51 protein-coding genes (2 of these 51 only partly in view) are annotated in these 56,589 nt (G+C 65.9%); 28 read left to right on the top strand and 23 right to left on the bottom strand.

Translation table 11 applies throughout. The annotated features are described in order from the left end of the window. The 5 genes from glgB to G0Q01_RS06680 all read right to left on the bottom strand — a co-directional run. Nucleotides 1-939, bottom strand: partial view of a 1,4-alpha-glucan branching protein GlgB gene (glgB, locus tag G0Q01_RS06660; protein ID WP_164196465.1) — the 5' end (the start) only. Its footprint begins 1,260 nt before the window's first position; the window shows 939 of its 2,199 coding nt (coding positions 1-939); it begins with the start codon at nucleotides 937-939; its stop codon lies beyond the left edge, outside the window. A 72-nt stretch (nucleotides 940-1,011) separates the two neighbouring features. Further along, nucleotides 1,012-3,387 (bottom strand): glycogen/starch/alpha-glucan phosphorylase, encoded by a 2,376-nt coding sequence (locus G0Q01_RS06665; RefSeq protein ID WP_108965428.1) that lies wholly within the window; start codon nucleotides 3,385-3,387, stop codon nucleotides 1,012-1,014. A gap of 120 nt (nucleotides 3,388-3,507) precedes the next feature. Further along, nucleotides 3,508-4,467: an ROK family protein gene (locus G0Q01_RS06670; protein ID WP_164213127.1), complete on the bottom strand. Its 960-nt coding sequence runs from the start codon at nucleotides 4,465-4,467 to the stop codon at nucleotides 3,508-3,510. Between the two features lie 6 nt (nucleotides 4,468-4,473). Further along, nucleotides 4,474-5,796, bottom strand: a complete 1,323-nt coding sequence (locus G0Q01_RS06675) for a GH1 family beta-glucosidase (protein ID WP_164196463.1) — start codon at nucleotides 5,794-5,796, stop codon at nucleotides 4,474-4,476. Between the two features lie 57 nt (nucleotides 5,797-5,853). Next, complete coding sequence (locus tag G0Q01_RS06680; protein WP_164213128.1) at nucleotides 5,854-6,888, bottom strand: LacI family DNA-binding transcriptional regulator; 1,035 nt, start codon at nucleotides 6,886-6,888, stop codon at nucleotides 5,854-5,856. A gap of 272 nt (nucleotides 6,889-7,160) precedes the next feature. Between G0Q01_RS06680 and G0Q01_RS06685 the strand changes: the two genes are divergently transcribed. From G0Q01_RS06685 to uvrA, 6 genes are all read left to right on the top strand, one after another. Next, nucleotides 7,161-8,534 (top strand): ABC transporter substrate-binding protein, encoded by a 1,374-nt coding sequence (locus G0Q01_RS06685; RefSeq protein WP_164196462.1) that lies wholly within the window; start codon nucleotides 7,161-7,163, stop codon nucleotides 8,532-8,534. 84 nt (nucleotides 8,535-8,618) lie between these two features. Next, a complete protein-coding gene (locus G0Q01_RS06690) occupies nucleotides 8,619-9,617 on the top strand; it encodes a carbohydrate ABC transporter permease (RefSeq protein ID WP_164196461.1) in 999 nt (332 codons plus the stop codon). 12 nt (nucleotides 9,618-9,629) lie between these two features. After that, entirely contained in the window at nucleotides 9,630-10,769 is a 1,140-nt protein-coding gene (locus tag G0Q01_RS06695; RefSeq protein WP_164213129.1) for a carbohydrate ABC transporter permease, read from the top strand. A gap of 16 nt (nucleotides 10,770-10,785) precedes the next feature. Next, nucleotides 10,786-12,429 carry an alpha-glucosidase gene (locus G0Q01_RS06700; RefSeq protein WP_164196459.1) on the top strand — a complete coding sequence of 548 codons (1,644 nt, stop codon included), beginning with the start codon at nucleotides 10,786-10,788 and terminating at the stop codon, nucleotides 12,427-12,429. Nucleotides 12,430-12,464: 35 nt separating this feature from the next. Beyond that, nucleotides 12,465-13,556 carry an ABC transporter ATP-binding protein gene (locus tag G0Q01_RS06705; RefSeq protein WP_108965444.1) on the top strand — a complete coding sequence of 364 codons (1,092 nt, stop codon included), beginning with the start codon at nucleotides 12,465-12,467 and terminating at the stop codon, nucleotides 13,554-13,556. Nucleotides 13,557-13,742: 186 nt separating this feature from the next. After that, nucleotides 13,743-16,625: an excinuclease ABC subunit UvrA gene (gene uvrA / locus G0Q01_RS06710; protein WP_108965446.1), complete on the top strand. Its 2,883-nt coding sequence runs from the start codon at nucleotides 13,743-13,745 to the stop codon at nucleotides 16,623-16,625. Nucleotides 16,626-16,756: 131 nt separating this feature from the next. Here the strand turns inward: uvrA and G0Q01_RS06715 are convergent, their stop codons facing one another. Together G0Q01_RS06715 and G0Q01_RS06720 are read right to left on the bottom strand one after the other, a co-directional pair. Beyond that, nucleotides 16,757-17,128 carry an excinuclease ABC subunit A gene (locus G0Q01_RS06715; protein WP_164196458.1) on the bottom strand — a complete coding sequence of 124 codons (372 nt, stop codon included), beginning with the start codon at nucleotides 17,126-17,128 and terminating at the stop codon, nucleotides 16,757-16,759. Between the two features lie 103 nt (nucleotides 17,129-17,231). Continuing rightward, complete coding sequence (locus G0Q01_RS06720; protein ID WP_255455558.1) at nucleotides 17,232-18,032, bottom strand: enoyl-CoA hydratase; 801 nt, start codon at nucleotides 18,030-18,032, stop codon at nucleotides 17,232-17,234. 54 nt (nucleotides 18,033-18,086) lie between these two features. On the opposite strand from G0Q01_RS06720, the gene G0Q01_RS06725 reads away from it, so the two are divergent. Continuing rightward, nucleotides 18,087-18,509 (top strand): PaaI family thioesterase, encoded by a 423-nt coding sequence (locus G0Q01_RS06725; RefSeq protein ID WP_108965452.1) that lies wholly within the window; start codon nucleotides 18,087-18,089, stop codon nucleotides 18,507-18,509. Nucleotides 18,510-18,515: 6 nt separating this feature from the next. Here G0Q01_RS06725 and G0Q01_RS06730 read toward each other — a convergent pair whose 3' ends face one another. Continuing rightward, complete coding sequence (locus G0Q01_RS06730; protein ID WP_164196456.1) at nucleotides 18,516-19,568, bottom strand: Ldh family oxidoreductase; 1,053 nt, start codon at nucleotides 19,566-19,568, stop codon at nucleotides 18,516-18,518. A gap of 256 nt (nucleotides 19,569-19,824) precedes the next feature. On the opposite strand from G0Q01_RS06730, the gene G0Q01_RS06735 reads away from it, so the two are divergent. The 4 genes from G0Q01_RS06735 to G0Q01_RS06750 all read left to right on the top strand — a co-directional run bounded on the left by G0Q01_RS06735 (nucleotide 19,825) and on the right by G0Q01_RS06750 (nucleotide 24,345). Next, entirely contained in the window at nucleotides 19,825-20,355 is a 531-nt protein-coding gene (locus G0Q01_RS06735) for a CoxG family protein (RefSeq protein WP_164196455.1), read from the top strand. Between the two features lie 58 nt (nucleotides 20,356-20,413). Further along, nucleotides 20,414-20,899, top strand: a complete 486-nt coding sequence (locus G0Q01_RS06740; RefSeq protein WP_108965457.1) for a (2Fe-2S)-binding protein — start codon at nucleotides 20,414-20,416, stop codon at nucleotides 20,897-20,899. A 183-nt stretch (nucleotides 20,900-21,082) separates the two neighbouring features. After that, entirely contained in the window at nucleotides 21,083-23,443 is a 2,361-nt protein-coding gene (locus G0Q01_RS06745; protein WP_164196454.1) for a xanthine dehydrogenase family protein molybdopterin-binding subunit, read from the top strand. A 116-nt stretch (nucleotides 23,444-23,559) separates the two neighbouring features. Then, nucleotides 23,560-24,345 carry a xanthine dehydrogenase family protein subunit M gene (locus G0Q01_RS06750; RefSeq protein ID WP_164196453.1) on the top strand — a complete coding sequence of 262 codons (786 nt, stop codon included), beginning with the start codon at nucleotides 23,560-23,562 and terminating at the stop codon, nucleotides 24,343-24,345. A 76-nt stretch (nucleotides 24,346-24,421) separates the two neighbouring features. Here G0Q01_RS06750 and G0Q01_RS06755 read toward each other — a convergent pair whose 3' ends face one another. The 12 genes from G0Q01_RS06755 to G0Q01_RS06810 form a co-directional block, all read right to left on the bottom strand. After that, the gene (locus tag G0Q01_RS06755; protein ID WP_164196452.1) at nucleotides 24,422-25,867 is read right to left on the bottom strand and encodes a cobyric acid synthase; all 1,446 of its coding nucleotides are present in this window, start codon (nucleotides 25,865-25,867) and stop codon (nucleotides 24,422-24,424) included. Nucleotides 25,868-25,978: 111 nt separating this feature from the next. Next, nucleotides 25,979-26,596, bottom strand: coding sequence for a YitT family protein (locus G0Q01_RS06760; protein ID WP_164196451.1), 618 nt, complete (start codon nucleotides 26,594-26,596; stop codon nucleotides 25,979-25,981). A 150-nt stretch (nucleotides 26,597-26,746) separates the two neighbouring features. Next, nucleotides 26,747-27,964: an NADP-dependent isocitrate dehydrogenase gene (locus G0Q01_RS06765; RefSeq protein ID WP_164196450.1), complete on the bottom strand. Its 1,218-nt coding sequence runs from the start codon at nucleotides 27,962-27,964 to the stop codon at nucleotides 26,747-26,749. Nucleotides 27,965-28,217: 253 nt separating this feature from the next. Continuing rightward, nucleotides 28,218-29,459, bottom strand: a complete 1,242-nt coding sequence (locus G0Q01_RS06770; protein WP_164196449.1) for a multidrug effflux MFS transporter — start codon at nucleotides 29,457-29,459, stop codon at nucleotides 28,218-28,220. Between the two features lie 210 nt (nucleotides 29,460-29,669). Beyond that, nucleotides 29,670-30,302, bottom strand: coding sequence for a DsbA family protein (locus tag G0Q01_RS06775; protein WP_164196448.1), 633 nt, complete (start codon nucleotides 30,300-30,302; stop codon nucleotides 29,670-29,672). A gap of 214 nt (nucleotides 30,303-30,516) precedes the next feature. Continuing rightward, entirely contained in the window at nucleotides 30,517-31,389 is an 873-nt protein-coding gene (gene mmsB / locus G0Q01_RS06780) for a 3-hydroxyisobutyrate dehydrogenase (protein WP_164196447.1), read from the bottom strand. A 41-nt stretch (nucleotides 31,390-31,430) separates the two neighbouring features. Continuing rightward, entirely contained in the window at nucleotides 31,431-32,462 is a 1,032-nt protein-coding gene (locus G0Q01_RS06785) for an enoyl-CoA hydratase/isomerase family protein (protein ID WP_164196446.1), read from the bottom strand. Then, nucleotides 32,459-33,601 carry an acyl-CoA dehydrogenase family protein gene (locus G0Q01_RS06790; RefSeq protein ID WP_164196445.1) on the bottom strand — a complete coding sequence of 381 codons (1,143 nt, stop codon included), beginning with the start codon at nucleotides 33,599-33,601 and terminating at the stop codon, nucleotides 32,459-32,461. The genes G0Q01_RS06785 and G0Q01_RS06790 overlap by 4 nt, the downstream gene beginning before the upstream one ends. Before the next feature lie 178 nt (nucleotides 33,602-33,779). Next, on the bottom strand, nucleotides 33,780-34,937 hold the full coding sequence (locus tag G0Q01_RS06795; RefSeq protein ID WP_164196444.1) for a glycosyltransferase: 1,158 nt from the start codon (nucleotides 34,935-34,937) through the stop codon (nucleotides 33,780-33,782). An 88-nt stretch (nucleotides 34,938-35,025) separates the two neighbouring features. Beyond that, nucleotides 35,026-36,468 carry a TRAP transporter large permease subunit gene (locus tag G0Q01_RS06800; RefSeq protein ID WP_164213130.1) on the bottom strand — a complete coding sequence of 481 codons (1,443 nt, stop codon included), beginning with the start codon at nucleotides 36,466-36,468 and terminating at the stop codon, nucleotides 35,026-35,028. Nucleotide 36,469: 1 nt separating this feature from the next. Beyond that, a complete protein-coding gene (locus G0Q01_RS06805; RefSeq protein ID WP_164196442.1) occupies nucleotides 36,470-37,258 on the bottom strand; it encodes a TRAP transporter small permease subunit in 789 nt (262 codons plus the stop codon). 143 nt (nucleotides 37,259-37,401) lie between these two features. Continuing rightward, on the bottom strand, nucleotides 37,402-38,451 hold the full coding sequence (locus G0Q01_RS06810) for a TRAP transporter substrate-binding protein (RefSeq protein WP_193989018.1): 1,050 nt from the start codon (nucleotides 38,449-38,451) through the stop codon (nucleotides 37,402-37,404). A gap of 316 nt (nucleotides 38,452-38,767) precedes the next feature. Here G0Q01_RS06810 and purM point away from each other — a divergent pair, with 316 nt between their 5' ends. Continuing rightward, a complete protein-coding gene (gene purM / locus G0Q01_RS06815; protein ID WP_164196441.1) occupies nucleotides 38,768-39,814 on the top strand; it encodes a phosphoribosylformylglycinamidine cyclo-ligase in 1,047 nt (348 codons plus the stop codon). Then, nucleotides 39,811-40,401, top strand: coding sequence for a phosphoribosylglycinamide formyltransferase (purN, locus tag G0Q01_RS06820; protein ID WP_164196440.1), 591 nt, complete (start codon nucleotides 39,811-39,813; stop codon nucleotides 40,399-40,401). The genes purM and purN overlap by 4 nt, the downstream gene beginning before the upstream one ends. Here purN and G0Q01_RS06825 read toward each other — a convergent pair. Beyond that, entirely contained in the window at nucleotides 40,398-40,583 is a 186-nt protein-coding gene (locus tag G0Q01_RS06825) for a hypothetical protein (protein WP_164196439.1), read from the bottom strand. The genes purN and G0Q01_RS06825 overlap by 4 nt on opposite strands. 285 nt (nucleotides 40,584-40,868) lie before the next feature. On the opposite strand from G0Q01_RS06825, the gene rnd reads away from it, so the two are divergent. Further along, complete coding sequence (rnd, locus tag G0Q01_RS06830; RefSeq protein ID WP_164196438.1) at nucleotides 40,869-42,026, top strand: ribonuclease D; 1,158 nt, start codon at nucleotides 40,869-40,871, stop codon at nucleotides 42,024-42,026. Nucleotides 42,027-42,136: 110 nt separating this feature from the next. On the opposite strand, the gene G0Q01_RS06835 is transcribed toward rnd, so the two are convergent. Continuing rightward, the gene (locus G0Q01_RS06835; RefSeq protein WP_164196437.1) at nucleotides 42,137-42,610 is read right to left on the bottom strand and encodes a hypothetical protein; all 474 of its coding nucleotides are present in this window, start codon (nucleotides 42,608-42,610) and stop codon (nucleotides 42,137-42,139) included. A 171-nt stretch (nucleotides 42,611-42,781) separates the two neighbouring features. On the opposite strand from G0Q01_RS06835, the gene G0Q01_RS06840 reads away from it, so the two are divergent. From G0Q01_RS06840 to lpxB, 13 genes are all read left to right on the top strand, one after another. Continuing rightward, nucleotides 42,782-43,192, top strand: a complete 411-nt coding sequence (locus tag G0Q01_RS06840) for a SufE family protein (protein WP_108965496.1) — start codon at nucleotides 42,782-42,784, stop codon at nucleotides 43,190-43,192. A gap of 101 nt (nucleotides 43,193-43,293) precedes the next feature. Further along, a complete protein-coding gene (gene frr, locus G0Q01_RS06845) occupies nucleotides 43,294-43,857 on the top strand; it encodes a ribosome recycling factor (RefSeq protein ID WP_108965498.1) in 564 nt (187 codons plus the stop codon). Nucleotides 43,858-43,885: 28 nt separating this feature from the next. Continuing rightward, entirely contained in the window at nucleotides 43,886-44,611 is a 726-nt protein-coding gene (locus G0Q01_RS06850; RefSeq protein ID WP_108965500.1) for an isoprenyl transferase, read from the top strand. After that, nucleotides 44,608-45,399: a phosphatidate cytidylyltransferase gene (locus G0Q01_RS06855; RefSeq protein ID WP_164213131.1), complete on the top strand. Its 792-nt coding sequence runs from the start codon at nucleotides 44,608-44,610 to the stop codon at nucleotides 45,397-45,399. Before G0Q01_RS06850 ends, G0Q01_RS06855 begins: the two co-directional genes overlap by 4 nt. Before the next feature lie 10 nt (nucleotides 45,400-45,409). After that, nucleotides 45,410-46,579: a 1-deoxy-D-xylulose-5-phosphate reductoisomerase gene (gene dxr, locus G0Q01_RS06860; RefSeq protein ID WP_164196435.1), complete on the top strand. Its 1,170-nt coding sequence runs from the start codon at nucleotides 45,410-45,412 to the stop codon at nucleotides 46,577-46,579. A 71-nt stretch (nucleotides 46,580-46,650) separates the two neighbouring features. After that, entirely contained in the window at nucleotides 46,651-47,997 is a 1,347-nt protein-coding gene (rseP, locus tag G0Q01_RS06865) for an RIP metalloprotease RseP (protein ID WP_164196434.1), read from the top strand. Nucleotides 47,998-48,147: 150 nt separating this feature from the next. Then, nucleotides 48,148-48,273, top strand: a complete 126-nt coding sequence (locus G0Q01_RS27060; protein ID WP_255455560.1) for a hypothetical protein — start codon at nucleotides 48,148-48,150, stop codon at nucleotides 48,271-48,273. An 84-nt stretch (nucleotides 48,274-48,357) separates the two neighbouring features. After that, on the top strand, nucleotides 48,358-50,724 hold the full coding sequence (gene bamA / locus G0Q01_RS06870) for an outer membrane protein assembly factor BamA (RefSeq protein ID WP_203594925.1): 2,367 nt from the start codon (nucleotides 48,358-48,360) through the stop codon (nucleotides 50,722-50,724). A 16-nt stretch (nucleotides 50,725-50,740) separates the two neighbouring features. Beyond that, a complete protein-coding gene (locus tag G0Q01_RS06875; protein ID WP_235939751.1) occupies nucleotides 50,741-51,343 on the top strand; it encodes an OmpH family outer membrane protein in 603 nt (200 codons plus the stop codon). Nucleotides 51,344-51,462: 119 nt separating this feature from the next. Further along, entirely contained in the window at nucleotides 51,463-51,924 is a 462-nt protein-coding gene (fabZ, locus tag G0Q01_RS06880) for a 3-hydroxyacyl-ACP dehydratase FabZ (RefSeq protein ID WP_164196433.1), read from the top strand. Continuing rightward, complete coding sequence (gene lpxA / locus G0Q01_RS06885; RefSeq protein ID WP_164196432.1) at nucleotides 51,921-52,709, top strand: acyl-ACP--UDP-N-acetylglucosamine O-acyltransferase; 789 nt, start codon at nucleotides 51,921-51,923, stop codon at nucleotides 52,707-52,709. The genes fabZ and lpxA overlap by 4 nt, the downstream gene beginning before the upstream one ends. A gap of 5 nt (nucleotides 52,710-52,714) precedes the next feature. Continuing rightward, nucleotides 52,715-53,500 carry a UDP-2,3-diacylglucosamine diphosphatase LpxI domain-containing protein gene (locus G0Q01_RS06890; RefSeq protein ID WP_164196431.1) on the top strand — a complete coding sequence of 262 codons (786 nt, stop codon included), beginning with the start codon at nucleotides 52,715-52,717 and terminating at the stop codon, nucleotides 53,498-53,500. Continuing rightward, nucleotides 53,497-54,654: a lipid-A-disaccharide synthase gene (lpxB, locus tag G0Q01_RS06895; RefSeq protein ID WP_164196430.1), complete on the top strand. Its 1,158-nt coding sequence runs from the start codon at nucleotides 53,497-53,499 to the stop codon at nucleotides 54,652-54,654. Before G0Q01_RS06890 ends, lpxB begins: the two co-directional genes overlap by 4 nt. An 87-nt stretch (nucleotides 54,655-54,741) precedes the next feature. Here the strand turns inward: lpxB and G0Q01_RS06900 are convergent, their stop codons facing one another. After that, on the bottom strand, nucleotides 54,742-55,395 hold the full coding sequence (locus G0Q01_RS06900) for an invasion associated locus B family protein (protein ID WP_164196429.1): 654 nt from the start codon (nucleotides 55,393-55,395) through the stop codon (nucleotides 54,742-54,744). A gap of 408 nt (nucleotides 55,396-55,803) precedes the next feature. Here G0Q01_RS06900 and G0Q01_RS06905 point away from each other — a divergent pair, with 408 nt between their 5' ends. After that, nucleotides 55,804-56,589 carry the 5' portion of a helicase HerA-like domain-containing protein gene (locus G0Q01_RS06905; protein WP_164196428.1) on the top strand. 780 nt of this gene lie beyond the right edge of the window, so 786 of the gene's 1,566 nt are visible here — the first part of the coding sequence; the start codon lies at nucleotides 55,804-55,806; its stop codon lies off the right edge, out of view.

Genomic DNA, 56,589 nt, shown 5'->3' on the forward strand with positions numbered 1-56,589 from the left:
CGGGGCGAACATGCCGATGGGCTGGTAACCCCAGGAGCCGTCAAACGGGTATTCGCTGATCGGCATCAGTTCGATGTGCGTGAAGCCCATATCGGCGACGTAGTCGACCAGCTCTTCGGCGGCCTCGATGTAAGAGATCGGCCGGCCCCAATCCTTTCGCCGCCACGAAGGAAGGTGGACCTCGTAGATCGAGATCGGCGCGGAGCGGCTCTGCGCCTCGGCCCGGGTCTCGAACCACGCATCGTCCGTCCAGCCGTAGCCCGTGATGTCGCGCACGATCGAGGCATTGGCGGGCGGGTGTTCGGAGCCGAAGCCGATGGGATCGGCCTTGCGCGGCTGCACGGTCCCGTCGGGGCCCACGATCTCGTAGCGGTAGAAGGCCCCGTCGCCGACATTTGGCACGAAGATTTCCCACACGCCGGTAGCGCCCCGGCGGCGCATGGGATTGCGCAGCCCGTCCCACCAGTTGAAATCGCCCACGACCGAGACGCGCTTGGCATTCGGTGCCCAGACAGCGAAATGGGTGCCCGCCACGCCTTCGTGGGTCATCACATGGGCGCCGAGCGCCTCCCAGAGCCGCTGGTGACTGCCTTCGCCCAGCAGGTACTCGTCGATCTCGCCGAGCACCGGGCCGAAGCGGTAGGGGTCTTCGCGCTGGTAGACCCGCGGCTCGCCGTCCTCGCCGTGGTCTTCGCCGAGGAGCATATAGGCCATGTCGCCCGGCACCGGGCCTCGGAAGAAGCCCGGTACATTGGTCGGCTCGAGCGGGTGGCGCACGCCCCTGACCAGGGCCCACATGCGGTCGGCGCCGGGGTCGTAGGTGGTGACGTATCGTGCGCCGTCCTGCTCGTGCGGACCAAGGACGGCAAAGGGATCGTCGTGATGGCCCCGCAGCAGCCGCAGCAGGGCAGTGTCGAGGGATGTGGACGCGGTGCTCATGACGTGACTGTAGTCGGATCCGCGCATCTGGCAATGATCTCAGGCATCGGGAACTCGTAAGATTCCTTTCGCTCAGAGAAGACTTGCCGCGCCCCAGATGTCGTTCATGTAGCCGCGGATCGTCCTGTCGGAAGAGAACCAGCCCGAGCGCGCGGTGTTCAGCGCCGCCATCTTCGCCCAGGCCCGGCTGTCCTTGAAGGCCGCGTCCACCTCGCGTTGCGCGCGCCAGTAGTCGGTGAAATCCGAGCAGACGAGGAAGTAGTCGGCGCCTTCGAGATTGGCGGTGATGCCATGATAGCGGTCGGGCTCGCCGGGCGAGAAACGCCCGTCGCGGATCAGATCGAGCGCGCGCTTGAGGCGCGGATCGGCCTGCACCGCCTGCCAGGCGTGGCCCTCGACCTTGCGGCGCTCCATCACCTCTTCGGCGGTCATACCGAAGAGGAAGAAGTTCTCGGCCCCCACATGCGCGCGGATCTCGACGTTGGCGCCGTCGAGCGTGCCGACGGTCGGCGCGCCGTTCAGCGCGAACTTCATGTTGCCGGTGCCCGAGGCTTCCTTGCCCGCGGTCGAGATCTGTTCCGAAAGATCCGCAGCGGGGATCATCCGCTCTGCGAGGCTGACGTTGTAGTTCGGCAAGAAGGCGATCTTGAGATAGGGCGCGGTCACCGGATCGGCATTGATCACCGCGGCGGCGTCGTTGATCAGCCGGATGATGTCCTTGGCAAAGAAATAGCCCGGCGCGGCCTTGCCGCCGAAGAGCTTGAGGCGCGGCGTCCAGTCGGCATTGGGGTTGTCGCGGATCTCGGCCCAATAGGCGATGGTCTCGAGGATGTTGAGGTGCTGGCGCTTGTACTCGTGCAACCGCTTGATCTGCACGTCAAAGAGCATTTCGGGGTCGACGTGAAGCCCGTACCCCTCGGCCATCCAGGTCGACAGCTCTGCCTTGTTGTCGCGCTTGACCTTCGCGTAGCGGTCGAGCCAGCCGCTGTCCTCGATGAAGGGCTCGAGCTTTTCGAGCTGTTCGAGATCATCGACCCAATCCTCGCCGATCGCCTCGGTGATCAGCCCGGCAAGGCGCGGGTTGCAACCGAGCAGCCAGCGCCGCGGGGTGACGCCGTTGGTTTCGTTGACGATGCGGTTCGGATGCAGGGTGTGCAGCTCTTCGAAGACCGTGGTCTTCATCAGCTCGGTGTGCAGCGCCGAGACGCCGTTGACGTGATGCGCCATGACAAAGCTGAGCTGGCCCATCTTCACCTGGTGGTCGGCCCGCATGGAGTTCAGCCGCGACGGGTTCTGCTTGGCGTGGGTGCTGTCGATCTGATCGATCAGCTCGATATGGCGCGGCAGTAGCCGACCGAAGAGCGACTCGTCCCAGGTCTCCAGCGCTTCGGGCAGAAGCGTGTGGTTGGTGTAGCTCAGGCAGCCACGGGCGATCTCCATCGACTCCTCGAAGGACAGGCCGCGCTCGTCATGCAGCACCCGGATCAGCTCGGGGCCGGCGATGGCCGGGTGGGTGTCGTTGAGCTGGATCGCCACCTTGGAGGGCAGCTTGCGCAGGTCGCCGAACTGGTTGTTGAAGCGGCGCAGGATGTCGCGCAGGGCGGCGGCGGTCAGAAAGTACTCCTGCTTGAGCCGCAGCTCCTTGCCCTGCTCGGTGGTGTCATCGGGATAGAGCACGCGAGAGATGGTGCGCGCCAGCGCCTCGGGCTGGGCCGCGCCGGCAAAATCGCCGTGGTTGAACCGGTCGAGGTCGAAGGGGTGGATGGCCCGGCCCGACCAGAGCCGCAGCGTGTTGGCCCAGCGGCCCTTCCAGCCGACAACCGGTGTGTCGAAGGCTTCGGCCTCGACCACTTCGCCGGGATACCAGCGCACGGTCTCGCCGCGCTTGTCGACATGGCCGCCGAAGCCGATGCGGTAGCGCACCTCGGGGCGTTCGAATTCCCAGGCGTGTCGCTGTTCGAGCCAGAGCTCGGGCTGCTCGACCTGGCGCCCGTCGACAAAGCTCTGGCGAAAGAGCCCGTGTTCGTAGCGGATGCCGTAGCCGTGCGCCGGACAGCCGACCGTCGAGAGGCTCTCGAGGAAGCAGGCGGCCAGGCGCCCGAGGCCACCGTTGCCGAGCGCCGCGTCGGGCTCGTCGGCCAGCACCATCGCGTAATCCTTGCCGAATTCCTCGAGCACGGCCTTGGCTTCCTCGACCAGCTCGAGGTTGACGATCCCGTCCTCGAGCAGCCGGCCGATGAGGAATTCCATCGACAGGTAGTAGACCCGCTTTGCCTCCGAGTCGTAGGTCTTGCCGGTTGCCGCGATCCAGGCATCGGTGATCCGGTCGCGCACCGCGTAGCTCAGCGCCATGCGCCAGTCCTCGAGGATCGCGTGCTCGGGATCCTTGCCGAAGGAGTAGCGAAGGTGCTGGAGGATGGACTCGCGCAGGGAGGCGGATTGGCTCATGGGTAAGGCACTCGCTTTTGGAAAAGACGAAGGGTTGCGCCGGTCGACCTAGGGCGTCTGCACGATTGATGAACAGTTTTTGTTACACAAAGGCAACCGCCTTGAAGATTGCGCCGAGATTTACGGCAATTCGCTCAAGTGGCAGGCACAACCTGTGAGCGCCGCATAATCGTCGGTCACAAGGCTCACCGGGAACTGCGTCATGAACTCGGCGAAGCGCCCACGGTCGCAAAACGCCTGCTCGAAAGCGCCGGAGGTCAGGTAGGGACCGAAGTGCCGCGCCACGCCGCCGATCAAATAGATGCCGCCGAAGGGCAGGGTGGTGAGTGCAAGGTTGGAACACACCCGGCCCATCATCCGCACGAAGACCTCGATGGCCCGCAAGGCACGCTCATCCGTGCCGGCTTGCGCCGCCGCCATGATCTGCTGCGCCTCCAGCGGCTCCCCTGCGCCGTCCTCGTCGCAGAGCCAGGCGTAGACGCGCTCGAAGCCGCGGCCCGACAGGATGTGCTCGACGCTCGGCCCCTGGTGCTTGCGCTCGATGTAGCGCAGCAGGCGCATCTCGTCGTCGGTCTGTACCGGGATGGCCACGTGGCCCGCTTCCGACGGCGGCACCAGGGTCCGCTCGCCGAGCCGGAACACCGGGGCGGCGTTCATCCCGGTGCCGATGCCGACGACCAGCCGCGCCGCCTGCGGGCTGGCGGGCAGCCCGGGCAGGATCGGGGTGAGGCAGTCCTCGGCGATATGTCCGAGCGCATGGCCCTGCGCCTGCAGATCGTTGAGCACCGAAATGGTCTCGGCGCCTGTGGCCTCTGCAAGCGTCGGGCGATCGATTTCCCAGTCGATGTTGGTCAGGCGCCCCGCGCCGTCGCGCACCGGGCCGGCCACCGCGACGCAGGCGGCGTCGACCGTTGCGCCCTTTTCGGCAAGGTAATGCTTCAGGACAGCACCGATCCCGTCGTTCTCGGCATTGCGGTAGCGCATCACCGATCCTTCGATCAGCCTGCTGCCTTCGCAAAGCGCCACCCGGGTGTTGGTGCCGCCGATATCCGCCAGAACTGCCGTGCCGCCGCTGCTCATGATGCCTTACTCCGTTAGCGCTCTCGCCAGCGCGTGGTAAGAGGCTTTGGGCGTACGTTCAAGGGTGTCGAAGTCCACGTGGACCAGCCCGAAGCGTTTTTCGTAGCCGAGGCTCCATTCGTAATTGTCAAGCAGCGACCAGACAAAATAGCCCTTCACCGGCGCGCCGCCCGCGATGGCCTTGCGGACCTCGGCAAGATGGTCGTCGAGATAGGCGATGCGGTCCTGATCGTCCACGCCGCCGTCCACCAGGGGATCGGGCGCGGCCATGCCGTTCTCGGTGACGTACAGCGGGATGTCGCCGGTGTATTCAGTCGCCATCCGTGTGAGGAACTGCGACAGGCCCTGCGGGTAGATCTCCCAGTCCATGAAGGTCTTGGGCAGCGGTCCTTCGACCTCTTCCAGCGAAGGCCAGGCCCCCTTGGTGGGGGCGATCACCTTGCGCGTGTAGTAATTCAGCCCGCACCAGTCGAGTTTCTGCGTGATCAGCCCGAAATCATCCTGCCAATTCGCGGGCATGTGCGGCTCGAGGCCATCGAGCACGATCTGCGGGTATTCGCCCTTGAACACGCCGCCGGTGAACCAGCGGTTGTAGATGCCATCGTAGAGTTCGGCGGCATGGCGGGCGTCGGGGGTGTCATTGGCGGGGCTCGACCATTCCATGTTGAAGACCCCGCCGAGGTTTTGCATGCCAAGCCCGCGCATCACCTCGATGGCGCGGCCATGGGCGAGCAGGACGTGGTGCATGGCACGGGCGGTGGCGCGGATGTCGCGCAGGCCGGGCGCGTGGAACCCCATGAAGTGCGACAGCCAGGCGACGCACCAGGGCTCGTTGATCGGCGCGACCGAATACATGCGGTCGCCGATGCGCCTCATCAGCACCTCGGTGAAATCGCCGAACCAGCTTGCCACGTCCCGGTTGCGCCAACCCCCAAGATCGGCGAGCGGCGAAGGCAGCTCCCAGTGGTAGAGCGTGGCGCAGGGCTTGATGCCGCGCTCGAGCATGGCGTCGGTGAGCCGGTCGTAGAAGTCGAGCCCCTCTTGGTTCACCTGTCCGCGCCCCTCGGGAAGCACCCGTGCCCAGCTCGTGGAAAAGCGGTAGGCATCGAGCCCTGCGGCCCTCACCAGGTCGAGATCCTCCTCGTAGCGGTGGTAATGATCGCAGGCCCGGTCGCCGTTCTCGGCGCGCACGACATTGCCGGGGGTGGCGGCGAAATCGTCCCAGTGGGTGCGGCCAGCGCCGCCAAAGGCATGGCCCTCGATCTGGTAGCTGGAGGTGGCGACGCCGAAGAGGAAATCCTCGGGAAAATCCTTCCGGGTGAACTGCATGGGTTGTCCTTGTCGATTCGAGGGAAAGGGGGGCTGAGGCTTGGAGAGGCCCGGTGGTTAGCGGGTGTCTTGCGGCGCGGGGCCGGTGGAGCCACCGATGATCAGCTGCGCCTCGAGCAGGCGGGACTGCGCCGGACTCTCCGGATCGGCGATATGCGCCAGCAGCATCGCCGCGGCGATCCGCCCGGCCTCATAGACCGAGGAACGCGTGGCGGTGAAGATCGGCACATCCGGCCCGTTGCGCAGGAAGCTCAGATCGTCGTCATGGGTGATCACCGAGATGTCGCGGCCCATCTCCAGCCCGGCGGCATGGATGGCGCGGCGGATGCCGATGGCGGCAATGACGGACGAGGTGATCATCGCCGTGGGCCGGTCGGGCAGGGCGAGCATGCGCGCGGCGCTCTCGAAGCCGTAGCTCTCGGTCATCTCGCCAGCGCTCAAGTGGCGGGGATCGACGGCCACGCCTCGCCCGGCCATCGCCTGTTCGAAGCCGACGCGGCGACGGTAGGCGAAATCCATGAACTCGAGCCCGTTGATCAAGGCGATCCGGCGATGGCCGAGGTCCAGCAGGAAGTCGGTGGCACGCTGGAAGGCATGGGTGTTGTTCATGTCGACCCAGCTGTAGGGCATGTCGAGATCGGTGGCGCGGCCATGCACCACGAAGGGCAGGCCAAGCTGCCGCAGGAAGGGGATCCGCCCGTCCTTCATCGAGGGACCATGCACGATGATCCCGTCGACATTGCCCTTGGCCTTGAGCCTCCGGTAGTTCTCTTCCTCGTCGCGATCGCCGGTCATCGACAGGGTCATGTCGTATCCGGCCTTGACGTATTCATCCGATGCGCCAGCTATGAAATCACCGAACACCGGGTTCATCATCTGGTGCTGGTGCGAGAAGGGGATGACATGGCCGATGGTCATGGCCCGCCCCGTCGCCAGCCCCTTGGCCCGTGCATTCGGGGCATAGTTGAGCGCCTGCGCCGCCTCCATGACGCGCTTGCGGGTCTGCTCGTTGACCTCCGGGTAGCCGTTGAGCGCGCGACTCACGGTGGTTTGCGAGAGATTCAGATGCGCGGCCAGTTGCTTGAGGTTCATCAGCGGTCTTCCAAAGCGCTTCGGTACCTTCCGACAGTAACGGCAAAACGGGGCGGTCGGGAAGACCCTTTGCAAAACGCCTAGATTAGCTGCAGTGCGGCATGTAATTTCCGATCACCTAGGCCATTGCATGATTGACAACAGGGGGGCAAACGCGTGAGGCTGCTCGTGGCTCAAAGCGCTTTGGGGTGAGGAGTGTCCCTAGCGCGTCCGAATTGACCACATCTCTCGCGGCCCTGGGTGCCGTGACAACACGGGAGGACTTTGACGACATGACCAAGCGAAACACACCCGTTCGCGGCACGCGCGCCATTCTCGGCTCGGTGGCGGCGCTGGCGCTCTGCGCGGGCGCAGCCCAGGCCGAGATGGTGTTCACCCCCGGCGAGGGCGATTTCAACTGGGACAGCCTCGACGCCTTCGCGGCCGAGCATGACCTGTCGGGCCAGACCCTGAGCATCTTCGGCCCCTGGCGCGGTGACGACCAGCAACTGGTCGAGACGGTGCTGGCCTATTTCGAGCAGGCCACCGGCGCCGACGTCAGCTATTCCTCGTCCGAGACCTACGAGCAGCAGATCGTCATCGACACCGAGGCGGGCAGCCCGCCCAACATCGCGATCCTGCCGCAGCCCGGCCTGATCGCCGACCTGGTGAAAAAGGGCTACGTCACCCCGCTTGGCGACGAGACCGCCGACTGGCTGCGCGAGAATTACGCCGCCGGCGACAGCTGGGTGAGCCTCGGCTCCTTCGAGGGCAAGGACGGCAAGCAGCTCTACGCCTTCCCCTACAAGATCGACGTGAAGTCGCTGGTTTTCTACGTCCCCGAGAACTTCGAGGATGCGGGCTACGAGGTTCCCGAGACCATGGAGGACCTCAAGGCCCTGACCGAGCAGATCGCCGAGGAGGGCGAAACGCCCTGGTGCATCGGTCTGGGCTCGGGTGGGGCGACCGGCTGGCCGGCGACCGACTGGGTCGAGGATATGATGCTGCGCGTGCAGCCGCCCGAGGTCTACGACCAATGGGTGACCAATGAGGTCAAGTTCGACGATCCCAAGGTGATCGAGGCGATCGAGGAATTCGGCTGGTTCGCCAAGAACGACGCCTTCGTCAATGGCGGCGCCGGCGCAGTGGCCACCACCGACTTCCGCGAAAGCCCGGCGGGTCTCTTCGCCTCGCCGCCACAATGCTACATGCATCACCAGGCCAGCTTCATCCCAACCTTCTTCCCCGAAGGCACCGAGATGGGCGTGGACGCGGATTTCTTCTACATGCCCGCCTATGCCGAGAAGGACCTCGGCCAGCCGGTGCTGGGTGCGGGCACGCTGGCGTTCATCACCAAGGACAGTGACGCATCGCGCGCCTTCATCGAGTTCCTGCAGACCCCCATCGCGCATGAGATCTGGATGGCGCAGTCGGGCTTCCTGACCCCCTACAAGGAAGCGAACGCAGAGCTCTACGGCAGCCCGCCGCTGAAGAAGATGGGCGAGATCCTTCTGGACGCGACCACCTTCCGCTTCGACGCCTCGGATCTCATGCCCGGCGCCGTCGGCGCAGGCAGCTTCTGGACCGGGATGGTCGATTACGTCGGCGGCAGGTCGGCCGAGGACGTGGCGACCGCGATCCAGAAAAGCTGGGACGCGAACAAGTAACTCGGGGTAAACTCGACGCGGGGCGCCGCTCTTAATAGGGAAGATGCGGCGCCCCGAACGACTGCAAGCGACGGGGAGGACGTCATGCATCCGGCACTTCAGGCCGTATTGACCATCGTGATCGGGCTCGGCGGCTGCATCGGCTATTTCTGGCTATCGAACCAGCTGATCGACAAGGTTCTCTTCCCCGCCCGCGGCCCCAACATCGGCCGCAACATCCGCCGCGCCGAGATGATCCGGCCCTGGCTTTTTCTCTTTCCCGCGATCTTCGCGCTTGGGCTCTACCTGGCCTATCCCGTAGTGGCGACCTTCTGGCTGTCGCTGACCGACCGCAACCAGGGGGGCGCCTTCGTCGGGCTCGCCAACTACCAGCAGATGCTGCGCGAGGCGAAATTCTGGGAGGCGATCCGCAACAACATGCTCTGGCTGATCGTGGTGCCCGCTGCTTCGACCGGTTTCGGCCTGCTGGCGGCGCAGCTCACCGACCGCATTCGCTGGGGCAATCTCGCCAAGTCCTTGATCTTCATGCCGATGGCGATTTCCTTCGTCGGCGCCTCGGTGATCTGGAAGCTGGTCTATGATTTCCGCCCGATCGGGCAGGAGCAGATCGGTATCCTCAACGCGGTCTGGGTCTGGCTCGGCGGCGAGCCGCAGACCTGGCTGACCATCACCCCTTGGAACAATTTCCTGCTGATGGTGGTGCTGATCTGGATCCAGACCGGCTTTGCCATGGTGATCCTCGGCGCAGCGCTGCGCGGCATTCCCGAGGAGACGGTCGAGGCGGCCATCGTCGATGGTGCGAACCCGTTCCAGATCTTCTTCAAAATCAAGGTGCCGCAGATTCGCTCAACCATTGTCGTGGTGTGGACCACGATCACCCTCGTGGTGCTCAAGGTCTTTGACATCGTGCTCGCCATGACCAATGGCCAGTGGCAGACGCAGGTTCTGGCCAACTACATGTATGACAAGCTTTTCCGCGCCTTCGACTGGGGCGTCGGCTCGGCCGCGGCGATGGTGATCATGCTGCTGGTCTCGCCGATCCTGGTGTGGAACGTGATCAACGCGCGCCGCGAGACGCGCTGAGGAGGGCGGAACATGGAAGGCATGGCAGGACAGAAATCGACCCTCACCTGGGCGGTCCACATCTCGGTGGCGTTGCTCGTGGCGCTCTGGCTCTTTCCGACGGTTGGCCTCTTGGTCTCGTCGTTCCGGACCGCCGAGCAGATCAGCAACTCGGGCTGGTGGTCGGCCTTCTCGGCGCAGAAGGGGCAGCTCCCGGCAATCCGGATCTCGGGCGAAGAGCGCGAGGAAGGCGGGCTCTACGTGATCGACGGCAACCTCTTCGGCAGTGCCGAGACCACGCTCTCGGCCTGGGGCACCTCGTCGCGCGAGCCCGAGGCCTACGAGCCGGACACCGAAGTCGAGCTGCAGGATGGCTGGGCGCTGACCGTGGAGCAATCGGGGGATTTCCGCCTCACAGCGCCGCAGAGCTTCGAAGGCGAGCGCCTGCCACGGGTCTTTGCCACGGCCACGACACCCCCCGAGTTCACGCTCGAGAACTACAAGAACGTGCTCTTCGGCACGACCGCGGGGGCAGGGGTCGGGCAGGCGTTTCTCAACACGCTGACCGTGTCGATCCCGGCGACGGTGATCCCGATCCTCGTCGCTGCCTTTGCCGCCTACGCGCTGGCCTGGATGGAATTTCCCGGCCGCGCGCTGCTGATCGCCGCGGTGGTGGCGCTGCTTGTCGTGCCGCTTCAGCTCGCGCTGATCCCGCTGCTGCAGCTGCACAACGCGATCGGCATCGGCAAGGGCTACCTCGGGGTCTGGCTGGCCCACACCGGTTTCGGGCTGCCGCTCGCCATCTACCTCTTGCGCAACTACATGGTCGGTCTACCCAAGGACATCATCGAGAACGCCCGCGTCGACGGCGCGTCGGACTTCCAGATTTTCACCAAGATCGTGCTTCCGCTGTCTTTCCCGGCGCTGGCGAGCTTTGCCATCTTCCAGTTCCTCTGGACCTGGAACGACCTCTTGGTCGCGCTGGTCTTCCTTGGCACCGACGACGACCGGCTGGTGCTGACGGCGCGGCTGGTCAATCTGATGGGTTCGCGCGGCGGACAATGGGAGATCCTTGCAACCTCGGCCTTCGTGTCGATCGTGGTGCCGCTGGTTGTCTTCTTCGCGATGCAGAAATACCTCGTGCGCGGCCTGCTGGCAGGCTCCGTCAAGTGATCGAAAGACCCAATACATGAGCAAGAACACCCTTCCCGTGCCCTCGACCGAAGACCGCGACTGGTGGCGCGGCGCGGTGATCTACCAAGTCTATCCGCGCAGTTTTCAGGACAGCAACGGCGACGGCGTGGGCGATCTGCTCGGCATCTCGCGCCGGTTGCCGCACATCGCCTCGATGGGGGTCGATGCGGTCTGGATCTCGCCCTTCTTCCGCTCGCCGATGAAGGACTTTGGCTATGACGTCAGCGACTATTGCGACGTCGATCCGATGTTCGGCAGCCTCGCGGATTTCGACGTGCTGATCGAGACCGCCCACAAGCTCGGCCTGAAGGTGCTGATCGACCTCGTGATGTCGCACAGCTCGGACCAGCATCCCTGGTTCCAGGAGAGCCGCAGCTCCAAAGACAACCTGCGCGCCAACTGGTACGTTTGGGCCGACGCCAAGCCCGACGGCACGCCGCCGAACAACTGGCTGTCGATCTTCGGCGGCTCCGCCTGGCAATGGGACACCACGCGCTGCCAGTACTACCTGCACAACTTCCTCACCTCGCAGCCCGACCTCAACTTCCACGAGCCCGAGGTGCAGAAGACGCTGCTCGACGTGGCGGAGTTCTGGCTCGACCGCGGGGTCAACGGCTTCCGGCTCGACACGGTGAACTTCTACGTGCATGACGCCAAGCTGCGCGACAACCCGGCGCTGCCGCCCGAGCGGCGCAACCCGATCACTGCCCCGGCGGTGAACCCCTACACCTGGCAGGAACATCTCTACGACAAGACCCAGCCCGAGAACCTCGAATTCCTCGCCAAGCTGCGCAAGCTCATGGACCGCTACAACGCCGCCGCCGTGGGCGAGATCGGCGAGGACCTGCGGGGCCTCGAGGTGCTGGGCGAATACACCTCGGGCAATGATCACCTGCAGATGTCCTACGCCTTCGAGCTGCTGTCGCAGCGCGCACCGACCGCCGCATACGTCAAGGAGGTGATGGACAAGGTCGCCGAGGTGGCGGGCGGCGGCTGGGCCTGCTGGGCCTTTTCCAACCACGACGTCGAGCGCCATGTCACGCGCTGGGGTATCGGCGCCGCAGGGGCACGGCTCTACACCACGCTGATGATGTGCTTGCGCGGCTCGGCCTGCATCTATCAGGGCGAGGAACTTGCTCTGCCCGAGGCGGTGCTGGCCTTCGAGGATCTGCAGGATCCCTATGGCATCAGGTTCTGGCCGGCCTTCAAGGGCCGCGACGGCTGCCGCACGCCGATGGTCTGGGAGCCTGATGCCCACCACGGCGGCTTTTCCGAGGGCAAGCCCTGGCTGCCGGTGAGCCACGAACACCTGCGGATGACCGTCGAGGACCAGGAGAAGGACCCGGCGGCGATCCTGCATCACTACCGCCGCGCGATCGCCTTCCGCCACGCCCATGCGGCGCTGAGCAAGGGCGAGATCACCGATCTCACGGCGACCGGCAACGTGCTCAGCTTCCGCCGGGTGGCCGACACTGAAGAGCTGTTCTGCGCCTTCAACATCGGTCCCGATCCGGCGGTGATCGACGCGCCGGCAGGCAAATGGCAGCAGGTCGGCGTCGAGCTCGGCTCGACCGGCACCGCGCCCGATGGCAAGTTCCACCTCGGGCCCTGGCAGCCCGCGCTGGCGTTGCGGATGTGATCGGCAGAAACGAAGGATAAGGGGAGGCGGAGACGATGGCAGACCTGAAACTCACCGATGTTGGCAAGGTGTACGGAGGCACCGTGGAGGTGCTGAAGAACATCGACCTGGATGTCACCGCAGGCGAGCTTGTCGTCTTCGTCGGCCCCTCGGGCTGCGGCAAGTCCACGCTGTTGCGGATGATTGCCGGGCTTGAGCGGATCACCGGCGGCACGCTCGAGATCGACGGCCAGGTGGTCAACGACGTGCCCCCAGCGCAGCGCGGCATCGCCATGGTGTTCCAGAGCTACGCGCTCTATCCGCATATGACCGTGCGCGACAACATGTCCTTCGCCCTGCAGATCGCCAAGAAGAGCAAGGCCGAGATCGCCGAGGCCGTCGAGCGCGCTGCGAAGATGCTGCAGCTCGAACCCTACCTCGACCGCCTGCCAAAGGCGCTCTCGGGTGGTCAGCGCCAGCGCGTCGCCATCGGCCGGGCCATCGTGCGAGATCCCAAGGTGTTCCTCTTCGACGAGCCGCTCTCGAACCTCGACGCGGCGCTGCGCGTGGCGACGCGGATCGAGATCGCCCAGCTCAAGGAGAAGCTGCCCGACCGCACGATGATCTACGTGACCCACGACCAGGTCGAGGCGATGACTCTGGCCGACCGCATCGTCGTCCTTGCCAACAAGGGCATCGCGCAGGTTGGCTCGCCGCTGGAACTTTACGAGACCCCCAACAGCGAGTTCGTGGCGCAGTTCATCGGCTCGCCGGCGATGAACATGCTGTCTGGCGAGGTCACCGGCACCGGCGCGCAGACCACCGTCAGGCTGCAGACCGGCGGCACCGCAGTCTCGGACGTGGCCACCCGCGAGTCGGACATGGGTCTTCAGGTGAACGTCGGCATCCGCCCCGAGGATTTCACCGAGGCAACGGCCACGCCGGTGTTCACTGGCAAGGTCGCGCTGACCGAGGCGCTCGGCGAGGTGACCCTGCTGCACTTCGAGCCGCAGCCCGGCTGCAAGGAGGCGGTGATCGCCAAGCTTCCTGGCATCCATCAAGGCTTGCGCGGCACCGAGGTCGGGCTGAGCGCCGATCCCGCGAAGGTGCATCTCTTCTCCGAAGGCATCTCGTTGCGCTACCGCTGAGCGGTGCAAGAGCCCTCGACGGCTCTTGCAACCCGCTTCGAAGAGAGACGCTCCCGCCCGGCGCGCGGATGAGGTATCGTGCAAAGGCGCATTCCCGCCCTGCATGTTCTTATTAAGTTCTCATTTACCCATTGCGATCCGGGGCGTTTGGCCTATGTGTAGGAGCGTTCCTTTCCCGAGGGTCTCATGCCAGAGCTGAAGCAGATCGAAGTGCGCGGCGCGCGCGAGCACAATCTCAAGAATATCGACGTCGACATCCCGCGCGACGAGCTGGTGGTGATCACCGGCCTGTCGGGGTCGGGCAAGTCCTCGCTCGCCTTCGACACCATCTACGCCGAGGGCCAGCGGCGGTATGTCGAGTCGCTCTCGGCCTACGCGCGGCAGTTCCTCGACATGATGGAAAAGCCCGATGTCGATCACATCGCGGGGCTCTCGCCGGCGATCTCCATCGAGCAGAAGACCACCTCGAAGAACCCGCGCTCGACTGTCGGCACGGTCACCGAAATCTACGACTACCTGCGCCTTCTCTTCGCCCGCGTCGGCACGCCCTACAGCCCCGCCACCGGCCTGCCCATCGAGGCGCAGCAGGTGCAGGACATGGTCGACCGCGTGATGGCGCTGGAGGAGGGGACGCGCGGCTACCTGCTCGCGCCGATCATCCGCGACCGCAAGGGCGAGTACCGCAAGGAATTCCTCGAGCTGCGCAAGCAGGGCTTCCAGCGGGTGAAGGTCGATGGGCAGTTCTACGAACTCGACGAGCCGCCGACGCTCGACAAGAAGTTCCGCCATGACATCGACGTTGTCGTCGACCGTATCGTCGTGCGCGAGGGGCTCGAGACGCGCCTTGCCGACAGCTTCCGAACCGCGCTCGATCTGGCCTCGGGCATCGCCGTTCTGGAAACCGCGCCGCGCGAAGGCGAGGGGGATCCCGAGCGGATCACCTTCTCGGAGAACTTCTCCTGTCCGGTCAGCGGCTTCACTATCTCCGAGATCGAACCGCGCCTGTTCTCCTTCAACGCCCCCGTGGGCGCCTGCCCGGAGTGCGACGGCCTCGGCGTCGAGCTCTTCTTCGACGAGCAGCTGGTGGTGCCCGATGTGACGCTGAAGGTCGCCGACGGCGCCATCGCGCCCTGGCGCAAGGGCAAGTCGCCCTATTTCCTGCAGACCATCGAGTCGATCGCCAAGCACTATGGCTTCAACAAGAACGCCCGCTGGAAGGACCTGCCGCAGAAGGTGCAGGACGTCTTCCTGCATGGCTCTGGCAAGGAAGAAATCCCCTTCCGCTATGACGAGGGCGGCCGCGTCTACCAGGTGACCCGTGCCTTCGAGGGCGTGATCCCCAACATGCAGCGCCGCTACCGCGAAACCGACAGCGCCTGGGTGCGCGAGGAATTCGAGCGTTACCAGAACAACCGCCCCTGCGGCGCCTGTGGCGGCTACCGCCTGCGGCCCGAAGCGCTGGCGGTAAAGATCGGTTCGGCCAAGAAGGACACGCTGCTGCACGTCGGCCAAGTGGTTCAGATGTCGATCCGCGAGGCGCACGACTGGATCGAGACCGTGCCCGAGGCGCTCTCGGGACAAAAGAACGAGATCGCCCGCGCCATCCTCAAGGAGATCCGCGAGCGGCTCGGCTTCCTCAACAACGTCGGCCTCGAATACCTGACCATGTCCCGCGCGGCGGGGACGCTCTCGGGCGGCGAGAGCCAGCGGATCCGGCTCGCGAGCCAGATCGGCTCCGGTCTCACCGGCGTACTCTATGTGCTCGACGAGCCCTCGATCGGCCTGCATCAGCGCGACAACGACCGGCTGATCGGCACGCTGAAGTCTCTGCGCGACCAGGGCAACACGGTCATTGTGGTCGAGCATGACGAGGACATGATCCGCCAGGCAGATTACGTCTTCGACATCGGCCCCGGCGCCGGGGTGCACGGCGGGCAGGTGGTCAGCAAGGGCACGCCGCAGATGATCTCGGACGATCCCGCCAGCCTCACCGGCCAGTACCTCGCCGGCACCCGCGAGATCGCGGTCCCGACGGAGCGGCGTAAGGGCAACGGCAAGATGCTCAAGGTGGTCAAGGCGACCGGCAACAACCTCAAGGAGGTGACCGCCGAGTTCCCATTGGGCAAGTTCGTCTGCGTCACCGGCGTTTCGGGGGGCGGCAAGTCGACGCTGACCATCGAGACGCTCTACAAGAACGCCGCCATGCGGCTCAACGGCGCACGAGAGACGCCGGCCCCCTGCGAGACGATCAAGGGCTTCGAGTATCTCGACAAGGTCATCGACATCGACCAGCGCCCGATCGGCCGCACGCCGCGTTCGAACCCAGCGACCTACACGGGTGCGTTTACCCCGATCCGCGACTGGTTCGCGGGCCTGCCCGAGGCCAAGGCGCGCGGCTACAAGCCCGGGCGCTTCAGCTTCAACGTCAAGGGCGGGCGCTGCGAGGCCTGCCAGGGCGACGGCGTCATCAAGATCGAGATGCACTTCCTGCCCGACGTCTACGTCGAATGCGAAACCTGCAAGGGCCAGCGCTACAACCGCGAAACGCTGGAGATCAAGTTCAAGGGCAAGAGCATTGCCGATGTGCTTGATATGACAGTGGAAGAGGCGCAGGAGTTCTTCCAGTCGGTGCCCTCGATCCGCGAGAAGATGGACGCGCTCATGCGGGTCGGGCTGAGCTACGTGAAGGTGGGGCAGCAGGCGACCACCCTGTCGGGCGGCGAGGCGCAGCGGGTGAAGCTGTCGAAGGAACTGGCGAAACGCTCGACGGGCCGCACGCTCTACATCCTTGACGAGCCGACCACGGGCCTGCACTTCGAGGATGTGCGCAAACTGCTCGAGGTGCTGCACGAGCTGGTCGAGCAAGGTAACACGGTGGTGGTGATCGAGCACAATCTCGACGTCATCAAGACCGCCGACCACATCATCGACATCGGCCCCGAGGGCGGTGACGGAGGCGGCGAAATCGTGGCCACGGGCACCCCCGAGGAGGTGGCCGAGGTTGGGCGCTCGCACACCGGGCATTACCTCAAGCCGATGCTGCGGACGGGCAGGGTCGCGGCGGAATAGGCGCGCGGAGCGCAGGGCGCGGCGATGCGTCCTTGAAATGAAATAAGGACCGGTCGCCGTTAGAAGCGCCGGTCCTTTTTACGTCGGTGTGGAAGGATCTAAAGCCGGGTGCGCGCCCCCTCGGCGCCGGCTTACTTCGCCAGTTGGGCGATCCCGCCGATGATGTCGAGCACGGCCCCGGTGTCCGGGTCGACGCGGTAGACGTAGTCGTCGACGTTGTAATAGGTTCGGTGCGGATCGAGCTGGTAGCGGCCCGGATCGCGGATCACGATGTAATTGTCGCGGATCCGCTCGCCGCGGTCATAGCGGTGGATGTGGATCGCGTCGTGGTCGCGGTCGCGATCACCATGGTGCTTGCCGATCTTCTTGTACTGGCCCGGCGGCATGCAGGCCGCGTTCTTCTTGGCAAGACCCGGTGGGCATCCTTTGGGGGCGGCGCTGGCGGCCATGGGGGCGGCGAGGGCGGCAGCCGAAAGGGCCGCGAGGGTGAGGGTACGCAACATGCTGCTCTCCTGTACGTGGTGCGCAGTTATACGCAGAGAACGCGCGCAGCCGCCGCATCGGTTCCGAAAAATCCCGCCCCGCCAGCGGGTTTCCGCCATGTCCTCAGGTGCTCCAGCCGGGCTTGCGCTTTTCCAGGAACGCCGTGATGCCCTCGTCGGTGTCGCGGTCGAGCATGTTCTCGACCATCACCTGGCCGGCCAGCGCATAGGCCGCGTTCAGCGGCAGCTCGGCCTGCGCGTAGAACGCCTCCTTGCCGATCCTCACCGCGTGCGGCAGCTTCGAGGCGACGCTTTCCGCCAGCGCCTGCGTCGCGGCGGGCAGCTCGGCCTCGGGGACAACGCGGTTGACGAGCCCCAGGGTCTGCGCCTCGGCGGCGGGAATGAACCGGCCCGTGGTGAGCATCTCGAAGGCCTGCTTGCGCGGCAGGTTGCGGCTCAGCGCCACCATGGGCGTCGAGCAAAAGAGCCCGATGTTGACCCCGTTGACGGCGAAGCGCGCATCTTCGGCAGCCACGGCCATGTCGCAGCTCGCGACCAACTGGCAGCCGGCGGCGGCGGCGATGCCGTGCACCTGCGCGATGACGGGCTGGGGCAGGCGGGAGAGGCCTGTCATCACCCGTGCGCAGCGCTCGAAGAGATCGGCGAAATAGGCGGCTCCCTCGTCCTCGGCCTGCCGTCCGGCCTGCATTTCGCGCAGGTCGTGCCCGGCGCAGAAGACCTTGCCCGCGCCCGAGATGACCACCGCGCGGATTGTCTCGTCCTGACCAAGCGCATCGATCTGCGCCTGCAAAGCCGCCAGCATCGCGTCCGACAGCGGGTTCAGCCGCTCCGGCGCGTTCAGCCGCAGGTGGGCCACCGGCCCGGTGTCGTGACGTTCCAGAATTGCCATCTTGTTCTCCTCCATCCTCGCGGGCAGCCTAGCCAGCGGAGAAGAGGGACGAAAGAGGCGGGAGGTCGCATGGCGCTGCAGTTCACCATTCCGGAGATGACCGGGTTCCTGAGGGAGGTCTTTCCGCAGATCGAGGGCATGTTCGCCATCGACCGCATGGACGAGGAGATGCTCGTGATGCGGCTGATCGTGGACGAGCAGCACCTGCGGCCCGGCGGCACGGTCTCGGGGCCGTCGATGTTCGCTCTGGCGGATGTGGCGGCCTACGTGGCGACCATGGCGCGGATCGGGCGCGAGGCGCTCACGGTGACCACCCATTGCTCGATCGATTTCATGCGCAAGCCCGAGGCAGGGCGGGATCTGCTGGCCGAGGCGCGGGTGCTGAAGCTGGGTCGCAGCCTCAGCGTGACCGACGTGCTGCTCTACTCAGAGCACTCGGACGATCCGGTCGCCCACGCCTCGCTGACCTACGCCATTCCGCCGAGGCGCTGAGGCCTCTCAGCGCGGCTCGGGAAAGGCCAGACCGGCCTCCGCGGCGCAGGCGCGGATGCGGGTGAGCACCTCGTCGGGCAAGGCGATGCCGTCGCGGCGCGCCCTGTCGGCCGCGACCGCCGCGCGGTCGCCGGGGATGCGCACCGGGCGCGCCTCGTCGATCGGGCGGCTGGCGCGGCAGGCCTCGCTCAGATGTTCGACCTGTGCCACGAACGCCTCGCGACCGCCAAAGGCCGCGGGGTCCATCACCTGCAGGAAGACATTTGCTCCCCAGCGGGTCGGGGACTCGACCCGGCCATGGCCGGCGAGCGCCTGGGTCAGCATCTCGACCATCAGGCCCATGGCAAAGCCCTTGTGGCCATGATCCGCCCCGCCCACCGGCAGGATCGAGCCCTTTGGGGTCTGGTTGATGACCGTGGGGTCGGTGGTGGCGTGGCCGTCTCCGTCCAGCATCCAGGGGTGGGCGAACTCGGTGCCGGAATTGATGTGCTCACGCACCTTCGACAGCGTGGTGATCGAGGCGCAGGTGTCGATGAGCACCGGGTGGTCCTTGCCGGGATAGCCCACCGCCCAGGGGTTTGGGGTGAGCAGCGGCTCGCAGCCGCCGTAGGGGGCGACCCATTGGCCCGAGGGATCGGAGGTGGCGATATAGCACACGTAGCCCTTTTCGGCGGCGATCCGGGTCAGCGCCGAGAGGCAGCCGATGTGATGGCTGCGGCGGATCGCCATGGCGGCCATGCCGTACTCGGCGGCGCGCGTCATGCAGGTCTGCAGCGCTTGGGTCATCACCCAGTGGCCGGGCAGGTAGTTGCCGTCCCAGAGCAGGCAAACCCCTTTGTCGGAGAGCACCTCATGCGTGCCCTCCTTGGTCATCAGGTCCTTGGCCAGCTCGGGCAGGTAGTAGGAGACCATCGAGATGCCATGGGTGGTGACGCCGATCTCGTCAGTCTGGATCAGCAGTTCGGCGACGGTCTCGGCCTTGTCGGGCGGCAGGCCGGCGCCAGCCAGCAGGTCTCGGGCGAGGGCGAAGAGGGCGGTGCGGTCATAGGTCTGGGTCATAGGTGTCTTGTCGTGCGGGTCTGACGCAGCGTCAATCTCCCAATTGCGACCGGCACGATTTTTCTCGCGACTGCGGAGGCATGCCCGACCGGCGCCACCTCACACGGGGGTTGCGAAGTTGTGCAATCGGCGCGATCCTCCGCTCGGAACACGCAATGCCGCGACCGGGCATGGAGGGGGACCGGCTGCGCCTTTGGTCTGATGGGCGCGGCCTACCTTCCTGTTGGTCTGGGAGCCGCAAGAGAGGACATAGACCATGCAGATGAGCGATACCCGGGTGATCAAGGCCCCGCGCGAGGTGGTTTGGGCCGCGATCCTGAATCCCGAGGTGCTTAAGGCCTGCGTGCCCGGCTGCACAGAGCTGACCGGCACCCCCGAAGAGGGCTTCGAGGCGACAGTGGTCCAGAAAGTCGGCCCGGTGAAGGCCACCTTCAAGGGCACGGTGACCCTGTCGAATATGACCGAACCCGAGGCGGTGACCCTCACGGGCGAGGGCAAGGGCGGCGCCGCGGGCTTCGCCAAGGGCGGGGCGGACGTGTGCTTTGCCGAGGTCGATGAGGGCACCGAGCTCAGCTACGATGTCGACGCCAAGGTCGGCGGCAAGCTGGCGCAGCTCGGCAGCCGGATCATCGACGGCTTCGCCAAGAAGATGGCCGACCAGTTCTTCACCAACCTGCAGGACGCGGTCGAGGGCCCGAGCGACGCCGAGGCTGCGCCAGAGGCCGAAGGCGCGGCCGGTGAAGAGGGCAAGAAGAAAGGCTGGTTCAAGCGGATGGTCTCGGGCTGACGCCCGTGCCACAGTGCAACCAACCGAAAACCGATCAGTCATCCCAGGGAGGGAACGTATGACCAAGGTAACGATGACGGTGAACGGCAAAGCTGTCAGCAAGGAGGTCAGGGGCAACATGCTCATGACCGAGTTCCTGCGCGACGAGCTGCATCTGACCGGCACCCATGTCGGGTGTGACACCTCGCAATGCGGCGCCTGCAATATCCACGTCAACGGCGAGACCGTGAAGGGCTGCACCATATTCGCCGCCGAATGCGACGGCGCCGAGGTGGGCACCATCGAGGGGCAGGCCAATGCCGACGGCTCGCTGAATGTGATCCAGCAGGCCTTCCAGGACCACCACGGTCTGCAGTGCGGCTTCTGCACGCCGGGCATGGTGATGTCGGCGGCAACGCTGCTGAGGGATAATCCCAAGCCCACCGAGGCCGAGATCCGTCACTACCTCGAGGGCAACATCTGCCGCTGCACCGGCTACCACAACATCGTCAAGGCGATCATGGCGGCCAGCGGGCAGGACGTGAGCACCATCGCCGCCGAGTGAGCGCGGCGGTGCGGGCCCTGAGGTGGCCCGGCACATCCACGAAGATCTGCGAATGATCCGATGGCGGTTGGGAGGCCGCCCGCGGAACAGGGAGGACCGGCGGAGAGCGAATCCCGCCGGGTGGAGAGTTCGAGGCGGGCCGGGCGCGGCCCATGCCCGCCGGCATATCAGGGAGGAGACCCCATGCCGAAGGATCATGGCATCGGAGCGGCCCAGAAGCGGCGTGAAGACGTGCGCTTCCTGACCGGAGCCGGGAAATATACCGACGACATCAACGTCTACGGGCAGACCTACTGCCACTTCCTGCGCTCGGACGTGGCGCATGGCAAGATCACCAGCCTCGACACCAGCGCCGCCGAGGCGATGCCTGGCGTGGTGCGGATCTTCACCGGGAAGGATTTCGAGGGCATCGGCGGGCTGCCCTGCGGCTGGCAGGTGACCGACAAGAACGGCGATCCGATGAAGGAGCCGCCACATCCGGTGCTCGCGCAGGGCAAGGTCCGCCACGTCGGCGATCCGATCTGCGCGGTGATCGCCGAGACCCTCGACCAGGCCCGCGACGCCGCCGAGGCGATCGAGCTGGAAATCGAGGAACTGCCCGCCGTGGTCGACATGCGCGCGGCGCTCGAGAGCGGCTCGGCAAAGGTGCACGACGATCTGGCGGACAACCTCTGCTACGACTGGCAGTTTGGCTCGGACCAGGCGGCGGTGGATGCGGCCTTCGCCGAAGCCGCCCATGTGACGACGCTGGAGCTGGTGAACAACCGCCTCGTGGCCAACCCGATGGAGCCGCGCGTCGCGGTGGCCGAATACGCCCGCGCCAACGACGAGAGCACGCTCTACACCACGTCGCAGAACCCGCATGTGATCCGCCTGCTGATGGGCGCCTTCGTGCTGGGCATCCCCGAGCACAAGCTGCGGGTGGTCGCCCCCGACGTGGGGGGCGGCTTCGGCACCAAGATCTTCCATTATGCCGAGGAGGCCTTCGTCACCTTCGCCGCGCGGCAGATCAACCGGCCGGTCAAATGGACTGCGACCCGCTCCGAGGCGTTCATGTCCGACGCGCATGGCCGCGATCACGTCACCAAGATCGAGCTGGCGCTGGATGCCGAGAACAATTTCACAGGCATCCGCACCGACACGCTGGCCAACATGGGGGCGTACCTGTCGACCTTCGCCAGCTCGGTGCCGACTTGGCTGCACGGCACGCTGATGGCCGGCAACTACAAGACCCCGGCGATCCAGGTGAACGTGAAGGCGGTCTTCACCAACACCGTGCCGGTCGACGCCTATCGCGGCGCGGGCCGCCCCGAGGCGACCTTCCAGCTCGAGCGGCTGGTGGACAAGGCGGCGCGCGAACTGGGTGTCGATCCGATCAAGCTGCGGCGGCAGAACTTCATCGACAGCTTCCCCTATGCGACCCCGGTGGCGGTGGAATACGACACCGGCAACTACGTCGCGACCATGGACAAGATGGAAGAGATGATCGACATCCCCGGCTTCGCCGCGCGCCGTGCCGAGAGCGAGGCGAAGGGCAAGCTGCGGGGCCTTGGCGTGAACTGTTACATCGAGGCCTGCGGCATCGCGCCGTCAAACCTCGTAGGCCAACTCGGCGCGCGGGCAGGGCTCTATGACGCGGCGACGGTGCGGGTGAACGCCACCGGCTCGATCTCGGTCATGGTCGGCGCGCACAGCCACGGGCAAGGACATGAGACCGCCTTCCCGCAGGTGGTCGCCGACATGCTCGGCATCGACGAGAGCATGATCGACATCGTCCATGGCGATACGTCGAAAATTCCCTTTGGCATGGGCACTTACGGCTCGCGCAGCCTTGCGGTCTGCGGGTCGGCCATGGTCCGCGCCACAGAGAAGATCATCAACAAGGCCAAGAAGATCGCGGCTCATCTGATGGAGGCCTCGGAGGGCGACATTGAGCTCAAGGACGGCATGTTCACCGTCGCGGGCACCGACAAGTCGGTGGCCTGGGGCGATGTCACGCTGGCCGCCTACGTGCCGCACAACTACCCGCTCACCGAAATCGAGCCCGGGCTGGAAGAGACCGCCTTCTACGATCCGGCGAACTTCACCTATCCTGCCGGCGCCTATGCCTGCGAGGTGGAGGTCGACCCCGAGACCGGCAAGGTCACCATCGAGCGTTTTGCCGCCGCCGATGATTTCGGCAATGTGGTCAATCCGATGATCGTCGAGGGCCAGGTGCATGGCGGTCTCGCGCAGGGGATCGGACAGGCGCTCCTCGAGAACTGCGTCTACGACGCCGACGGCCAACTGCTGTCGGCCAGCTACATGGATTACGCCATGCCGCGGGCCGGCGACGTGCCGTTCTACATGGTGGACCACAGCTGCGCGACTCCCTGCACCCACAACCCGCTGGGGGTGAAAGGCTGCGGCGAGGCCGGGGCCATCGGCTCGCCGCCCGCGGTGGTAAACGCGGTGCTCGACGCGCTGAACCATGCGGGGCATGACGTAACGCATATCGACATGCCCGTTTCACCGCACCGAGTCTGGAAGGCGATGCAGGGATGACCCTTTGCCCCGGCGCAGGTGCTTGCATCTTGCGCTGGGGAGGGCGAGTATTCGACGAAATATGAAGGGGATGAGGGGCGCCGAACCGCCCCGGACCCTTCCGCAGGAGGACGACGATGTACAGCTTTGACGTTGTAAGACCCAAGAGCGTGGCGGATGCCGTGGCCGCGCTCGGAAAGGAAGAGGCTCAGGCGCTCGGGGGCGGGCAGACGCTGATCCCCTCGCTGAAGCAGCGGCTCGCGGCCCCCTCCGTTCTGGTGAGCCTTGCCGCCATAGACGAGATCAAGGGCGTGTCGCAAGAGGGCGGCACCGTGACGATCGGCGGCGGCACCACCCATGGCACCGTGGCACGCGAGGTGGCCTCGAGCTACCCGGCGCTGGCGGCCATGGCGGGCAATATCGGTGACCCTGCGGTGCGCAATCGTGGCACGGTCGGCGGCAGCCTTGCCAACAACGACCCGGCGGCCTGCTACCCGGCGGCGGCGCTGGCCTCGGGCGCGACGGTCGTGACCAGCAATCGCGAGATTGCGGCGGACGACTTCTTCGAGGGGCTGTTCACCACTGCCCTCGAGGAGGGAGAGATCATCACCGCGGTCAGGTTCCCGATCCCCGAGAAGGCTGCCTATATCAAGTTCGAGCAGCCTGCATCGCGCTTTGCGCTGGTGGGTGTGTTCGTCGCCAAGTTCGCGGATAGTGTGCGCGTGGCGGTAACCGGCGCCTCGGAAGACGGCGTGTTCCGCTGGACCGAGGCCGAGGCGGCGCTTTCGGGCGACTTCTCTGCCGCGGCGCTCGAGGGGCTTGCGGTGCCGGCCGACGGGCTGATGAACGACCTGCACGGCTCGGCGTCCTATCGTGCCCACCTGATCGGCGTGCTCACCAAGCGGGCCGTCGCGCAGGCGTAACCACGCGCGAGGATCACGTCAGGCGTCCTCCGGCAAGCCCGGGGGGCGGTTTCTCGGTATAACGGCGGCGCACTGGCTACCGCGCCAGCGCCAGCAGCCCCTCGACGTCAAGATGCGCGTCCATGTGCTCCGCCAGCGCGTCGAGCACGCCGTCGACCTTTGCCTCGTACCGGACATCGCTGCGCGCCACACCAAGACCTTCGAGCCAGGCGCTGCGGAAGGCGTCATCGGCGAAGAGCCCATGCAGGTAGCTGCCGCTGATCCGCCCGTCCTGCGAGATCGCGCCATCGGGGGATCCGTCGATGATGGCAAAGGGGCGGGTGCAATCAGGGCCCTCGGTGCGGCCAATGTGGATCTCGTATCCCTCCAGCGACAGGCCGCTGGCGGCATGACGCGCGCGCACACGGCTGAGGCGTTTGTCGGCGGTCATCACCGTGTCCACCTCCAGCAAGCCAAGGCCCGGATCGCTGCCTGCCGGCCCCTCGATGCCCTCGGGGTCCGAGATGCTGCGGCCAAGCATCTGGTAGCCGCCGCAGATCCCCAGCACATGCCCTCCGCGCCGCACATGCGCGGCAAGATCGACGTCCCAGCCCTGCGCCCGCAAGAAGGCGAGATCGCCGCGGGTCGACTTGCTGCCCGGCAGGATCACCAGGTCCGTGTCGCCGGGGATCACCTCGCCCGGGCCGATCATCGACAGGGAAACGCCCGGCTCCTGCGCCAGCGGGTCGAGGTCGTCAAAGTTGGCGATGCGCGAAAGCGCGAGACAGACCACCTTGAGTCCATGGTCACGCGACCGGCGCGGCAGGTCGAGCGCGTCCTCGGCAGGCAGGAGGTGGGCCTCGCGGAACCATGGCAGCACGCCGAATCCGCGCCATCGCGTGGTTTGTTCGATCAGGGCGTAGCCATCATCGAAAAGACGAGGATCGCCGCGGAACTTATTGATCAGGAAGCCTTTCACCAGCGCCGCATCCTCGGGGTCGACGACCGCCTGCGTGCCCACCACCTGCGCGATCACACCGCCGCGGTCGATGTCGCCGGCCAGCACCACGGGCACGTCCGCGGCCCGGGCAAAGCCCATGTTGGCGATGTCGCGGGCGCGCAGGTTGACCTCGGCGGGGCTGCCCGCGCCTTCGACCAGCACCAGATCATGCGCGGCCTTCAACCGCTCGAAACTCTCGAGCACGCCCGCCATGAGACGCTCGCGCAGCCCGCCGTAGTCACGCGCCTGCGTGGTGGCGATGCGCTTGCCCTGCAGGATCACCTGCGCACCCATGTCGGTTTCGGGCTTCAGCAGTACAGGGTTCATGTCGGTCACCGGCTCGATCCCGCAGGCCCGCGCCTGCAGCGCCTGCGCCCGGCCGATCTCGCCGCCATCCGCGGTGACTGCGGCGTTGTTCGACATGTTCTGCGGCTTGAAGGGCGCGACCTTGATCCCGCGGCGCAGCGCGGCGCGGCAGAGCCCCGCGACCAGCATCGACTTGCCGACGTTCGAGCCGGTGCCCTGCAACATCAAAGCGGGCATGGGTTGCCTCCGTCGCAGCGGGGAAGGTCAGTGAAAATCATGGTGCCTGCCGTCCTGTATCGGCACCTGTCATGCCATCGCGCCGGCCCGGGGACCAGCGGCAATGCGGGCTCAGGAGCGGGCGATGTAGCGGTCGCGTCGATGGTTTATCGCGATCAGCGCGTTGAGGATGACGGCCCCCAGCAACGACCAGAGGACCTGCATCGGCGCGAAGAAGAGGAAAGACGACGCAAAGACCAGCAGGTCGAAGCCGAGCTGGGTCCAGCCCGCCTTGATCCCCCGCGTGTCCTGCAACCAGAGCGCCACGATGCCGACGCCGCCCAGCGTCGCGCCGTGACGGAACAGCGAGAGCAGGCCGATCCCGGCGCAAACCCCGAAGAGCGCGGCGGCCAGCGGCGGCGCGACCTCGACGTGCAGGCCAAGCGGGAGCAGGTCCACCATGCTCGACATCAGCGCCACCGAGATGAAGCTCTTGACGGTGAACCGCCAGCCGAGCTGCTTGACCGCCAGGACGTAGAAGGGCGCGTTCAGGAGGAAGAACAGCAGGCCGAAGCGGATGCCCGTGGGCTCGCCCAAAACCAGTGCCAGGCCGGCGATCTGCCCGGTGAACAGTCCCGAAGCGCGCAGGAACTGGATCCCAAGGGCGACCAGCGTGGTGCCTACGAGGATGCCGTGGACGTCTTCCCACAGCGTATGGCGATCAGGAGGGGGGCTGTCGAGTAGGAGCATGGGGCAGAGATGCTGACCTTTATGCGTCAGGTCAAGAGGGCATTCGCTGCAGCGCAGCGTCATCGGCGCGCTGTGCCCGAAAAAGAGGCGGACGCAAAACGGGCCGATCCCTTAGGACCGGCCCGAAGTTCATGAACTTGCAAACCTGGTTCAGGCCGCGCCAAGCGCCTTGTTGAGGTTCTCGTCGACCTTCTCGAGGAAGCCCATGGTGGTGAGCCACTTTTGATCCGGTCCCACGAGCAGCGCGAGGTCCTTGGTCATCCCGCCCGATTCCACGGTCTGCACGACCACCTTCTCGAGCGTCTCTGCGAAGGTCATCAGCTGCGCGTTGGCATCGAGCTTGGCGCGGTGCTTGAGACCGCCGGTCCAGGCGAAGATCGACGCGATGGAGTTGGTCGAGGTCGCCTGGCCCGCCTGGTGCTGACGGTAGTGGCGGGTGACGGTGCCATGCGCCGCCTCGGCTTCGACGATCTTGCCATCGGGGGTCATCAACTGCGAGGTCATCAGCCCGAGCGAGCCGAAGCCCTGCGCCACGGTGTCCGACTGCACGTCGCCATCGTAGTTCTTGCAGGCCCAGACGAAGCCGCCGTTCCACTTCATGGCGCAGGCCACCATGTCGTCGATCAGCCGGTGCTCGTACCAGATCTTCTTCTTCTTGAACTCGGCCTCGAACTCCTCTTCGTAGACCTTCTGGAAGAGGTCCTTGAAGCGGCCGTCATAGGCCTTGAGGATGGTGTTCTTGGTCGACAGGTACACCGGCCAGCCCATCATCAGCCCGTAGTTGAACGAGGCGCGGGCGAAGTCGATGATCGAGCTGTCGAGGTTGTACATCGCTTGGTAAACGCCGGCGGAGGGAGCCTGGTAGACCTCCTTCTCGATCACCGTGCCATCCTCGCCGACGAATTTCATCGTCAGCGTCCCGGCGCCGGGGAAGGTGAAATCGGTGGCCTTGTACTGGTCGCCGAAGGCGTGGCGGCCGATGACGATGGGCCGCGTCCAGCCCGGCACCAGGCGCGGCACGTTGCGGCAGATGATCGGCTGGCGGAACACCACGCCGCCGAGGATGTTGCGGATCGTGCCATTGGGCGAGCGCCACATCTTCTTGAGGCCGAATTCCTCGACCCGCGCCTCGTCCGGGGTGATCGTGGCGCATTTCACCGCGACGCCGATCTCGCGCGTTTTCTCTGCCGCGTCGATGGTGATCTGGTCCTCGGTGCGGTCACGCTCCTCGATGCCGAGATCGTAGTAGAGCAGATCGACGTCGAGGTAGGGCAGGATAAGTTTCTTCTTGATGAAGTCCCAGATGATCCGGGTCATCTCGTCCCCGTCCATTTCGACGATGGGGTTCTCGACCTTGATCTTCGACATGGGTGTCCCTTTCGCTGGCTGAGTCGGCTGCGCCGCATGTAGCGCGTTTCCCGTGGCGGGGAAAGGTTTGTATGCAACCGTATACCGCGACGTCGCTCAATTCATCGTATTTCCGTCGTGCGTTGAGCGAGATCGAAAGCCATCGCCGCATATGCAGGCGTCATGAAACAGAAAGCTGAGAATTCACGACCGCGCTTCTGCTGGCCTTCGTGCTCTGTAACCACTTCGGCGCCGCACCCGAGGGGGCGCTGGCTCAGCTGTCCGCGCGTGCCTCGAGCCGCTTGAGCCGCAGCATCAGCAGGAAGGCCAGGCTGACCTCGACGAAGACACCACAGGCCAGCGGCAGCGGGGTGCCGTCGAACATCAACCCCACCGGCACAGCGAGCCCCACGGCAACCACCGTCGAGAGCGCCCCGAGCAGCGAAGAGGCGATACCCGCAATATGTCCTACCGGCTCCATCGCGATCGCATTCACATTGCCCATGGTCATCCCCATCATGAAAAACACCGAGACCTGCCAGACAAGGAAGACCGCAAAGCCGAGGGGGTCGGTGAGCCCGCTTGCGAAGATCAGCGTCGCGATTGCCGACAGGATGATCTGCATCAGCAGCACCGCGGTCACGATGCGCCGCATCCCCAAGCGCCCCACGAGCTTGGCGTTGATGAAGCTGGCCGAGGCCGAAAGCACCGCCGCCCCGCCAAACCAGAGCGGGAAATAGGCGCCCTGACCGTAGCTTATGTCATAGATCTGCTGCACCGAGGAGATCATCGAGAACATGCAGGCCGCCACCAGCGCCTGCACGCCAATCGACACCTGCACCACCGGGTGCGCCATCAATTCCCTGATCGCAGACCAGAGCGTACCGGCCCGAAACGGCCGGCGGCGCTCGCGCGGGAGCGTCTCCGGCAGGCGAACCGACATCCACAGGGCGATGATCGAGGCAAAGACAACGAAGGCGAGAAAGACCCCGCGCCAGCCGGCCACGGCGATGATCAGCGTCCCGATGCTCGGGGCGACGGCGGGAAACAGGGTGAAGACCATCATCACGAAGGACATGATCTGCGCCATGCCCCGCCCGGCGTAGACGTCGCGCACAATGGCCAGCGCCACGACCCGCGGCCCGGCAGCGCCGAGACCCTGAAGCATGCGCGCGGCCAGAACCAGCTCCAGCGTGTCCTCCCCGGCGGCAAGCAGGGCCGCGACGATATAGACGGCGATGCCGCCAAGGATGACCGGTTTGCGGCCAAACGTGTCGGACAGCGGCCCGGTGAACAGCGTGCCGATCCCCATGCCGAACACGAAACTTGTCACCACCAATTGCGCCCGGTTGAGATCGTCGGGCGTCAGTTCTTCACCGATCTGCGGCAGGGCGGGCAGCATCGCGTCGACGGAAAAGGCGATGGTCGCGAACATGGCCGCAAGCAAGGCGATGAATTCGAAGCGGCCAGGGCCCTTGGGTACGCTGGGCGCGGCTGCGGGGTCAGAAGAGGTCATGGTCAGCAAGGTCTCGACAGAAAACCCCCGCGGCCCCGGAGGACGCGAGGGATGGGGGAGGTGAGGGGCGTTTCAGTGTGACCTAGCGGCAAATGCAGGTCTGCGGAACCCGCCGCGTACCCCGAGCGCCGCACAGCGTAAGCGCGCCTCGCGCACAGGCCCAAACCGGGGGCGTAAACCTGAGCAGTCCGCGCTCGGCCGTGGGCCGGCTCATGCCTGGGCGCGGATTTCCTCGATCACCTTCAGCCAGAGCTCGGTGGGCTGAGCGCCAGGTACCGCGTGCTGACCGGCCACAACGAAGGTCGGCACCGCCTGCACGCCCATGCCGCGCGCCGAACTGTCCATCTCCTGGATCTCACGCCGGTCAGCGTCGGAGGCCAGCAGCCGCTGAACGACCGAGCCGTCCATGCCGGAGCTGTCGGCGACATCCGCCAGAACCTCGGCCTCGCCAATGTCACGCCCTTCGACGAAATAGGCCCGGAAAAGCGAGGAAACCACCGCGGTTTGCACGCCTTCGACTCCCGCCCAATGGATCAGCCGGTGCGCGTCCAGCGTCGAGGGCGTGGTCGCGATCTTGTCGAGGTGGATCTCGAGCCCGGCCTCCGCGGCCCGTTCAGCGATCGGCATATAGGCCTGCACCGCCCCCTCCTTGCCGCCGAATTTCGCCTCGAGATAGGCGCGGCGATCCATGCCACCGGCGGGCATCTCGGGATTCAGCATGAAGGGCCGCCAGCGGATGGTGAACGGGTGGTCCGGCTGCGCCAGCAGCGCGCGATCCAGAAGGCCCTTTCCAATGTAGCACCAGGGGCAGATCGGGTCAGAGAAGATATCGAGCGTGGTCATCAAAAGTCCGTCCTTTGCCGCCTCATAGCAGGCAGGACGCGGCTTGGCGACAGGCACCAGCCGAGAAATGTCGCATTTCGCATATCCCCGAAACACCGTGATCTCGCCCGGCCACCCCTCAAAACGCGCGCTTTGGCAGCGTCCTCTGGGCGCAAATTTTCCCCGGGGGAGTGGCCGCAGCTGGAGGGAGCAGCGCCCCCTCTGGCGCGGCGTCTCAGCCGCGCCCCCGGGCCTCGAACCGCGGCAGCATGGCCGAGAAGTCGCGGCCGCGCCCGTCCTCGTTTTCGACGAAGGCCCGGTAGAGCTCCAGCGCCCGCGCGCCCATGGGCGTGTCGGCATCCGCCGCCTCGGCCGCCTGCTGCGACAAGCCAAGGTCCTTGAGCATCAGTTCGGCGGCGAAACCGGGCTTGTAGCCATTGTCCGCGGGCGATTGCGGGCCAACCCCGGGGGCCGGGCAGTAGGCGTTCATCGACCAGCTGTAGCCCGAGGAGGTCGAGACCACGTCGAACATCGCCTCGCGCGACAGTCCCAGCTTGTCGGCCAGTGCAAAGGCTTCGCAAGTGGCGATCATCGTCACCCCGAGGATCATGTTGTTGCAGATCTTTGCCGCCTGTCCGTTGCCCGAGGGGCCGCAGTGCACGGCCTTCTGCCCCATGATGTCAAAGAGCGGCTTGGCGGTGGCAAAGGCCTCCTCCGAGCCGCCGACCATGAAGGTGAGCGTGCCCGCCGCCGCGCCGCCGATGCCGCCCGAGACGGGCGCGTCGAGGGCGCCCAGCCCGGCAGCCCGCGCCTGCTCTGCCACCGCGCGGGCGCTCTCCACGTCCACTGTCGAGCAATCGAGCAGCACCGCGCCCGGCGCCATCGCGGGCAGGATCTCCTCCGCGACGCTGCGAAGGATCGCGCCATTGGGCAGCATGGTGATCACCACCTCGGCACCCGAGGCCGCCTCTGCCGCCGAATTTGCCTGCACGGCGCCGGGGACAGACACCCCCGCCACGTCGAAGCCGGTCAATTCGTGGCCCGCCGCGATCAGGTTCGCGGCCATGGGCGCGCCCATGTTGCCGAGCCCGATGAAGCCGATTTTCATGTCTCTCTCCTCCAAAAACTCCGGTGCCCGATGCCCAAGGCTCAAAGCGCCAGCTCGTCCTCTCCCAGTGGTGCCAGCAGCGCCGCGACCCGCTCCTGTGGCACACCGTCCAGCGACAGGCTCCAGTGCGGCGTGCGATCCTTGTCGATCAGCTGCGCGCGCACCCCTTCGAGGAAATCGCCCTGCTGCATGATCCGATGCGCGACGCGGTACTCCTGCGCCAGCGCGGCCGTGATGTCCTCGGGCGCCGGGCCGAGCCGGTCCAGCATCGCCAGTGTCGTCGCCATCGAGAGCGGCGAATTGCGCCGAACCTGCTTGAGCGCCGCCTGCGCCAGATCGCTCTCGGACGAGGCCAGCGCCGCCTCGATCGCGGTCAGCTCGCCCGAGGCGTAAAGCGCGTCGATCTCGTCCTGCGCCTGCGCCATCGGGCTGGCCGGGGCAGGGCGCGCGACCTCCTCGAGCGCCGAGATCTCGCCGGTCTCGATCAGCCGCTCCTTGACCAGCGGCCAGCGCTCCTCGGGCACGAAGACGTCGGCAAAGTCCGCGTGGATCGCATCCCCGGGCCCCATGCGCGCGGCCGTCAGCGCCAGATGCGCGCCGAGCCTGCCCGGTGCCCGCGCCAGCAGGAACGAGCCGCCCACGTCCGGCACGAAGCCGATGCCGCATTCAGGCATGGCGACCTGCGCACTCTCGCCGACCACCCGGTGCGAACAATGCCCGCCGAGCCCGACACCGCCGCCCATGACGAATCCATGGAGGAAGGCGACGATGGGCTTGGGATAGGCGGCGAGCTTGGCGTTCATCCGGTATTCGTCGGACCAGAAGCGGCGGCCAAAATCCAGATCGCCGTCGAGCCCGCGCCGATACATCTCGGCGATGTCGCCGCCGGCGCAGAAGGCGCGCTCTCCTGTCGCGTCGAGGATCACCAGCGCCACCTCCGGGTCCTCGGCCCAGGCGTCGAGCGCCTTCTCGGCCTCGAGGCACATCTCCCAGCTGAGCGCGTTCAGCGCCTTTGGACGGGTGAGGGTGATATGGCCGGCGCGGCCGGTCTTGCGGGTCAGGATCTCGGTCATCGGCTTCCGATCAGGCTGCGCGCGGTGATCATGCGCATGATTTCATTGGTTCCCTCGAGGATCTGATGCACCCGCAGGTCGCGCACCAGCTTCTCGATCCCGTAATCCGCAAGGTAGCCGTAGCCGCCGTGCAACTGCAGGCACTGGTCGACCACCTTGGAGCCTGCCTCGGTGACGAACTTCTTGGCCATGGCGCAGAACTTGGTGGCGTCGGGCGCGCCGGTGTCGAGCTTCCAGGCCGCCTGCCGCAGGAAGACCCGCGCGGCCTGCAGCTCGATTTCCATATCGGCAAGGCGGAACTGCAGCGCTTGGAACTGGTCGATGCTGGTGCCGAAGGCCTTGCGCTCTGCCATGTAGCCCAGCGTCGCGTCCAGCGCCGCCTGCGCCGCGCCGAGCGAGCAGGCCGAGATATTGAGCCGCCCGCCGTCAAGCCCGGCCATGGCATAGCGAAATCCCTTGCCCTCCTCGCCGAGAAGGTTGCCGAGCGGCACCTCGCAGTCGTCGAACTGCACCTGCCGCGTCGGTTGGCTCTTCCAGCCCATCTTGTCCTCGAGCCCGCCGAAGCTGAGCCCGGGGGTGCCGTCCTCGACGAGGATCGCCGAGATGCCCTTGGGCCCATCCTCGCCGGTGCGGCACATGACCAGATAGGCGTCCGAATAGCCGCCGCCCGAGATGAAGGCCTTGGTGCCGGTCAGCCGGTAGCTGTCGTTGCTCTTCTCGGCCCTTGTGCGCAGCGCCGCGGCATCCGAACCCGATCCCGGCTCCGTCAGGCAGTAGGACAGCACCGTCTCCATGGTCAGCGCCCCCGGCAGCACCCGCGCCTTCAGCGCGTCGGAGCCATAGGCGTCGATCATCTTGGCGCACATGTTGTGGATCGACAGGAAGGCCGCCACCGAGGGGCAGGCCATGCTGAGCGCCTCGAAGACCAGCGTGGCGTCGAGCCGGGTCAGCCCCGCGCCGCCGCTTTCCTCGGATACGTAGAGCCCGCCAAAGCCCAGTTCCGCCAGCTTTGGCCACAGATCGCGCGGGATCGTGCCCGCCGCCTCCCAGTCGCGGGCAAAGGGCGCGATATGCTCCTGCCCGAAAGCCCTGGCCATATCGAAGATCGCCTGCTGCTCCTCGCTCGGTGCAAACTCCATGGGGCCTCCCTTTCCCGATGGTACCGGGGCCTCCCAACCCCGGAAATGAACGCTTGTTCAGAACATGGCGGGAATCGCGGCGCGATGCAAGCCGCCCGCCCACGCCACTTTGGCGCATCTTGTCCTGGCTCCGAATGTCCCGGGAGAGGGGCGCGCAGCGCTTCGGCACACGCCGCCGTCAGCCGGCCTCGCGCAGCGCCACCACCCGGCGGATCTCGTCCTCGACCTTGCGCAGCAGAACCGCGTTGTCGAACTTCGCCTCGGCGGTCGCCCGGGCGGCACGGGACATGGCGGCACGGTCGGGCAGGTCGAGCACCTTAGCGATGGCGCCGGCAAACCCGTCCTCATCCCATTCGGGCACGAGAAAGCCGGTCTCGCCCTCGGTCACCGCCTCGGGGATCCCTGCGTGCAGGGTCGAGACGGTGATGCAGCCCGCCGCAAGCGCCTCTTGGATGGCCGTGGGCAGACCCTCGGTGTTGCCGTTCTTGTCGGTGATCGAATGCTGCAGGAAGGTTTCCGTGGTCAGCAGGTGCGCACGCACGGCGTCATGCGGCAAGGCGCCGGTGAAAGTGACCTGACCCGCTATGCCGAGTTCGGCGGCCAGCGCCTTACAGGGCCCAAGCAGCGGCCCGTCCCCGATGAACGTCAGATGCGCCTCGCGGCCCTTCGCGGCGGTGGCAAAGGCGTGCAAAGTGATCTGCGGCGCCTTCTTTTCGACCATGCGGCCCACGGCAAGGCAGCTGCCCGGCAGCTTCTCGCCCGGGACGAAGCGACGCACGTCGACCCCCGAGGGCACGACGTGGGAATTGGGGTGGGTGACACCGTGCCTGGCGAGGTTGTCGAGCAGGAACTGCGAGACCGAGAACACGCCATCGAGCCGCGGCATCATCTTGCGGTAACTCTTGACCCTTTGCGGCGAGGTCAGCGCGCGCGAGGCATCGGTGCCACGGAAATAGGTGAAGACCGGCAGGTTCATCTCGTTGGCCAGCTTGGCCACCACCAGCGCCTGGGTGCCGAATTCGGCGAGGATGACTTCGACGCGCTGCTCGTGCAGCCATGCCATCAGCCGGGTGCGGTTGGCGCCGAAGGGCAGGCGGCCGGTGCCCTCGGTCAGCGAGTTCCAGCCCATCGCAACGGGGGCGATCACCTTATCCGAGAGCGACAGCTTGGCTCGGCGCTCGAACAGCGGCTTGTCGTAGGGGTTCTTGCCGTTGAACCGGCCGCAGAGCACCACCGTGTCGCCGCCGAAAATGTGCTCGATGTGGCGGTTGATAAAGGTCTCGCCCGGCACGTGGTAGTCGGAGGTGACGATGCAGGTCTTGAACTGGCGGCTCATGCGGGATCTCCCGGGGTCTTCTCGCCGCGCCTACATGCCTTTGATGGCCCCGCCGCGCAAGAGCGGCGGGGCCGGTGTCAGATGAGGGTCACTCGCCGTAGGCCATTGCCGGAAGCCAGGTGGTCAGCGCCGGGAACTCGAAGACGATGAAGAGACCCAGCAGCTGCAGCAGCACGAAGGGGATGATGCCCTTGTAGATGTGCCCGAGGTTCACGCCCGGCGGGCAGACGCCCTTGAGGTAGAAGAGCGCAAAGCCCACCGGTGGCGTCAGGAACGACGTCTGCAGGGTCACCGCTACGAGGATGGCGAACCAGACCACCTGCGGGTCGCGCACCTGGTCGAAGCCCGGCACCGCCAGCTCCAGTCCCTGGATGATCGGCAGCATCAGCGGCATGATGATGATGGTGATCTCGATCCAGTCGAGCAGGAAGCCGAGGCAGAAGACGATGAACAGGATAAAGGCGATCGTCAGGTAGGGGTTGTCGAAGGCCGAGAGCACCAGGTGCTGCACGATCTCGTCCCCGCCGTAGCGGCGCAGCACAAAGGCGAAGAAGTTCGCCGCCAGGAAGATGCCGGTGATGTAGCCCGCGGTGTTGAGCGTCGAGCGGGCCACCTCGCGGAACACTTTCCAGTCGAGCCTGCGGTTGATCAGCGCCAGCACCGTCGCGCCGAGCGCGCCGAGACCGGAGGCTTCGGTCGGGGTGGCGATGCCGACAAAGATCGAGCCAAGCACCAGCAGGATCAGCAGCATCGGGGGCACCACGGCGAGCAGCACCTCCTTCACCTCTTCCATGCCCACCTTGCCGGACTTCTCCGGCGCCGGCATCGAGGCGGGCGAGATAAAGCCGTAGATGACGATGAAGACGATATAGAGCGCGCCGAGGATGAGCCCCGGGAAGAGCGCCCCCATGAAGAGATCGCCGAGCGAGATCGCCAGCTGGTCCGACATGATGACCAGCATGATCGACGGCGGAATCAGGATCCCCAGAGTACCGGCGCTCGCGATTGTCCCCGTCGCGATGGGTTTCGAATAGTTCTGCGCCATCATCGCCGGCAGGGCCATCACACCGAGCAGCGTCACCGAGGCGCCGATCACGCCGGTCGAGGCCGCGAGGATGATGCCGATCAGCAGCACGGTGAGCGAGAGCCCCCCGCGCAGCGAGCCGAAGAGCTTCTGCATGGCGTGCATCATCCGCTGCGCCACGCCCGACTGGTCGAGCATAAGCCCCATGTAGATGAACATCGGCAGCGCCACGAGCACCGGGTTGTTGACGATGTTGCCAAACAGACGGCCCGAGAGCGCCAGCAGGCGGTTGTACTCGAGCCCGATACGGTCGAACTCGATGACGTCCTTGAACTCGGCACGGAACGGGTCGAGCAGGATCTGCGACAGGATGACAAAGATCAGGCTCACGCCGACCAGCGCCATGACGACGGGAATGCCGCGGAACAGCATCCAGATGAAGGTCAGGAACATCGCCGCGACGGCGATCTCGTTCAGCGTCAGGTATTGGCCGAGGACGTGCAGCATCTCAGCGCTCCTTCCGCGCGAGCAGACGCGCCACAACAATCACGATCAGCGTGGCAACAAGCGCCAGGGCGATGGTCTTCTTCATTTCCCACGGACCGAACTCGAGATCGTCGAAGATCGCCGCGCGGGTCGCGGTGCGCATGCTGTCCACCTCGGGATCGGTTGCCATCAGCCAGCCGACGCAGGCGTACCAGATGATGAGCTGGATGCCGAAGACGGTGGAGGGCAGCGCGAAGAGAAGCTGTTTCCACAGCGCCGGACGCGTCAGCTGCGACAGATGCCGCACGTAGGCCGACCAGATCGCCACCATGATGACAATGAAGCTGAGGTTCATCAGCGTCTTGAGGATCCACAGGTTGTGCAGCCCGTTGGGGCTCGACGAGCCCTCGTCGGCGGCGATCGAGGTCAGCGCGTAATCGAGCGTCACGTCCCAGCACAGCAGCACGAAGGGAAAGAACAGCCAGACCAGCGCGATGATGTCGATGACCAGCCGCTTCTTCTTGGCGAAGTTGTCGTAGAAAATGTCGACCCGCACGTGGCTGCCGGTGGTCACCGCATACGCGATGCCGATCAGCACGGCGACGCCGTAGAGCCACCATTGCAGGTCGTCGAGCCAGGCCTGGTTGTGGCCCATCTGGCGCAACACCACCTGGGCGCAGATGGCGACCATGAGAATGGGAAAGAGCCAGGCGACGAGATTGGACAGGTGCACGATGATCCTGTCGCCCCGGTTCTGGTCCTTGCGTCCGATCTCTCCGGGGTCGGAGATGGCGACCTTGAATTCCTCCACGGGCCTTGTCCTTTGTATTGCCTGCCATGTGGGACGTGCGTCGCGTTCGGAAGCCCATAGCGACGCGAAAACGGCGCGCCCCCGAAGGTTCTGGCGCGCCGCAGGGGGCCGGGCCCGAAGGCCCGGCGATCACGAGCCCTGTCTCAGTTCCAGGGACGCGGCAGGTAGATGTTGTTGAACCAGGTCTTGTAGCCCTCGCGGAACTCGCTGAGGTCGGCCCAGGCCTTGGCGAACATCTCGTCCTCGGCCTTCAGCTCTTCCACCACCTCGAGCCAGGCGGCTTCGAATTCCTTCAGCTGCTCGGGGGTCCAGTTCTTGATCGTCACGCCATGCTGCTCGACGTTCTCGACCATGGCCGGGAAGTTCTTGGCCTCGCCTTCGGCGAAGTTGTCGGTGAGGTTGGCCATGCAGGCGATCTCGATCTGCTTCTGGCTCTTCTCGTCGAGATCTTCCCAGCGGTCCTTGTTGATCAGCAGCTCGAACATGGTGGCGGGCTGGTGCCAGCCGGGGAAGTAGTTGTACTTGGCGATGTTGTAGAAGCCGAGGTTGGCATCGACGATCGGCATCGAGAATTCGGTCGCGTCGATCGCGCCGCGCTCCAGCGCCGGGAAGATGTCGCCCGCACCGAGCAGCGAGGTCGAGACACCAAGCTTCTGCATCACCTCGGCGCCGAGGCCGAAGAAGCGCATGTTCAGACCCTTGAGGTCGTCGAGCGAGTTGATCTCTTTCTTGAACCAACCCGAGGTCTCGGGCGCGTAGGAGCCGCAGAGCACCACGTGGACGTTGTATCCATTGGTGTCATACATCTCCTGGAAAAGATCCATGCCATCGTCATAGAGCATCCAGGCCAGCATCTCGCCCGGCTCGGGGCCGAAGGGCACGGCCGCGAAGAGGCCGGCGGCCGGCATCTTGCCCTGCCAGTAGCCCGAGGTCGAATAGGCGGCGTCCACCGAGCCGTTCGAGACGGCGTCGAGCATTTCCAGCGACGGCACCAGCTCGCCCGGATCGAAGTGTTCGAATTCCACGTCTTCAGAGATCGCGTTGATCTTCTCGACGAAGTTGACGGCAGCGGTGCCGAGGATCGGCAGGTTCTTAGAATAGCCCGAGGTCATCTCGAGCAGTTCCTGCGCCGAGGCGGCACCCGCGAATGCGAAAGCAGCGGCCGAAACGGCCGTGAAGGTCTTGTTGATCATGGTACTCCTCCCTGTGTCGGCACCCCCTCCCAAGGGCACCGCCGGCACTTTAGGCCTGTCCGAAACGCTATCGAAGCCTCACGGCGCTGTGAATACCCAGTTCTGCGTAGAGGTCGCGCAAGAATATTGCTGACGCTACGGCACTTAGGGAAGATTGCTGCAGAGCAGACCACCTTCTTGCCGCGCCCGCCAAGCCGCTGGCGCAGGGACGAATTTGCGGTTCTCGCCGCTTCCCCAGCCAAACCCCCGGTATGGGCGCTTTTCATCGCTGTCCGCCTGCGCTATTCCCGCGCGAAACGGGGTCTCGGAGGTTGGCATGACCGAAGGTAAGAACGGCATCACCTATGCGGATGCAGGCGTGGATATCGATGCGGGCAACGCGCTGGTGGAGCGGATCAAACCGGCTGCCAAGCGGACCAGCCGCAGCGGGACGATGTCGGGGCTGGGCGGCTTCGGCGCGCTCTTCGACCTCAAGGGCGCGGGCTACGAGGATCCCATCCTCGTCGCGGCGACCGACGGCGTGGGCACCAAGCTGCGCATCGCGATCGACACCGGCCACGTCGACGGCGTGGGCATCGACCTTGTCGCCATGTGCGTCAACGATCTGGTCTGTCAGGGCGCCGAGCCGCTGTTCTTCCTCGATTATTTCGCAACCGGCAAGCTCGACACCGACAGCGCCGCGCGGGTGATCGAGGGCATCGCCGAGGGCTGCGTGCGCTCGGGCTGCGCGCTCATCGGCGGCGAGACCGCCGAGATGCCGGGCATGTATCCGGCGGGCGACTTCGACCTCGCGGGCTTTGCCGTCGGTGCCATGGAGCGCGGCAGCGATCTGCCCAAGGACGTGGCCGCAGGCGACGTGCTTCTCGGCCTCGCCTCGGACGGGGTGCACTCGAACGGCTATTCGCTGGTCCGCAAGCTGGTCGAGGTCTCGGGCCTTGGCTGGGACGCCGACTGCCCCTGGTCCGAAGGCTCGCTGGGCGAAGTGCTGCTGACGCCGACGCGTCTTTACGTGAAGCAGGCACTGGCGGCGGTCCGCGCCGGCGGCGTGCACGCGCTGGCCCATATCACCGGCGGCGGCCTGACCGAGAACCTGCCGCGCGTGCTGCCCGAGGGCTGCGGCGCGACCATCGACCTGACCTCCTGGGCGCTTCCGCCGGTCTTCAAGTGGATGGCCGAGGTGGGCGGCATCGAGGAGCGTGAGATGCTCAAGACCTTCAACTGCGGCATCGGCATGATCCTGTCGGTCTCGGCGGATCGCGCCGAGGCGCTGAAGGCGCTGCTCGAGGCTGAGGGCGAGACCGTCTACACCCTCGGCACCGTGACCGAAGGGCAGGGCGTGACCTACGAGGGCGCGCTGAAGTGAAACGCGTCGCGATCTTCATCTCGGGCGGCGGCTCCAACATGGTGACGCTGGCCGAGAGCATGACCGGAGATCACCCGGCCCGCCCGGTTCTGGTACTGTCGAACAACGCAAATGCCGGCGGACTGAAGAAGGCCGAAGCGATGGGCATCCCCACCGCCGTCGTCGATCACCGCCCGTTCAAGGGCGACCGCCCGGGTTTCGAGGCGGCGCTGCAGGCCGAGCTCGAGAAGGCGCAGCCCGACATCCTCTGCCTTGCGGGGTTCATGCGTGTGCTGACCGCGGGATTTGTCGAGCCGTGGAAGGGGCGGATGCTGAACATCCACCCCTCGCTGCTGCCGAAGTATCGCGGCCTGCACACCCATGCGCGGGCGCTGGAGGCGGGCGATACCGAGCACGGCTGCACCGTGCATGAGGTCACGCCCGAGCTGGACGACGGTCCGCTGCTGGGCCAGGCGCGGGTGCCGGTGCTGGCGGGCGACACGCCCGACACGCTGGCTGCGCGTGTCCTCGAGATGGAGCACAAGCTTTACCCGGCGGTGCTGCGGCGCTTCGCTGCGGACGACAAGACCCCGGTGCTGCTGGCCTAGTGCGAACGCTGGTGGCCGGCCGAATTGCCGTGCCAGTCGAGCGTCGCGGCGCTGCGCTCGGGCGCAGTGAGCGCGGGCAGGCCGAGCAGAACGACTAACGCGAGCGCTGCGATTATGGCACCGAATCCGCCGCTGATCGCGGGGCGACGGGTGTAGCTGTAGGCAAGGTCGAGCGACGTCATGGGAGGGCTCCTTGGGGGTATGCCGAAGGGGGCGAGTTGAAGTCTTCTGGGCTGCCCTCAAGATAGGTGCTGCGCGTCCTTCGCGAAAACGAATGATTGTCGGGTAGATCATCACGAGGCGTGATGGATTTACCCTCAAGAGGGCGGCTCGGTGACCGGCTTGCAACCCGGCCAATGCGAAAATGCGGCTCGCGCGCGCTTTCCGGCGCTGCCGCTTTGAACTTCACGCGCCGAAGGTGTAGGAGGCGCGATAACCAAGAGAAACAAGAACGGCCCGGTGCACGAATGAAGACATTGACCAAGACCGAAGAGCTCGCGGAATTCTGCGCCGAAGCCGCCAGCGCGCCCTATGTGACCGTGGACACCGAGTTCCTGCGCGAGCGCACCTATTATTCCAAGCTCTGCCTGATCCAGTTGGCGATCCCCGGCAAGGGCGAGGAGAACGCGGTTCTGGTCGATCCTCTGGTTGACGGGCTGTCGCTCGAGCCGCTGATGGAGCTCTTCCGCAATACCGCCGTGGTCAAGGTCTTCCACGCCGCGCGTCAGGATCTCGAGATCTTCTTCGTCGATCATGGCGTCATTCCCGAGCCGCTCTTCGACACGCAGGTCGCGGCCATGGTCTGCGGCTTCGGCGAGCAGGTCGGCTACGAGACGCTGGTCAAGCGCATCGCCAAGCAGCAACTCGACAAGAGCTCGCGGTTCACCGACTGGTCGCGCCGCCCGCTGACCGAGGCACAGAAAAAATACGCGGTGGCGGATGTCACCCATCTGCGGGTGATTTACGAGTTCCTCGCCGCCAAGCTCGAGGAAACCGGTCGCGCGCATTGGGTGGGCGAAGAGCTGGCCACGCTGACCGATCCCGAAACCTATATCACCCGCCCCGACGAGGCCTGGCTCCGCGTGCGCACCCGCTCGTCGAGCCCGCGGTTCCTTGCCATCGTGCGGGCGTTGGCGGCCTTCCGCGAGGACTATGCGCAGTCGCGCAACATCCCCCGCAACCGGGTGTTCAAGGATGACGCGCTGGCCGAGCTGGCCTCGACCAAGCCGGTCACCATGGAAGACCTCGGCCGCTCGCGCCTGCTGCTGCGCGAGGCCCGCAAGGGACCGATCGCCGACGGCATCCTTGCCGCGGTCAAGGCAGGGCAGGAGGCCCCCAAGGATGACCTGCCCAAGGTCGACGACAGCCGTGACCAGCTACAGGTCAACCCGGCACTGGCCGACCTGCTGCGGGTGCTGCTCAAGGCCAAGACCGAAAGCTCGGGCGTTGCCTCGAAGCTGATCGCCCCGGCGGCAGAGCTCGACGCGATCGCTGCGGGTCAGCGCGACGTGAAGGCGCTCAGCGGCTGGCGCCGCGAGGTGTTCGGTGAAGATGCGCTGCGGCTCTGCGACGGCAAGATTGCCCTCGCCGCAAAGGGCAAGGCGGTCGAGGTCATCGAGATCTGAGACGCCTTCGGGGAAAGAAAAAGCGCGCCGCAGACCTGCGGCGCGCTTTTTGTTTCCGGTGCGACATGTCGCCTCGAAGAGAGATACCCATCCCTCCGAGGGAATTTGCGTCAGCGGCTGACGCTTTGCGCGTTGCGCAGACCCTGGACGCGCAGCGCGCGGTAGGGGGCAAGCTCCTTGTCGCTCATCCATTTCGCCACCGTGACCGTGCGCGCGGCCTCGCTGGCCCCGGCTTCGCCGCGGACCTGCAGCGCCAGCAGCCGGAAGGCGAGGGTGCCGGTGTCCTCGGAGCCTTCGACCGGCACCAGGCGCACGTCGAACGGGCCGGGGAAATCTGCAAGACCCGTCACCCGCACGATGAAGCCGCCCGGCCGGCGCTCCAGAAGCAGGTCGGTGATCATGCCGACCGGCGTGCCCTTGTAGGCGTCTTCCTTGCTCGAGAAGAAGCTCGCGGCGGCAGAACGCTGCGGGATCAGAGGGTTGCTCGCGCCGGTTTCGGTGCTCACGGGCGCGCCCTCGTCCTGACCGACGCAGGCGCCGAGCAGGAGTGCCGAGATCATAAGAGCCGATACGGGTTTGAACATGGGTCGCGAAGCCTCTGCCTGTGGTGCTTTTCGGGTTAGCGTATCGGGCCAACATTGAAAAGCATGCATTGCCGGGTCTGGACCTTTGCGGTCTGCCCGCCTACTTCTCGGCACCGATCACAGCCGCGCCTGGTGCTTTCGAGCCGCGCGGCGCGGCAAGCAGGAGCACAGATGGCACAGGCAGGGTTCGAGGAGCTGGTCGAGGATTTCGAATTCCTAGAGGATTGGGAAGACCGCTACCGCACGGTGATCGAGCTGGGCAAGGCGATGGCCCCGCTGCCCGAGGCGCTGAAGGTCCCCGCCACCAAGGTCGAGGGATGCGCCTCGCAAGTCTGGCTGCACCTCACCTGGGAAGGTGGTCGGCTGCAGTTCGAGGGCGAGAGCGATGCGATGATCGTGCGCGGTCTCATCGCGGTGCTGCACCGGCTCTACGACGGGCTCACGCCCGGCGAGGTCGCGGCGATCGATGCCCGCGCCGAGCTCGGGAGGCTTGGCCTCAACGAGCATCTTTCCGCGCAGCGCTCCAACGGCTTGCGCGCGATGGTAGAGCGGATCCAGCAGCAGGCTGCCGCTGCGGTCTGAGCCCTTAGGGGCGGCCACCCGGACCGCAAAGCGCTATACATCCGTCCGCCTCTGGCTTAGAACGCCTTTTAACCGGAATGACTTGAACGGGCAGAACCAACATGTCTGAAGAATTCGAACTCGACACCGCCGATCTCCAGCGCCGCATGGATGGCGCCATGGCCAATCTGCGCACCGAATTTGCCTCGCTGCGGACCGGGCGCGCCTCGGCCTCGATGCTCGAGCCGGTGCAGGTCGATGCCTATGGCTCGATGACTCCGATCAACCAGGTCGGTACCGTCAACGTGCCCGAGCCGCGCATGGTCACCATCAACGTCTGGGACAAGGGTCTCGTCGGCAAGGTGGAAAAGGCGATCCGCGAGAGCGGCCTCGGCATCAACCCGCAGCTCAACGGCACGATCATCATGCTGCCGATCCCCGAGCTGAACGAGGAGCGCCGCCGCGATCTGACCAAGGTTGCCGGCCAATACGCCGAGCATGCCCGCGTTTCCATTCGTAACGTGCGCCGCGATGGCATGGACCAGATCAAGAAGGCAAAGGCCGACGGCCTGTCCGAGGACGACCAGAAGCTCTGGGAATCCGAGGTTCAGGACATGACCGACACCTACATCAAGAAGGTCGACGCCGCGCTGGAGACCAAGCAGGAAGAGATCATGCAGGTCTGAGGCGGAAACGCCCAAGCGAGGAGGGCCTATGCCCAAACCGATCCGAGACGGCAGCGGCCCGCGTCACGTGGCCATCATCATGGACGGCAACGGCCGATGGGCGACCCAACGGGGCCGCCCACGGCTGTTCGGCCACCATGCCGGTGCCAAGAGGGTCCGCGAGATCGTCCAGGCCTGCCCCGATGTCGGGGTCAAGTACCTGACGATCTTCGCCTTCTCGACCGAGAACTGGAAGCGCACCCAGACCGAGGTGGCGGGGCTCATGAGCCTCTTCCGTCGCTATATCCAGAAAGAGGCGCGCGCGCTTCACGCCGAGAACGTTCAGGTCCGCTTCATCGGCGACCGGGTGAAGCTCGACAAGAAGCTGGTGACCCTGATGGACGAGCTCGAGGCGCTGACCTCGGGATGTACCGGGGTCAACCTGACCATCGCCATCAACTACGGCGGCCGCGACGAGGTCGCCCGGGCGACCAAGCGGCTGGCACAGGATGTGGCCGCGGGCAAGCTCAGCCCCGAGGACGTCAACGAAGAGACCTTGCCAAAATATCTTGATACCTGCGTGCTGCCCGACCCCGACCTGGTGATCCGCACTTCAGGAGAGGCGCGCATCTCGAACTTCCTGCTCTGGCAGTCCGCTTATGCGGAATACGAGTTTGTCGATACGCTCTGGCCGGATTTCTGTGCCTCGGAGTTCTCGTCCCTGATCGGCGGCTACGGGCTGCGCGAGCGGCGCTACGGCGGGGTGAAGGCATGAGCTCGGCACGCTGGAGCGACCTCGGGCCGCGCATGGGCTCGGCGGCGGTGCTGATTGTCGTTGCGCTGATCTGCGTCTGGCTGGGCGGGATTTGGTGGCGGCTCGCCATCTCGCTGGCCTGCGGCGGCATGGTCTGGGAACTGGTCAACATGGTCGACACCAACCGCCGGAAGTCGGCCAAAGTGCTTGCCCTTGTCGCCGGCGTCTGCGCTCTGGCGTCGGTCTACCTGCCGCCGGCCTTCGCGCTGCCGCTGCTGCTGCTGCCCTCGATGGTCGGCCTTGGTCAGATGGAGCGGGGCGGGGTGACCTATGCGGTCTTCACCGCGATGATCATGCTCGCAGGCTACGGCATCATGTCGCTGCGCTCGGACTTCGGGCTCACCTGGATGCTGTGGATGGTGACGGTGGTCGTGGTGACCGACGTTGCTGGCTATTTCGCCGGCCGCGCCATCGGGGGCCCCAAGCTCTGGCCGCGCGTCAGCCCCAAGAAAACATGGTCCGGCTCTGCCGCGGGCTGGATCGGCGCGGGCATCGTCGGCGCGGTCTTCGCCGCGCTGTCGCGCGAGGCGGGCTTCGGGCTCGTCGGCGTCTCGATCGCCATCTCCATGACCAGCCAGATCGGCGATATCGCCGAGAGCGCCATCAAGCGCCGCGCCGGGGTGAAGGACAGCTCGAGCCTGCTGCCGGGCCACGGCGGCCTGCTCGACCGTTTCGACGGCATGCTGGGCGCCGCGCTCTTCCTGCTCATCGCGGGGCAGATCGTCGACTTCCCGCCCGGGGTCGAATGAGACACGAGAAATGAGACGCATTTCCATTTTCGGCGCGACCGGATCGATTGGTCAGAACACGCTCGACCTTATCGCCCGTGATCCCGAAAGCTATCACGTCGTCGCGCTCACCGGTGGCAAGAACGTCGCACAACTTGCCAAGGACGCACGTAAATTCGGCGCCGAGCTGGCGGTAACGGCGGATCCCGCGCTGCTGCCCGAGCTGCGCGCGCGGCTGGCCGGATCGTCGGTCGAGGCAGCAGCAGGCCCCGAGGCCATTGTCGAAGCCGCCTCACGCCAGGCCGATTGGGTCATGTCGGCGATCGTCGGCGCGGCGGGTCTGGCGCCGGGGCTGCGGGCGCTCGAGAAGGGCGCGACACTGGCGCTGGCCAACAAGGAAAGCATGGTCTGCGCCGGCCCTCTGGTGCTGCACACCGCGCAGGCCCATGGCGGGCGCGTGCTGCCGGTGGACAGCGAGCATTCCGCGGTCTTCCAGGCGCTGATCGGCGAAGAGATGAGCCGCGTCGAGCGGGTAATCATCACCGCCTCGGGCGGCGCCTTCCGCGACTGGCCGGTGGAGAAGCTGGCCGAGGCGAGCCCCGAGCAAGCGGCGACCCATCCCAACTGGGACATGGGCCAGCGGATCACGATCGATTCCGCCTCTATGTTTAACAAGGCCCTGGAAGTCATAGAAACCAAGGAGTTTTTCGGGCTGGAACCCGAGAAAATCGAGGTCGTCGTCCATCCCGAGAGCATGATCCACGCGCTGGTCGGCTTCTGCGACGGGGCGTTGATGGCGCATCTCGGGCCGCCGGACATGCGCCATGCCATCGGCTTTGCGCTGCACCACCCGCAGCGCGCCGCGCTTCCGGTGGAGCGGCTCGACCTGGTGAAGCTCTCACAGCTGACCTTCCGCCCGGCCTGCGAGACGCGCTGGCCCGCGCTTCGGCTGGCGCGCGAGGTCATGGCGGCGGGCGGGCTCTCGGGCGCGGTGTTCAACGCCGCCAAGGAGCAGGCGCTCGACGATTTCATCGGCAAGCGGATCGGCTTTCAAGACATGGCGGGGATCGTCGAGCGGACGCTGGAGCATCTTTCGGCGGAGAGCGCAGTCACAAGCGCCGAGATCACCCTTGATAACGTCCTCGCCGCTGACCATCTCGCACGCAGGACCGCGCGCGAGCTGATGCTGCAGCACCACTGAAGCTGACCACCGCGCGCCGGTAAGACGGCCCGCCACGGGACAAGAAAAAACGAGTTGAAAGGGCAGGGCCTTTGGAGATCACCCAGCTGATTCCGCAATTCGGGGGCGTTATCTGGACGCTTCTGGCATTCGTCATCGCGCTGTCGGTGATCGTCGCGATCCACGAGTACGGGCATTACATCGTCGGCCGCTGGTCGGGGATCCATGCCGATGTCTTCTCGCTTGGCTTCGGCCCGGTGCTGATGAGCCGTGTCGACAAGCATGGCACCCGCTGGCAGATCGCCGCGCTGCCCTTCGGCGGCTACGTGAAGTTCAAGGGCGACGACACCGCCGCGAGCGGCACCGCCGACACCGCAGCCCTTGAGGCGATGACCGAAGAGGAGCGCCGCCAGACCATGACCGGCGCGCCGCTCTGGGCCCGCGCCGCCACCGTGGCCGCCGGACCGGTGTTCAACTTCGTGCTGACGATCGTCCTGTTCACCGGCATCTTCATGATGCAGGGACAGGTCTCCGAGCCGCTCACCGTGGGCGAGCTGCGCCCGATGCCGAGCGTGCAGGAACTGCAAGAGGGTGACGTGCTGCTGGAGATCGAGGGCATGCCGACGCCCTCCTTCGACGACGCCGAGGGCTTCGACAGTTTCCTCAAGAACCTGCCGCTGCAGAACTCGCTCACCTACACGGTCGAGCGCGATGGCGGCCGGCAAGAGGTCAGTGGCCCCTATGTCTACCCGGCGCTGGTCTCGCAGGTCGTGCCACGCTCTGCCGCCATCGAGGCGGGCATGGAGCAGGGCGACGTGATCATGGCGATCGACGGCGTGCCGATCTTTGCCTTCGACCAGCTTAAGCAGCGCGTGGAAAGCTCGGATGGGGCGACGCTGGGGCTTGAGGTCTGGCGCGATGGCGAGATCCTCGATCTTGCGCTTACCCCGAAGCGCACGGACGAGCCGCTGCCCGACGGCGGCTATCACACCGTCTACCGCATCGGCATCGTCGGCGGCATCTTCTTCGAGCCAGCGACAGAGACCGTTGGTCCGGTCGACGCGGTGAAGGGCGCCGTGAGCCGCACCTACAGCATCGCCGCCGGCTCGCTCTCGGGCCTGTGGCACATGATCGCCGGCAATATCTCCTCGTGCAATCTGTCGGGACCGATCGGCATCGCCGAGACCTCGGGCGCCATGGCCTCGCAGGGGGGGCAGAGCTTCCTGACCTTCATCGCGGTGCTCTCGACCGCCGTGGGGCTGCTGAACCTCTTCCCGGTGCCGGTGCTCGACGGCGGGCACCTGGTGTTCTTCGCCTACGAGGCGGTCACCGGCAAGCCGCCCTCGGAACGGGCGCTGCGCGCGCTGATGTCCGCCGGGCTGGTGTTGATCCTCGGCATGATGGTCTTTGCTCTGACCAACGACATCTTCTGCCCCTGATCTTTCCGGCCCTGGTCCCGGGGCGGAGAAGACGGACCCAAAGACAGTTGAAGGCCGGGCGGGGGTAATCCTCGACCCGGCCTTTTTGCCCTAAATCCGCCATGATGACCCTCTATCGAATGATCTGGGTATAGTTAACCGGGGGACGGAATGCAGACCTTCCAAAACGGCTATCGCGGGCTCGGCGTGCTGCTGGCGATCAACTGGGATCGGTTGTTCTTCGTCGCGGTGATCCTCGTCGCGTTGTATTTTGGCGCCTTCCTGGGAACTCTTTGACCCGTCGCAGTTTCGTCTTTTGACAAGAAGACCTCCACCCGCTACTCACAATAAAAAAATACTTTGGCGGAGTGGACAGCGAGCATGAGCATCGAGCAGAAGTCGGGCAGGCCCCGCGGCAAAAGTTACGCGCATCGCGCAGGCGTTTCGGCGCTTGCCCTATCGCTTGCGGCGGCGATGGCCTTCACCGCGCTGCCCGAGGCAGTGCAGGCGCAATCCTACGCATTCAGCAATGTCCGGATCGAAGGCAACGAACGCATCGAATCCGGCACCATCCTCAGCTACGCGGGCATCGCCCGGGGCGAGACGGTGAGCGCGGGCGAGTTGAACTCGGCCTATCAGCGCATCGTGGACTCCGGTCTTTTCGAGACCGTCGAGATCACGCCGCAGGGGAACACGCTGGTGATCGAGGTCACCGAATTCCCGACGGTCAACCAGATCGCCTTCGAGGGCAACCGCCGGCTCAAGGACGAGGATCTGGCTTCCATCGTCAAGACCCAGTCGCGCCGCGTCTACAGCCCGCGCCAGGCCGAGCAGGACGCCCAGCAGATCGCCAACGCCTACTTGCAGCAGGGCCGCATCGCGGCGCAGGTGACGCCGAAGCTGATCCGCCGTTCGAACAACCGCGTCGACCTCGTCTTCGAGATCTTCGAAGGCGGCGTGACCGAAATCGAGCGCATCGGCTTCGTCGGCAACCAGGCTTTCTCGGACGGGCGCCTGCGCCGGGTGATCCAGACCAAGCAGGCCGGCCTGCTGCGCGCGGTGATCCGCAGCGACACCTACATCGAGGACCGCGTGGCCTTCGATCGCCAGCTGCTGCAGGACTTCTACGCCTCGCGCGGTTACGTGGATTTCCGCGTCACCGGGATCAACTCGGAACTCTCCGAGGAACGTGACAGCTACTTCCTGACCTTCAACGTCGAGGAAGGGCAGAAGTTCAACTTCGGCCGCATCGGCGTGGCGAGCGAGCTGCCCGAGGTCGACGTGGCGAGCTTCCGCAATGCGATCAGCCTGCGGTCGGGCAAGGCCTATTCGCCCGCCGAGGTGGACAAGGAAATCATCCGGCTCGAGCGTCTCGCCACCAAGCAGGGGCTGAACTTCGTCCGCATCGATCCCCAGGTCACCCGCAACGACCGCGCGCAGACGCTGGACGTCACCTTCAACCTGACCCGCGGCCCGCGCATTTTCGTCGAGCGCATCGACATCGAGGGCAACACCACCACGCTCGACCAGGTGGTCCGCCGCGAGTTCGACACCGCCGAGGGCGATCCCTTCAACCCCCGCGCCATCCGCGAGGCGGCTGAACGCATTCGTGCGCTCGGCTATTTCTCGGATGCGCAGGTCGACGCCCGCGAAGGCTCGACGCCGCAGCAGGTCATTGTCGACGTGAACGTCACCGAGAAGCCCACCGGGTCGATCGGCTTCGGCGGCTCCTATTCGACGACCGACGGCCTCGGCGCCTCGATCTCCTTTGCCGAGCAGAACTTCCTCGGCCGGGGCCAGCGCCTGTCCTTCGGGATCAACACCGCGTCGACGAACCAGAGCTACACGTTCAACTTCGTCGAGCCCTACTTCCTGGGCCGCGATGTGTCCTTCGGCCTCGCGCTCAGCTATCGCGAGACGTCGTATGACAGCGCCGATTACGACACGGCAACAGGCCTCTTCCGCCCCAGCCTGACCTTCCCGATCTCGGACAACGGCCGTCTGGGCCTGCGCTACACCTACCGCTACACCGACATCATCGACTACGATGAGGATCAGGTCGGCAACGTCGTGATCTCGGAAGCCGAGGAAGACGCCCGCAACGATCACATGCTGGGCTACACCTTCAGCTATGACACCCGGCGCGAGGGTCTCGACCCCGATCGCGGCTACCTGTTGGAATTCGGCCAGGACTTCGGCGGGCTCGGCAGTGACACCAACTTCGTGCAGACCGACCTGCGCGCCGTGGCGCAAACGCTGGTCTGGAACGAGGAAATTACCCTGCGCGCCACCTTCCAGGCCGGGGCGATCAACTACATCGATGGCGACAGCCGCGTGACCGACCGCTACATGATGACCGAGAACATCATGCGCGGTTATGAATACGCCGGTATCGGCCCGCGCGAAGTCAACGACGACGAGGACATCGATTCCCCCCTGGGCGGCAACTACTACGCCGCGCTGCGCTTCGACGCCGAGTTCCCGCTCGGCCTGCCCGAGGAATACGGCATCAGCGGCGGCGTCTTCTACGACATCGGCTCGATCTGGGGCCTGTCCGACGACACGATCGCGAAAGCCGGGGACAACGAGATCCTCTACAGCGATTTCACCGCCCGCCAGTCGATCGGCTTCTCGGTGTTTTGGGACTCGGTACTCGGGCCGCTCCGCCTGAACTTCTCGACCCCGGTGGCGAAGGAAAAATATGACAACGAGCAGAACTTCAGCCTCTCGGTGTCGAGCACCTTCTGAGCTTGGGGCGCGCAGCTTGCTGCGCGCCGCCGCCCTCGGGCTCGGCCTTGCCGCAACGCCTGCCCTGGCGCAGGACGCCATGCGTCCGGGGATCGTGCAGAGCGAGATCCTTACAGTCGAAATCGACCGGCTCTACGCGGAAAGCGATTTCGGCAAAGAGGTCTCGAAGCTGCTCGAGGAGACCGGCACGGCCATCGCCGCCGAGAACCGTCGCATCGAGGCGGAGCTCACCGCCGAGGAAAAGTCCCTCACCGAGAAGCGCCGGACGATGGACGCCACTGCCTTCCGCAAGCTGGCCGACGCCTTCGACACCAAGGTGCAGGAGCTGCGCGACGCGCAGGACAGCAAGGCGCGCACCCTCGGCAATCTCTCGGAGGAACGTCGGCGCGCGTTCATCTCGCAAGCCGAGCCGGTTCTTGCCGACCTCATGCGCGATGCCGGCGCGAGCGTGATCCTCGACCAGCGCACGGTGTTCCTGTCGACCAATGCCATCGACATCACCGAAACAGCCATCTCGCGGATGAACGAGGTGCTGCCAAAACCCGATCCGCTGCCCGATCTGACCAGCACCCCGAACGCGCAGGTTCCCGTTTCACCGGACACCCCGCCCAAGCCCTGATCATGCGGCTCGCTGTTTCAGCCTGTTGCATCGCGTGACGTCGCCGCGCGCGCGCCGCTTGCCCCGAGCCGCCGGGATTGCTAGGGGAGAGGCGACTTTTTCCTTTTGAAAGGCCGACGATGACCGAGACGCTTCTCAGCGCTGACATCCAGCTGATCCAGCGCATCCTGCCGCATCGCTACCCGTTCCTGCTCGTTGACAAGGTCGTGGAGATCGACGGCACCAACTCGGCCGTGGGCATCAAGAACGTCACGATGAACGAACCGCACTTCCAGGGCCACTTCCCGGGCCTGCCGATCATGCCCGGCGTGACCATCGTCGAAGCCATGGCCCAGACGACCGCGGTCATGGTTGGGGCGGCACTTGATCTCGCCGACAAGGACCTCAAGGTCTATTTCATGGGCATCGACAAGTGCAAGTTCCGCCGCAAGGTGGTGCCGGGCGACGTGCTCAAGATGAAGGTCCGCACCCTGCGCGGCAAGCCGGGCGGCAAGGTCTGGAAGTTCGAGGGCGTGGCCGAGGTCGATGGCGAACTGGCCTGCGAGGCCGAGTTCACCGCGATGATGGACCTGCCGGCGTGACCGATGCCGTGATCCATCCCAGCGCCTATGTAGAGCCGGGCGCGCAGATCGGCGAGGGCTGCACGATCGGCCCGTTCTGCCATGTCGGGCCCGAGGTAGTGCTGGCGGCGAACGTCGAGCTGAAAAGCCACGTGGTGGTCACCGGCCGTACCGAGATCGGCGAAGACACCGTGATCTTTCCCTTTGCGGTGATCGGCGAGATCCCGCAGGACCTGAAGTTCCGCGGCGAGAAGACCAAGCTGGTCATCGGCAAGCGCAACCGCATCCGCGAGCATGTGACGATGAACTCGGGCACCGAGGGGGGGGGCGGCGTCACCCGCGTTGGCGACGACGGGCTGTTCATGGCCGGCTGCCACGTGGCGCATGACGCGCAGGTGGGGGACCGGGTGATCTTGGTGAACAACTCGGCGCTGGCCGGCCATTGCGTGATCGAGGACGACGTGATCGTCGGCGGGCTGTCGGGGGTGCACCAATGGGTGCGCATCGGGCGCGGTGCGATCATCGGCGCCGTGACCATGGTGACCAACGACGTGATCCCCTACGGGCTGGTACAGGCGCCGCGCGGCAAGCTCGACGGACTCAACCTTGTCGGCCTCAAGCGCCGGGGCGTGAGCCGCTCGGACATCACCGCGCTGCGCGCCGCCTTCCAGATGCTGGCGCAGGGCGAGGGCGCCTTTGCCGAACGCGCCAAGCGCCTCGGTGACGAGACCCAGAGCGAATATGTCCGCGAGATCGTCGACTTCATCCTCGGCGACAGCGACCGTCACTTCCTGACGCCGGGCTGATCCACGTGCTGGCTCTGATCGCAGGGCAGGGTGATCTGCCTCGGGCAGTGATCGAAGCCCTGCCCGAACCGGCGCTGGTCTGCGGCATGGAAAGCTCGCCGCCCGACCGGGTGGCGGCGGATCACCTGTTCCGGATCGAGAAGCTTGGCTCCTTCCTGCGCTGGCTCAAGGTACAGGGGGTGACCCGTGTATGCCTGTGCGGCGCGGTCGGCCGGCCCGAGATCAAGGCATCGCGCCTCGACGTGCCGACGCTGCTCTTGCTGCCGAAGATCCTGCGCGCTCTGAAGCGCGGCGACGATGGCGCGCTACGCATCGTCATCGGGCTGCTCGAGGACGCCGGGCTTGAGGTCGTGGGCGCGCATGAGGCCGCCCCGGCGCTGCTTCCGGCGACCGGTGTGCTGACGCAGGCGCAGCCCGGCACCGAGGCAGCAGCGATGGCGACGCTCGCCGATGCGGTGAGCCACCGTCAGGGGCTCGAGGATCTGGGCCAATGCTGCGTCATCTCGGGCGATCAGGTGGTTGCGCAGGAAGACGCGCGTGGCACCGATGCCATGCTGGGCGCGCTGCCGCCGGTGCCGGGCGGCGTTTTCTACAAGGCGCCGAAGCCGGGGCAGGAGCGCCGCGCCGACCTGCCGGTGATCGGCCCCAACACCGCCGTCGGCGCGATCCGCGCCGGGCTCTCGGGCATCGTCATCGAGGCGCAGGGCGTCATGGTGCTCGACCGCGCGGCGGTCATCGAAATGCTGGATGCCGCAGGGCTCTTCCTGTGGGTACGGGAGCGGGACGCATGAAGGTCTTCATCATCGCGGGCGAGCCCTCGGGCGACAAGCTGGGCGGCGCGCTCATGCAGGGGCTGAAGGCGCAGGTTCCCGAGGTCTCCTTCGAGGGGATCGGCGGCGAGCGCATGCTCGAGGAAGGGCTGCAGAGCCTCTTTCCCATGGACGAGATCTCGATCATGGGCATCACCGAGATCCTGCGCAACTACGGCGCGCTCAAGGCCCGCATCCGCCAGACCGCCGAGGCGGTGGTGGCCGCCAAGCCCGACGTGCTGATCACCGTCGACCTGCCGGAATTCTCGCTTCGCGTGGCCAAGCTGGTCAAAGAGAAATCCGACATCCGCACCGTGCACTACGTGGCCCCCACGGTCTGGGCCTGGCGCCCCGGCCGCGCGGCGAAGATGGCGCGGCACATCGACCAGGTTCTGGCGCTGCTGCCTTTCGAGCCACCCTACATGCAGGCCGCGGGCATGCGCTGCGATTTCGTGGGTCACCCCGTGGTCACCGACCCGCAGGCGAGCCAGCCCGAGGCGGCCGAGTTCCGCCTCCGCCACGGCATCGGCGATGCGCCGCTCTGCCTGATCCTGCCCGGCTCGCGCCGCTCCGAGGTCTCGCGCCTCGGCGCGGTGTTCGGCGAGGCTCTGGCGCACCTCAAGCGGCAGCGGCCCGAACTGCGATACGTGCTGCCCATGGCCGCACCGGTGGCAGAGCTCGTGAAGGAGACGGTGAAGGGCTGGCCGGTCGATCCGATCCTGCTCGATCCGCGCGACGAGGGCGAGGCAGGCAAGGCCGAGAAACGCGCCGCCTTTGCCGCCGCCGACGTGGCGCTGGCCGCGTCGGGCACGGTGGCGCTCGAGTTGGCCGCCGCCGGCACGCCCATGGTCATCGCCTATGACATGGGCTGGCTTTCGCGGCAGATCATCGGCCGGCTGATGCTGGTGGATTCGGTGAACCTGGTGAACCTTGTGACCGACAGCCGCACCGTGCCCGAATTTATCGGCGACGACTGCCGGCCCGGGCCCATTGCCGACGCGATCCTCCGCGTGCTCGACGCGCCGCAGGAGCAGACGCGGGCGATGCACCAGACCATGGAGCTTCTCGGAAAGGGCGGCGACGCGCCTGGACTGCGCGCCGCCGAGGCGGTGCTCGCCGGGCTGCGCGAGGGCTGATCCCGGCGCCGCGCGACCCGCGCTGCAGACATGAAAAAGCCCCGGCGCCTTGCGGCCCGGGGCTTTTCGTTTTCCGCACCGCAGCGCTTACTGGCGCAGCGCGCTGGTCTCTTCGTAGCCCGCGGTGAACCCCGAGAGCGACATGTCGAGCGTCACCTTCTGATCCGGCGCCAGCGCCGGGACGATGGTGATCTGCGCGCCCTTGCCCGCCTTGAAGCGGTTCACGTCTTCCTCGGTGAAGCCGACGCGGGCGTAGCAGCCCACGGGGGTGCAGAAGGAGAAGTCGTAGCGCTTGGCCTGGCCGCCGTCGACCGAGATGGTCAGCTTCTGGGTCAGCAGCGTCTCCAGCGGCACGACGAAGGTGCCCCCGGCCGCGACCTGGCCGCCGTTGGCAACCCGGAACAGGCTCACCTCGGCGACATTGTTGCCGTCGCTGTCCTGCAGCAACTGGTACATCTGGCAGGGATCCTCGGCATCGCTGCCCTCGGGCGCGCGCAGGCACTGCAGTTCCCAGGAGCCATGCGTGGCCTTGACGTAGGTCTCGGGCTGCTGCCCGGGCGCGCCGGGCGTCTCGGCGTTTGCGTCCTCGCCCAGCGAGAGACCGCCGGCGGCGACGGTGCCTTCGGCCTGGTCTGCTGCGGGAGCGTCGTTTGTTTGGGCGGCGTCCTGCGCATAGGCCGGCATGGTTGCCAGGGCCGCAGCGAGCGGCAGCAGGCGCAGGATGTGGAGAGGTCTGATCATGGGTCCCCCTGAAACGGTCATTCTTGCCTCATTGCCCGCTTAGCATGCACACCAAGCGGTGTCAGTCCGGAAATGGGAAGCATCACGGGAACGGCAATAAAGCGCGGAAACCATTCATCAAAAAGAGAAAAGGGACCCTGCGGTCCCCTTTCCCTTGCTCCCTGTCGGACCGGCCGACTTTGTCATTGCCGAGACGCTACGAAACTCTTTCCCAACGGTCAACAGGCTTTGCAACGGCAGGGCTTCACTTTTGCACAAAAGGCCGCGCCCGTTGCAAGGGCGCGGCAAGTCAGACAGGGAGGAAGTTCGCCCGAGGCAGGAGAGGACATGTTGCCCCGGACGAATTTCATACTGGCGCCAAAGAGTTAAGATTGTATGCTCGGGTCCGGACGGCAGCGGAGGCAGGCCATGACGGATGATGTTTTTGTAGGCGGTGGCGGCGAAGCCTATTCGGAAAAACAGTATCTTGGGCTGAAGTATGGCAACCGCCACGGGCTGATCGCCGGCGCCACGGGCACCGGCAAGACGGTCACATTGCAGATCCTCGCCGAGGGGTTTTCGGCGGCGGGGGTGCCGGTTTTCCTGTCGGACGTGAAGGGTGATCTGTCGGGGCTCGCGCGGGCTGGCTCGGAGACCGCCAGCCTGCATGCACCCTTCATGGAGCGCAACGCCAAGATCGGCTTCGATACGTTCACCTATACCGGATTCCCGGTGGTCTTCTGGGATCTCTTCGGCGCCAAGGGCCACCCGGTGCGCACCACCGTGGCCGAGATGGGCCCGCTGTTGCTGGCCCGGCTCTTGGAGTTGACCGAGGCGCAGGAGGGCATTCTCAACATCGCCTTCCGGCTGTCGGACGAGCAGGGGCTGCCGCTGCTCGATCTCAAGGACCTGCAGGCGCTGCTGGTCTGGGTCGGGCAGAACGCCAAGGAGCTCAGCCTGCGCTACGGCAATATTTCCACCGCCTCCGTGGGGGCGATCCAACGGCGGCTTCTGGTGCTCGAGAACCAGGGCGGGGCGCGCTTCTTCGGTGAGCCGGCGCTGGAGCTGTCGGACCTGATGAGCTGCGCGCCGGACGGGCGCGGCCATGTGAACATCCTCGCCGCCGACGCGCTGATGGGGGCGCCGCGGCTCTATGCGACCTTCCTGCTGTGGTTGCTGTCGGAGCTTTTCGAGGAATTGCCCGAGGTCGGCGAT

It is taken from the genome of Salipiger sp. PrR007 (genome assembly GCF_010499845.1).
In the GTDB taxonomy this organism is placed as follows: Bacteria; Pseudomonadota; Alphaproteobacteria; order Rhodobacterales; family Rhodobacteraceae; genus Salipiger; species Salipiger pacificus_A.

What these genes read in the sequence shown, in the direction of transcription:
- G0Q01_RS06835 (WP_164196437.1), bottom strand. Translation starts at nt 42,610, where the DNA reads ATGTTCAAACCCGTATCGGCTCTTATGATCTCGGCACTCCTGCTCGGC.
- G0Q01_RS06685 (WP_164196462.1), top strand. Translation starts at nt 7,161, where the DNA reads ATGACCAAGCGAAACACACCCGTTCGCGGCACGCGCGCCATTCTCGGC.
- fabZ (WP_164196433.1), top strand. Translation starts at nt 51,463, where the DNA reads ATGACCGAGACGCTTCTCAGCGCTGACATCCAGCTGATCCAGCGCATC.
- G0Q01_RS06755 (WP_164196452.1), bottom strand. Translation starts at nt 25,867, where the DNA reads ATGCCCGCTTTGATGTTGCAGGGCACCGGCTCGAACGTCGGCAAGTCG.
- rnd (WP_164196438.1), top strand. Translation starts at nt 40,869, where the DNA reads ATGAAGACATTGACCAAGACCGAAGAGCTCGCGGAATTCTGCGCCGAA.
- G0Q01_RS06840 (WP_108965496.1), top strand. Translation starts at nt 42,782, where the DNA reads ATGGCACAGGCAGGGTTCGAGGAGCTGGTCGAGGATTTCGAATTCCTA.
- frr (WP_108965498.1), top strand. Translation starts at nt 43,294, where the DNA reads ATGTCTGAAGAATTCGAACTCGACACCGCCGATCTCCAGCGCCGCATG.
- G0Q01_RS06720 (WP_255455558.1), bottom strand. Translation starts at nt 18,032, where the DNA reads ATGGAGGAGAACAAGATGGCAATTCTGGAACGTCACGACACCGGGCCG.
- G0Q01_RS06700 (WP_164196459.1), top strand. Translation starts at nt 10,786, where the DNA reads ATGAGCAAGAACACCCTTCCCGTGCCCTCGACCGAAGACCGCGACTGG.
- G0Q01_RS06695 (WP_164213129.1), top strand. Translation starts at nt 9,630, where the DNA reads ATGGAAGGCATGGCAGGACAGAAATCGACCCTCACCTGGGCGGTCCAC.
- bamA (WP_203594925.1), top strand. Translation starts at nt 48,358, where the DNA reads ATGAGCATCGAGCAGAAGTCGGGCAGGCCCCGCGGCAAAAGTTACGCG.
- G0Q01_RS06765 (WP_164196450.1), bottom strand. Translation starts at nt 27,964, where the DNA reads ATGTCGAAGATCAAGGTCGAGAACCCCATCGTCGAAATGGACGGGGAC.
- G0Q01_RS06705 (WP_108965444.1), top strand. Translation starts at nt 12,465, where the DNA reads ATGGCAGACCTGAAACTCACCGATGTTGGCAAGGTGTACGGAGGCACC.
- G0Q01_RS27060 (WP_255455560.1), top strand. Translation starts at nt 48,148, where the DNA reads ATGCAGACCTTCCAAAACGGCTATCGCGGGCTCGGCGTGCTGCTGGCG.
- G0Q01_RS06730 (WP_164196456.1), bottom strand. Translation starts at nt 19,568, where the DNA reads ATGACCCAGACCTATGACCGCACCGCCCTCTTCGCCCTCGCCCGAGAC.
- G0Q01_RS06790 (WP_164196445.1), bottom strand. Translation starts at nt 33,601, where the DNA reads ATGGAGTTTGCACCGAGCGAGGAGCAGCAGGCGATCTTCGATATGGCC.
- purM (WP_164196441.1), top strand. Translation starts at nt 38,768, where the DNA reads ATGACCGAAGGTAAGAACGGCATCACCTATGCGGATGCAGGCGTGGAT.
- G0Q01_RS06850 (WP_108965500.1), top strand. Translation starts at nt 43,886, where the DNA reads ATGCCCAAACCGATCCGAGACGGCAGCGGCCCGCGTCACGTGGCCATC.
- G0Q01_RS06855 (WP_164213131.1), top strand. Translation starts at nt 44,608, where the DNA reads ATGAGCTCGGCACGCTGGAGCGACCTCGGGCCGCGCATGGGCTCGGCG.
- G0Q01_RS06670 (WP_164213127.1), bottom strand. Translation starts at nt 4,467, where the DNA reads ATGAGCAGCGGCGGCACGGCAGTTCTGGCGGATATCGGCGGCACCAAC.
- G0Q01_RS06750 (WP_164196453.1), top strand. Translation starts at nt 23,560, where the DNA reads ATGTACAGCTTTGACGTTGTAAGACCCAAGAGCGTGGCGGATGCCGTG.
- G0Q01_RS06680 (WP_164213128.1), bottom strand. Translation starts at nt 6,888, where the DNA reads ATGAACCTCAAGCAACTGGCCGCGCATCTGAATCTCTCGCAAACCACC.
- G0Q01_RS06715 (WP_164196458.1), bottom strand. Translation starts at nt 17,128, where the DNA reads ATGTTGCGTACCCTCACCCTCGCGGCCCTTTCGGCTGCCGCCCTCGCC.
- G0Q01_RS06745 (WP_164196454.1), top strand. Translation starts at nt 21,083, where the DNA reads ATGCCGAAGGATCATGGCATCGGAGCGGCCCAGAAGCGGCGTGAAGAC.
- uvrA (WP_108965446.1), top strand. Translation starts at nt 13,743, where the DNA reads ATGCCAGAGCTGAAGCAGATCGAAGTGCGCGGCGCGCGCGAGCACAAT.
- dxr (WP_164196435.1), top strand. Translation starts at nt 45,410, where the DNA reads ATGAGACGCATTTCCATTTTCGGCGCGACCGGATCGATTGGTCAGAAC.
- G0Q01_RS06740 (WP_108965457.1), top strand. Translation starts at nt 20,414, where the DNA reads ATGACCAAGGTAACGATGACGGTGAACGGCAAAGCTGTCAGCAAGGAG.
- G0Q01_RS06760 (WP_164196451.1), bottom strand. Translation starts at nt 26,596, where the DNA reads ATGCTCCTACTCGACAGCCCCCCTCCTGATCGCCATACGCTGTGGGAA.
- G0Q01_RS06900 (WP_164196429.1), bottom strand. Translation starts at nt 55,395, where the DNA reads ATGATCAGACCTCTCCACATCCTGCGCCTGCTGCCGCTCGCTGCGGCC.
- G0Q01_RS06690 (WP_164196461.1), top strand. Translation starts at nt 8,619, where the DNA reads ATGCATCCGGCACTTCAGGCCGTATTGACCATCGTGATCGGGCTCGGC.
- G0Q01_RS06825 (WP_164196439.1), bottom strand. Translation starts at nt 40,583, where the DNA reads ATGACGTCGCTCGACCTTGCCTACAGCTACACCCGTCGCCCCGCGATC.
- G0Q01_RS06735 (WP_164196455.1), top strand. Translation starts at nt 19,825, where the DNA reads ATGCAGATGAGCGATACCCGGGTGATCAAGGCCCCGCGCGAGGTGGTT.
- G0Q01_RS06775 (WP_164196448.1), bottom strand. Translation starts at nt 30,302, where the DNA reads ATGACCACGCTCGATATCTTCTCTGACCCGATCTGCCCCTGGTGCTAC.
- G0Q01_RS06665 (WP_108965428.1), bottom strand. Translation starts at nt 3,387, where the DNA reads ATGAGCCAATCCGCCTCCCTGCGCGAGTCCATCCTCCAGCACCTTCGC.
- G0Q01_RS06810 (WP_193989018.1), bottom strand. Translation starts at nt 38,451, where the DNA reads ATGATCAACAAGACCTTCACGGCCGTTTCGGCCGCTGCTTTCGCATTC.
- G0Q01_RS06675 (WP_164196463.1), bottom strand. Translation starts at nt 5,796, where the DNA reads ATGCAGTTCACCCGGAAGGATTTTCCCGAGGATTTCCTCTTCGGCGTC.
- G0Q01_RS06795 (WP_164196444.1), bottom strand. Translation starts at nt 34,937, where the DNA reads ATGAGCCGCCAGTTCAAGACCTGCATCGTCACCTCCGACTACCACGTG.
- G0Q01_RS06770 (WP_164196449.1), bottom strand. Translation starts at nt 29,459, where the DNA reads ATGACCTCTTCTGACCCCGCAGCCGCGCCCAGCGTACCCAAGGGCCCT.
- G0Q01_RS06800 (WP_164213130.1), bottom strand. Translation starts at nt 36,468, where the DNA reads ATGCTGCACGTCCTCGGCCAATACCTGACGCTGAACGAGATCGCCGTC.
- mmsB (WP_164196447.1), bottom strand. Translation starts at nt 31,389, where the DNA reads ATGAAAATCGGCTTCATCGGGCTCGGCAACATGGGCGCGCCCATGGCC.
- G0Q01_RS06785 (WP_164196446.1), bottom strand. Translation starts at nt 32,462, where the DNA reads ATGACCGAGATCCTGACCCGCAAGACCGGCCGCGCCGGCCATATCACC.
- lpxB (WP_164196430.1), top strand. Translation starts at nt 53,497, where the DNA reads ATGAAGGTCTTCATCATCGCGGGCGAGCCCTCGGGCGACAAGCTGGGC.
- G0Q01_RS06725 (WP_108965452.1), top strand. Translation starts at nt 18,087, where the DNA reads ATGGCGCTGCAGTTCACCATTCCGGAGATGACCGGGTTCCTGAGGGAG.